Source organism: Ekhidna sp., from assembly GCF_039960695.1.
Lineage (GTDB): Bacteria > Bacteroidota > Bacteroidia > Cytophagales > Cyclobacteriaceae > Ekhidna.
In genome coordinates, this window is the sequence record NZ_JBDVKP010000020.1 from 57,672 (window position 1) to 115,342 (window position 57,671).

The following is a 57,671-nucleotide window of genomic DNA, read 5'->3' on the forward strand; positions in this document are numbered from 1 at the left end:
GTTTTTGAAAAAATGGATCAGTTTAAAAGTGAGGGAAGCTTTGAAGGCTGGGTACGACGAATCATTGTCAATGACTGCCTCATGTACATTCGAAAGAATAGAAACATGTCTCTGCAGACGGACATTGAAACAGCAGTAGATAGTCCCAACTTAAGTGTCATAGATGACGCACTAGAAAAAGAAGACTTACTCAAACTGATAGGAGAACTACCTGTAGGATACAGGACTGTTTTTAACCTCTATGCGATAGAGGGATATAGTCATGCAGAGATAGCGAAGCAGCTGGATATCAGCGAAAATACTTCGAAATCTCAGCTGAGCAGAGCTAGGAAATGGTTACAGACCAAACTGGCGGAATTGGAAAGTGAACTTGAAAATAATATCACAAATGGATCAACAAAACATTGATCGGCTATTTAGGGAAAAACTAGACCAGCTGGAAGTCACACCTTCCACAAAATCATGGTCTCAGGTCGAAAAACAGATTCGACCTAAGAAAACCCCTATCATATATTGGGTGGCTGCTTCGGTATCCATATTGTTTATTTCGTGGATAATGTGGCCAGAAGCTTCTCAGCAAAATTTTACCCCTATAGCATCGGAGGTGAATCATCCGGTAAATCAAGAATTACCTGATTTCGAACTTCCAGTAATTGAAACAAGGGAAGAAGAGAAAATGCCGGTGCGACCAGCTCAAAAGGTTCAAAAGAAATCTGATCCACAGCCTCAGTTTGCTGTGAATGAAGCAAATGATAAAAAGCCTGAAATCGTAAAAGATGTGGTTCCTCAAATTGAGGAAATTGATGTAAAAACTGCAGTTGCTGAAGTGGAAGAGCCAGCGATATTAAAAGAGGTGGAAGCTAAAATTGAAAAACCAGCTTTTAGAGCAGTGAAAATTACCTACATCGCCTCTGCAGGTAAAAGCACCAAAGAAGAAATTCAAAAAAATGATTCCACAGGAGTATTGAAGAAATTCATTGCTTTCACGGAAAAGATTGACCCGGGAAATATGTTGGCTGACATCAAAACAGCAAAAGACAATCTGCTAAATGGTGGATTGAAAAGTAAAAAGGACAGAAGCTCATTATAAAAGACTAAGAACATGAAAACAACATATAATAAATATAGAAGGATGAAATTATTATTAAGCCTTTTAACAGTTATATTAATACTTCCAGCTACTGCTGCAAATACAGATCCTGTAAAGGCAAGTCAGGATACCGTAATCATAGAATTGAATAACAATAGTAAAATTGTGATCATCACTAAGAGCAGAGCAGATTTAGCCGCTCTAGAAAACTATGATATAAACCAGATGGTCAAAGATTTAAACGCTCAACTCTCAGATAGTGTGGAGTATATGGAAATCCAAGATGGAAAAGCATATGTGAATGATGATAGCGAGGTTGAGATGAAAGATTGGAAGATCAATGACGATGAGGTGCGTATTAAACTTGGGGGCGTAGAAGTAGATGTAGATCCAGATGAAATGGACGATTGGGATGATAACGATTGGGAAGATCGCAAGAAGGTAACTTATGAAGCTGACAGAGTGGACAAAACCACACATCATTTTAATGTAGACATAGGACTAAATAATTGGCTAGAAAATGGAAGTTTCCCTGAAGGTAACTCTCCATATTCCATAAAATCATTCGGATCATGGTACGTTGGACTAAACAGTACCAACAGAACCTGGATAGGTGGCCCGCTCTTCCTGGAATGGGGATTAGGAATAAACTGGTATAACTGGAAATTAGAAGACCCTGACTACATCATTCAGGAAGGTGCAAATGAAATTGAATTCAATCTAGCACCTGCAACACAAAGTGGACAGAAAAGTAAGCTTACAGCTTCTTACATCAATGCCACTGTGGTACCTATGTTTGACTTTTCCAGAGGAAGACGAAAAATTACTAGCATAGAATCCGGTGGCCTAAAAATCAAGAAATACTCTCGAAAAGGATTCAGATTCGGCTTAGGCGGCTATGCGGGCTATAGAATTGGAAGCCATACCAAGTTTGTCTTCAAAGAAGACGGCAATAGAGATAAAGACAAGGAAAGTGATAATTTCTTCTTAGAAAACTTCCGATATGGCCTTAGAGCGCAAATCGGCTGGAAAGGTGTAGAACTATTTGCAAATTTTGACTTAAACGATGTGTTCTCTTCTAACAGAGGTCCAATAAATACAAATGGTCAAAATGCACATCTGACAGCAATGAGCTTTGGAATTACTCTTTAGAAAATAACCATTTAGAACCAGCAAGAGCGTCATCAAAAAAGGTGACGCTTTTTTTGTGTCTGATCATGCAAAGCGTCCCGCTCTTCTTTGGTCAACCTCATATCGCGAACAAACTTATCTTCTGATGGCCTCAAGAAGGAATATTGAACGAGCACCGCAAAATATCCTATCACAAATATAAAAGATGGTTGAATCCACATGGCGCCAGCCGCGATAAGCCCTCCAAGCGATAAGATCCCATATTTCCTCAAGTTCCTTTTTTTAAATTCCTGCATCTTCTCACTCAATAGCATTTCATCGCTAATCAGATATTGCACCTTCTCTCCTTTCCATGCATACCAGCACGCATAGCCAATCACCCAAATCAATTGAGCAAACAAAATAAATGAGAGGCCTTCAATTGAGGCATCAGCCTTACGCTCACCTGAATCCCACTCAAGAAAAAGTAATGCAAATGGGATGAGAGTAATGGCAATAATGCCATGATAAATCTGATAAATCTGATGATGATAATCCTTCCAGTCATTGGGTTTCACTTCCATTCTACAAATGAACCAAAAATCTTAATCACAACCATTTTCAGAATATTGACGTATATTACAATGATATCATTTTAATATCACTTACTATTTAAAATATGAAAGCGACTATTTCACTTCTCTTGATGATTTTCCAGTTGCAAATTCATGGACAGTCATTCACTGAAAATCCGGTTGAAATTGGAGCTCTCAAAGGGACATTAAGTGTTCCTGCTGGAGAAACAAACACAGCTATTCTATTAATTGCAGGATCGGGGCCAACTGATAGAAATGGGAACAGTGCCTTGGGCCTGAACAATAACTCATTGAAAATGGTGGCTCATCAGCTTACTGAAGCTGGATATGCTGTATTGCGCTACGACAAGCGTGGCATTGCTGCCAGTAAAGCCGCCGTAGTTGACCCAGTAGCCATCAGGTTCAATCATTTTGTAAACGATGCAAAAAGTTGGTTGACCCTCCTCTCCAACGAAGGCTATGGAAATTTGATCATTGTTGGTCACAGCCAGGGATCATTGGTAGGTATTCTTGCTGCACAAGACAATAAAAATGTAAAAGCATTCGTCTCATTAGCCGGACTAGGGGAAGATGCTGGTGAAGCAATTGTGAGACAATTAGGTATCCAATCTCCGGTATGGGCAGAAGATGCAAGAATCAATATAGATTCTATGAAAGCCGGATACACCATTACTAAATTTAATCCATATCTGATTTCAATTTTTGGCCCAGTTATTCAGCCATTTCTGAGGTCATACATAGCATACACACCAGCAGAAGAGCTTAAAAAACTAGACATCCCAGTATTAATTATAAATGGCACAACAGATCTACAAGTTGATCAAAACCAAGCCAATAGTTTAAAAGAAGCTTATTCATCTGGGAAATTACTAATTATTGATGGTATGAATCATGTGCTAAAAGACGCACCAGAAAATGATTTGGCTGCTAATGCAGCAACGTACAATAATCCTGAATTACCACTGAGTGACGGACTAATTACTGGGATACTTCAATTCATTGACAAACTTTAAAATCAACTACTATGCAATCACATGAAAAAAATCATTCACCAGCTTCAGGCTATCTTGCTTTACTCATAAATCTCGCGCTGCTTGGGACATTTATCACAATGGTGGCCCTAACTCAACAGCCACTCTGGTTATTATTGCTTCTACCATGGTTGATTATGATGCCTGGCTTCTTCTATGTAAATCCCAATGGATCACGTGTTTTAGTACTCTTTGGTAAGTACATAGGTACCGTGCGTTCAAACGGTTTCTATTGGGTAAATCCTTTTTATGTGAAGAAAAGAATAAGCCTACGTGCGCGCAACTTCGACAGTGAGCGTATTAAAGTTAACGACAGCATCGGTAACCCGATCATGATTTCGGTTATTCTGGTATGGCGAGTAAAGGACACCTTTTCGGCGGCATTCGAGGTAGATGACTATGAAAACTTTGTACGCGTACAAACTGATGCTGCTGTCAGGAAACTTGCGGGGAGTTATCCATATGACAACTTTGACGATGAACAAGCAGATGTAACGCTTCGATCAGGAATCAAAGAAGTAAATGAAGACTTGGAAAAAGAACTTGATGAAAGATTGGCCATAGCAGGAATTGAGATTCTAGAAGCGCGAATAGGATACTTGGCTTATGCTCAGGAAATTGCCAGCGCGATGCTCCGACGGCAGCAAGCAACCGCTATCGTAGCGGCCAGACACAAAATTGTGGAAGGTGCAGTAAGCATGGTTGAAATGGCTTTGGAGCAACTCAAAGAAAAAGAAGTTATCGAGCTGGATGAAGAACGAAAAGCCGCCATGGTGAGTAATCTTATGGTTGTTCTTTGTGCAGATAAAGATGTTGCACCTGTTGTTAATTCGGGAACTCTTAATCACTAGAAGTTATGAACAACTACAAATTCATAAAGCAAAAGACTTTTGAAAAGATTGATAAGTTTGAAAAAAGAGTGAATGATAGCACCAGTCAAGGATGGAAAGTAAATAGCTTTTCAAGTGATCATGGCTCAATCACAGTCATGCTGGAAAGAGAAAGATAAACCTGAAACAATCATGAAAGGGAAACTGCTATTTAAGGAAGAACAGAGCTTTGTTGGGACCTGGATGTGGTATTTAGTAATAGGTATTTTGCTTGTTTCTATTGGAGGTACTGCAATAGGCTTGATGTTTAACAATGACTCAGAAGGTATTGCAGGGTTAATTATCGCAGCGGTAGTGACTGGGGGAATCCTGGTATTATTTTATACTTCTAAACTTTATGTAACCATTGATCAGAATCATCTTTACTACCGATACCCACCTTTTGTCAATAGCGAAAAGAAGGTCTCCAAAGATGATGTGAAAGAAATATACGTTAGGAAGTACAAGCCTATTGCAGAGTATGGTGGATGGGGCTATCGCTTCCGTTTTAAATCTGGCAGGGCATTGAATGTGGCAGGAGACAATGGATTGCAACTGCGCATGCAAAACAATAAAAGATTGCTCATTGGAACGCAAAAACCAAATGAAATGAGACTTGCCGTGAGGAGATTGAAGGAAAACTGGGGACTAGATGGCTAAGAAAAAACCTTTTGCACTTCGTCTAAACGAAGACACAATGAAGGCTCTGGAAAAATGGGCTGGAGACGAATTTCGCTCAACCAACGGACAGATTGAGTGGATCATCCACAAAGCGTTGAAAGAAAATGGAAGGTTAAAAGAAAAGTAAAGCCGATCAATGATCGGCTTATTTGTTTTTACTGCCCCACAAAGAACATCGCATTCACCATTAGCAGCTTTCCGTTTTGCCAAAATGATCTAAAGAGTGGATTATCTACAATGTGTACAATCTGACCTCTTCCCTTATTTTCCACACCAAATACAAGTGATTCTGCCATATCTTCCTTTGCATATTGCCCGGCAAATCCACTAAGAAGATCTTCTTTGGCCACCACAATACCAACGTTATTTCCATCTAGATATGCCACACGTCGCGATCCTGTTTTCAACGTATAGTACAAATCGCCATACCCGAAAGCTAACGGATGGGTCTTATCCATTTTCACTTTGTAAATAGCTCCCGGTGAAAATCCTTTGATGAATTCTCTTTCCTGATTTTCAAAAGCTACTAATCGCGCTTTCTCATCCCGCTCTGTATCTTCTTTTTCCGCAGCTTTCTTTGCTGCATCATTCACATGTGCTGAAAGGGAAGAATAATCAGTGTCCTTCAGCTTGTTGAGGGCACCATCCACCGCTATTAGCTTGCCGCCAGCTGAAACCCAATCCATCAACTTTTTCATCTCTCGCTCACCGAAGCTGCCATACCAGCCACTTTGCATAATCACCACACCATAATCGGAAAGATTCACACGGCTGAAATAGTCTGTTCCTAAAATGGTCACAGGATACTCCAATTCTTGCTCCATAAAATGCCAGGTAGCACCAAAAGCTAGAGACGAAGTACCATTTCCTCCCAACAAGGCAATTTTTGGTCGCTTTAGGTATCGAACTTCCGAAGAACCAATGTCTGGCCCGGCATCCATAAACCCTGTCTGAATGACAGAAAGTGATCGCTTGTGCTTATTGCTAAGTTCAATAATAGTAGATTCAAAATCAGACACAGCCTTATTGTCACGCTTAGCTATGATCAAACTTCCACGGTCAAAAAACTGACCTTTATTCGTCATGGGTTTCTGACTAAAGCGAACCTTAATATCTGCCTTGAGAAGAGTAGCAAGAAATCGAGCATCATCCATGCTGCTCCATTTACTAACAAAGGCGTAGGCTTTATTAGGTCGCACTGCAGGATTAAAAGCTTTGGGATTTGATTCCTTCACAGTAATCATTTGCTGTGATGCGTACGCCTGAATTCCATATGCATATGGAACTCCCCAGGCTGTGATATCATAAGTTACTGAATCTACCAATTTAGTCTGTGGCTCCATTAAAATTTGAGCAAGCGTCGCTTTTGGCTGATTCATATTAATGACCAAATCATTGGAGCTTATAGAAAAGCTTGTTTCTCTACCAGTTTTATAATCATATCCTTTTACACCTCGGCCAGTAGCACTTCCATATTCAATTCCCTGATCGTCCAACCAAGACTTTAGCGCACGAAATTTATCCATATTGCCATCATACTTCAATACAAATGTCTTGTACTTCAATGAGGTATTATCCCCAAAGAATCTACCAAACTGATTCAATAAACGATCTGAATTGTCTACTGCTATTTCTATGGTTGACAAGCCTGTCGTGTAATGATGAGCAATTCGATCCTTGAGTGTCAAACTGTCTCCTTCCTGTTTGATGATCCCTAAGCCAGCCCTGCCATGTCCTGCTTGCTCATAAGTCATCCCGATAGCTCCATTATAGCTCGGATAGGTATCTCCATAACTAGGATATAGCAAATCAAAAAACTGCTTTGTGAAATAGAACCAATTGTTTTCATCAAAATACTTAGCGTGGTTCCGACCAATCTCCTCCTGAAAATCTCGTTGAAATTGTGTGAGCAATTCATGATATGGTTGAGCTGCCGGAGCAAAGTAGTAAGGTGAGTTTATCCCTTGTTCATGAAAATCCACATGAATCTGAGGAAGCCACTGATTGTACACTTTGATTCTGCTTTGTGATTCTATTTGTGTTTGCCATGCCCAATCTCTATTTAAATCAAATAAATAATGATTTGCCCTACCTCCCGGCCATGGTTCATTATGTTCTAGTGCATTTGGATCCGGATTATACGGCTGACTCCCGTTTTGCCAGAAGAAATTCACATATCTATCTCTTCCATCAGGGTTTATACATGGATCGATTACAATAACAGCTTTCTCCAACCAATCATTTTTATCCGATCCATCCCTAATTAGTTCATAAATAGTAGCCATAGATGCCTCTGTCGAAGAGGATTCATTGCCATGCACATTGTAACTAAGCCATATAATCGGAATATTGGTTGAAGGAGTGCCCTCAACAATACCTGCTCGTTTTAGATTGTCCAACCTGATGTTTTCAAGATTTTCTAAATTTTTCTGCGAAGACACGTATGCCAATAAAAGGGGCCTGTTTTCATAGGTCATTCCATATTGCTGAAGGGTTACTTTTTCTGAGTTCGTAGATACATGCTTGTAGTAATCCACAACTTGATGATGACGTGAAAATTTCTCTCCTAAGCCATAGCCTAAAAAGTCTTTCGGACTCTGTATTTGAGCAAATAGCACTACCGGTAAAAATGAGAGGATGCTTAGAAGTGTCTTCATATAGTCTTATATTTATAAAGTCACCAAATTAAATCGATAAAGTATGCCAACAAACCGAAAAGTGTTGGGCGGTCTCTTCTTTTGAGGTAATCAAAAGATTATATTTGAAATACCGGCTAATTATATCATGATCAAAATCAACCATCTGTTCTTTTTGCTTTTGCTGGCTTTTTGTCCAGTCTTTGGACAAAACGTTGCTGCGGATAGTTTAAAGAATGCACTACAAGAGGCAACAGTTGATACAACAAAGATTAATATTCTCATCCAACTAGCTTACAACACTGTCGATGATTCAGAACAGCAACTAGAATATGCCAGGCAAGCTTTTGAAATTGGGAAGAAGGTAACATCAATAAAGCATAAAAGTAGATCTGAATTACTAACGGGCATATATTACTCGAGTACAGATTTAGATTCTGCAATTGTGCTTATGAATCGTGGTGCAGTACGATATTTGGATAATGAAATGATGAGTCACGCTGCAAACGCACATTATTTTATTGGCATTGCTTATGAAATCGAGAATGTAATAGACTCCGCTATTTCAGCATACAAAAGATCTTATGAAATAGCTTCAGAAAATAAAGTGCATAAGGAAGGAGGTAATTCCGCTTATGCTTTAGCAAACATTTATAACATAAGAGGAAAAAACGTAGATGCCTTGAAATGGGCACAAATGGCCAAAAAATCGTTTGAAGAAGGTGGGTTAACAAAAGAGATCGGTCAGGTCTTGAATCAAATAGGTATTATTTACGATCAAAAAGGGCTGTATTCTGAAGCACTGGACAGCTATCTTGAAGCTAGAGACTTATCAATCAAGTCAGGTGACATTGATGGAGAAATACTCATAAATAACAATTTGGGAGTCATTTATGATAACATGAATAACTCCGAAATGGCCATGCAGTATTACAGTGATGCGCTTGAGAAAGCACGTATTCATAATATGATAGGCAATGAAGCTACACTGCTCAATAACCTTTCATATATTCATTTGACTAACGGTGATACCATTAAGTCAATTAGTCTCTTAAAGCAATCTCTCGCTATTGATTTGTCTGAAACCTACCCATGCTTTGAGAGTTACCCATTGGAAGGAATGGGAGCTATATACATAGCTCTGACGAAATTAGATTCTGCTGAGTACTATTTAAATCGGGCATTAAAAACTGCAACCATCTGTGAAGATGTGGCGGTACTCGCATCAGTAAAAAAAGATTTAGGAATCCTCTATTCTAAGCAAGGAAAACATGCAGAAGCACAAGTTGAGCTTCAAGAAGCATTGAAAATAAGTAAGGACGCCAGCTTAAGAACAGAAATCAAAGATGGGCTTTATGCATTTTATGAATTTCACAAAAATTATGGAAATCAAGGTGAAGCCATCAAATACCTGGAAGAATATCAATCCCTAACTGACTCAATTTATAAGGAAAGTAATGTTGAAAAAGCTACTCAATTAGCTGCGGAATACGAGTTTCGAAAACAAGTAGCGGCTATGGAACAGGAACGTTTAGAGTCGGAAAAGAAGTTTACAGAAGAAATTGAAGCAAAATCGCGAGAAAACAGGCTGGTTTTACTTGCATTGGCACTATTCATTTTGTTAGCCACTACATTGGCCAGGTCCTATTTTTTCATTCAAAAACAAAATAAAAAATTAAAATGGCTCAATGATGAGAAAAATAAGCTGATGGGAATAGTGGCACATGACCTACGAAATCCACTAAACATGATCATCGGATTGATGACTTTATTTCAAGATGTTGCCAAAAATCACCCAGACAAAAACTTGAAAAAATACGTTGAGCTGCTAGGCGCATCTTCTGAGCGTATGCGGAATATGATAGATCGGGTATTGGATATTAGTGCGATAGAGAATATGAAGGTTAACCTGAAGCTCGAAAAAACCAATCTGACCTCACTCACCTATGAATCTATTCACAATTTTGACATCATAGCCTCCCAAAAGGAGATTAAAATCATTGACAATATTGATAAATTGAAAGAGTGTTTTGCAGAGGTAGATCCTAATTATCTAGTTCAGGTTATTGATAATTTACTTTCCAATGCCATTAAATTTTCTGATAGAGGAAAGCGCATTGAAGTTTCCCTCATTTCTGAAAACAATCATCATGAAATCGTGGTAAAAGACCAAGGTCCTGGAATAAGTGAAGAAGAGCAAAAAAGTCTATTTCAAGCGTACACCACGCTCAGCAATAAACCGACGGATCAGGAGAAATCTACTGGTCTTGGATTGTCTATTGCCTACAAGTTTATAGAAGCAATGGGTGGAAAAATTGAGTGCCATAGCAAACCAGGCAATGGCACCTCCTTTAATTTGATTTTTGAAAGAGCAGACTAACCCATTTCCACCTTAATTCGATCTGTGAGCGGCTTCCCAACACAAGTAAGCACATAACCTTCATCCAGTTCTTCCTGGGAAAGACCTTCGGCTTCATCGATGCTAATTTTACCTTCAACACATTTACCTCTACAGGCAGTACAAAGTCCGCTTTGGCATGAGTATGGCATGTCCAAGTCATTATCTAAAGCTGTATCTAAAACTGAGGCATTCTTCTTTACAGTAATGGAATATTCTTCACCATCTAACAATATGGTTACTTCACTTTCTGATCCAACGCCTTTATCAATGATTTCAGAAGGAGAAGTTTTACCAGCTTCAAAGCTCTCCATTCGAATGGACTCTTTCGCAATACCAAATTTCTCCAGTCCTGAAGAAATGATATCCATCATCGGCTGAGGACCACAAATGTAAAATTCTGATTTGGAATCGGCTGAAACTTGTTTGCATATTTCGCCAACCATTTCAGTAGTAGGTCTTCCATTATAATCTGCTTCACCCTCCTCAAGTATGTGAATCGCTTTGAATCGCTCAGGATACTCCTCCTCCAACTTAGAAATTAGTTCTTTAAAGATTACAAATTTCTTAGTTCGATTACCATAAACCAAAGTAGTTGTACTCTCAGGCTCTTTTAGCAATACAGTTCTAATGATTGACATTAAGGGTGTAATACCACTTCCTCCACCAAAAAAGATCGCGTTTCTTTTATTTGATGGATTATATTCTGTTGTGAACATGCCCATTGGCTCCATAATCTCTAACTGATCGCCAGCCTTTGCATTATCATTCAGATCATTGGACATAGCGCCACCCTCAACTCTCTTTACAGTTACCGCCGGATTTTCATCTTCGAATGGGGTCGTACACAAAGAATAAGCTCTACGGATTTTCTTTCCGTTTACTTCTTTGATGATAGTAATAAATTGACCAGGTTCGTAAGCGAATGCTTCAGGTTTTTCAAAAACGAGGTTAACAGCATCTTGTGCAACATTGACCACCTCCTTGATCGTAAGAGTTTGATATCTGTCGTCTTTCTTTTTCTTGTTTTTCTTGAATAATGAAAATGCCATATTGTCAATTTTAAGGGCGCAAAGATAATTCTCCTTATCAGGTCAGGCAAGTAAACATGATGAGGTACTTTTGTGTTCCTTTTATCGAACATAAATTCATGAATTTCAATCCACTAGAAGGCATTTCGCCAATTGACGGAAGATACAGATCTAAAGTATCTCAACTAGCAGACTTCTTCTCTGAAAAAGCCCTCATACAATATCGTGTAAAGGTAGAAGTGCTTTATTTCATCGCTTTGTATGAAAGTGGTATTCCGCAATTGAAAAATTATAACCCTACCAACAATCAAGATCTTGAGAACATCTATGAGTCTTTTTCACTTGAAGACGCTGAGTCAATAAAGGAAATTGAAAAGACGACCAACCATGATGTAAAAGCGGTTGAATACTTTATTAAAGAAAAATTTGACCAATTGGGGTTAAAAGACTTCAAAGAATTCATTCATTTTGGTCTCACTTCGCAGGACATAAATAACACATCTATTCCTCTTTCTTTAAAAGAGGCACTAGAACACTCTTTTTTACCAAAATTAGAAGCGTTGATTTTAGACCTTGAAGGCAAAGCATCTAACTGGGATGCTATACCAATGCTTGCCAAAACACACGGCCAACCTGCATCTCCAACCAAACTTGGAAAAGAAATCATGGTGTTTGTTGAAAGGTTAAAAGAGCAACTTCAGCTACTTAAACATATCCCGTATGCAGCAAAATTCGGAGGAGCTACAGGTAACTTTAATGCACACAATGTGGCTTATCCAAATCAGGATTGGCATGCTTTCGGGAATAAATTTGTGTCTGAGAAACTAGGCCTTAAAAGAAGTCATCCTACCACTCAAATAGAGCATTACGATCATTTAGCTGCACTTTTTGATGGTTTAAAACGTATCAACGCAATCCTCATCGATTTTAGTAGAGATGTTTGGCAATACATCTCGATGAATTATTTCACACAAACCATTGCTAAAAATGAGGTTGGATCTTCAGCAATGCCCCACAAAGTGAATCCAATTGACTTTGAAAATGCTGAAGGTAATCTAGGAATTGCTAATGCGCTTTTTGAGCATCTAAGTGCAAAGCTTCCAATTTCTCGTTTGCAACGAGACTTAACAGATTCGACAGTTTTGCGAAACATTGGCGTTCCCATTGCTCATACATTTATCGCACTTCTTTCTTTGGAAAAAGGTCTTTCCAAAATAAATGCTAACGAGGGGGTCATTCGTGCCGATTTGAATGATAACTGGGCAGTGGTTGCTGAGGCCATTCAAACCATTCTGAGGCGAGAGGGTTACCCCAAGCCATATGAAGCGTTAAAAGCCCTTACAAGAACCAATGAAGCTATTACTGAAGTATCCATTCAAGTATTTATAGATGGACTTAATGTTTCTGATGAAATCAAATCTGAATTGAAGACAATCACTCCATATAACTATACAGGCAGATAGTTTAAGCTACTCCAGCTAGTAGGTATAATACCGCCATCCTGACTGCTACACCATTCTCAACTTGTCGAAGAATGATCGAGTGATCAGAATCTGCTACATCACTAGTGATTTCAACTCCCCGATTAATTGGACCTGGGTGCATTATTGTGATTTCTTTGTTTAGCGAATCCAGTAGTTGCTTATTTACACCAAAATACTGTGAATACTCTCTAAGTGATGGGAAGTACCTCATTTGCTGTCTTTCCAACTGAATCCGAAGAATATTTGCCACATCACACCATTGTAACGCTTTGCGTATGTCTGTCTCTACTTTCACACCAAGCGCTCCTATGTGTTTAGGTAGTAAAGTTGCTGGTCCACATACCATTACTTCGGCACCCAATGTTTGTAAGGCGAATATGTTAGAAAGTGCTACTCGTGAATGGAGAATATCTCCTACAATGACGACCTTTTTACCTTCTACGTGTCCGTAGGTTTCCTGGATTGAAAAGGTATCTAACAATGCTTGCGTAGGATGTTCATGAGTACCATCCCCGGCGTTAATAATGTTGGCGTCGATATGCTTGGCTAGAAAGTGTGGCGCTCCTGGGCTTGAGTGTCGCATGACAACAATATCCACTTTCATAGCTAAAATATTATTGACAGTATCAAGTAATGTTTCCCCCTTCTTGACTGAGCTTCCTGAAGCAGAGAAGTTGATTACATCAGCTGATAGTCTTTTTTCCGCAAGCTCGAATGAAAGCTTCGTCCGTGTGGAGTTTTCAAAGAAGACATTCGCAACAGTTACATCTCTAAGTGATGGAACCTTCTTGATTGGTCTATTTATTACTTCTTTGAAATTGGTTGCTGTTTGAAAAATGAGTTCTATGTCCTCTCTGTCGAGGTTCTTGATACCTAAGAGGTGTTTGGTTTTGAGTTGGCTCATTCTTCTTTCGTGATTAACCAAATATGGTCTTCTTTTTGTTTTTCATCCAATTCCACCAGCACCTTTTGAGATTGTATGGTATTTACCTTTCTCCCTACATAGTTTGCTTCTACAGGAATATGCCTACTGTACAGCCTATCTATTAAGACGAGTAATTCAACTTTAGCTGGCCTACCGAAGGTATTCATGGCATCTAAAGCTGCTCTCACAGAGCGTCCTGTAAATAGCACATCATCTACCAATACGACATTTTTATTTTCAATAAGGAATGGGATTTTTGTTTGACTGGGCGTAATTGGTTCGTCTCTTCTTCGAAAATCGTCGCGATGGAACGTCGTGTCCAAATATCCCATGTGAATATCATTGTGAATAAGGCTCTTCAGTTCTTCCCTTATACGCTCAGCGAGATAAATCCCTCTAGGCTGCATGCCAATAATAACAGATTGAGAAAAATCTCCATGAACTTCAATGAGTTGCTGGCACAATCTGCTGATTGTGACCTTGAGTAGTGGACTATCGAAAAGCAGGCGCTTTTGCATGGGTAATTATTCCTGCAAAAGTAATATGTAACTATTAATTCGGCTGCCTATCTAGATCGTATTGAATCTTATTAATGTAAAAAACTTTCCGAGTAGTCTTTCCGGGGATTGCAGTGAGGTTCTTTATGGATTGTTCTCCATAAGCAAATAAAGTTTCATCGTACCATCTTTTAAGCCCTTCAACACTAGGGTCTTTAGACTTTAATTCATCGGTTTCGAAAGAAAGCTTTACAGGGTTAAACGTCCTTCCTTCAACTATTTCATTCCTTTGAACCACTTTAGAACGAATCTCATTTTCCTCAAGATACATTAAGATCACTCGGTCACCAGATGCGCTAACGATTACATTTTCTTCCACTGAATAGGTTTGAATATCCTCTATTTTGAAAGTCTGATCCCAGAGGACGTTACAATTTTGATCAAATCCGACAACTACTGCATGTGTATACTTATATCCTAAAAAATAGGGATTTCTTCCACCTACAGGTGGCGTATATCCATAGCCTCCATAGGACCCAGCCGTTGAAGTAGATGCATAACTGTACCTTGGATAGTATGCTTCAGCTATCATTATATACTCTCCATCTCGCTCAAGAATTTTATGAACTAAGAGTCGATAATTGAATTTCTTGATTTTTCCTCTTTCCTTTTTACGTTCTATTCTATTCATTATACGCTCTTCTCGCTTTGGTTTAAGGTGGCCAAAGAAGTTATTGAGGTCTGCAAATGGAAAGTACTTGTTAAACTGCTGCTGGCCGTTGATGAACTTACTCAAATAAAAGCCCTGACTGTATTGACTTGATTTTCGTGACTGAGTGCCGGCTAAATATTGAAGTCCACCAGCAAAGGTGGTGCTTGCAGCATCTAGTAAACTTCTTTTTTCACCTGGATTTAAGAGGTTGTCTTGAATTATATCTCCCTTATCAGTGAAAGTCCTTACTCGGACCGTATATTTTTTATTTCTCATTTTCTCTGCCAGAATAACAGTGAAAAGCTTAGATCTTTCATCAACAACCAAGTCAAGTATGTTATTCTTATTGTCGTAAAATCCAGGAACGACCCGAGGAATCCGATCGTTGATGTTGTAAGTAATAACAACAGGGCGATAATTGGCATATCCAGCTATAAGCAGCGTTTCACCCACAGATTCGAAATGAGTAATTTCAATGGGGAAAACAGTGGTTATTTCATAGGCTACATATTCCTGGGTTTTGGCAATAAATTGATAAACAATTAAATCTTCGCTTCTAAATTTATTCTTACTAAAAAGTAAGTAGAATCTTCCATCGAAGTATTCATGTCCAAGTATTCCACCTCCAACTGGAATAATTAAATTTTGCGACCATTTTATTTGAAGTGCGGTATCTATAAGATTTATCTTCCAAATATCTCCACCTCCTTTGGCTACTTCCACTGTTTCTTCTGCAACCAAAATTCCATCCGTATTCCCCGGAACCACGTAAAATTCTGAGTGTTCACTTACCTTTTCAAACTCTATCCGATTGGGTTGTAAAATCACCGCACTTGTGTCTCTGTCTTTTTTTCGTTGAGAAAAAGTAAATAATGGAAGTAGGAGGAGTACAAGTAAAATTTTCTTCATATGATATAAACACTTACGTCTTTATTTTCCCTATCGTTCGCTCATTTCCAAAATAATATCAAACTCTTCTTTTTTCACGCCCTGCACGGAGAGTCGAGAATACCTGACCAGTTGCATCTCACTCAAACGGTCATCTGCCTTCACTTCCGCCAATGTGACGGGCCTCTTAAGCTTCCTCAGAGGAACAATATCCATAACATACCAGCGATGATCATCTGTAGTTGGATCTTTGTAATACTCCTTCACAACCTCCGCAATACCAACTACTGATTTTTCTTTCACACTGTGATAAAAGAGGCATAAATCTCCAACCTTCATTTGTTTGATGTTGTTTCGAGCTTTAAAATTTCTTACCCCATCCCAATGGTCTCGTCCCAATTGTACAAAATCATCCCAGGAATATGTATTGGGCTCGCTTTTTATTAACCAGTAGTTCATCGTTTTGATTTGTTTGAAGAATTATTCTTGTATGTCTCAAAGGCTAAATTGTATTCGCTTTCAAACAATTTGCGTTTATAACATTTTTACCTTTATGAAGATACTAATTATTGGTGCAGTTTCCAGCGAAAAAGTGCTATTAGCCACACCTGTAATCCGTCTACTTAAGACAGAATTAGATGCGGAAGTTCACGTGGTTATTAAGAAAGTATTCGACGATCTATTACAGCATAATCCATACATCAATAGAAAATATGATTATGATTTACCAATAGTTGAGCTTCGAGCAAATTTTGCTAAACAAGGATTTGATTGGGTTATTGATTTAAGAAATAATGCGAGATCCAAATTTTTAAGGCTTGGTCTATTCAAAAACTTGATCGCTTTTGATAAAAAGCCTTTTTTTGATTGGCTATATGTAAAAACCAAGATTAATCGATTACCAAGAGCCCATTTAGCAGATCAACTTATTGGCTTGCTAAAGCCACTGGGGATTACAGGAGATAATTTAGGTCTTGACTTTTTTATTCCTGAAAAGGATAAAGTTGAAAATGAATGGCTACCTAAATCTCATCAAAATGGATATGTAGCTATTGCTCTAAGTGCTTCACATCATACAAAAAAACTACCGATCAATAGGCTTATTGAGCTTTGTGATCGAATCAATAAGCCCATAGTACTTATTGGAGACCGAGCAGATTTGAAGATTGCCTGTGAAGTCGAAAAATTCTTTAGGCAAGGAACGCTCGCAGAAGAAGAAGCGATTGAGGAGCTCAATAAAAAAACAATCATTTTTAATGCCTGCGGGAAATTTAATTTTAATCAAAGTGCCTCGCTCATTAAAAATGCGAATTGGGTTTTTACATACGACAATGTGATGATGCACATAGCGGCTGTATTTAAAAAAAATATCTATTCGATTTGGGGGAATACAACTCCTTATTTCGGAACATATCCGTATCGCACACAGTTTACTGTTTTTGAGAATAATAAATTGAGCTGCAGACCATGTTCTAAAACCGGTTTCAATAATTGTCCGAAAGGACATTTTAAATGTATGAATGACTTAAGTTTTGACTTCTATTTACCTGAGTAATGAAGACACTTTATTTAATACGGCATGCAAAATCTTCCTGGGCATTTGATCTGAATGACCATGACAGACCATTGGGTAAGCGTGGTAGAAAAGATGTAATAAAAATGGGCCAACATTTGAAAGAACATCAACCCCGACCTGAGGTTTTGATCTCAAGCACCGCAAGTCGCGCATTTTATACAGCTCTTCACATTTGTGACAAGATGGATATTGATGAGGGTCAGATTAGGCTAAATAAAAAGCTATATCATGCGGGTGCTTCAGAAATATTAAGTGTAATCAAACAGGCTCCCAACTGCGAAAAACTTTCTTTATTTGGTCACAATCCAGGATTTACTAGTGCCGTCAATGCACTAGCTAATCTCAACTTTGATAACATCCCAACCTGTGGAATAGTTGGGATCAACTTCAATGTCAAATACTGGAAAGACGTAGAGTTTGGTGGAGGTATGCTTGCCTTCTTTTACTTCCCTAAAGAGATCTAAAGTATATACCTGCTTAGATCTTTATCCTTAACAAGACCAGCTAGTTTCTCTTCTACTGTCTGCTTGTCAATTACAATCTGGGCATTGGGACCTATCGTATCCGGAATGTCAAATAGGATTTCATTCAAAAGTTTACTCATAACTGTGTGGAGTCTTCTGGCTCCAATGTTTTCTACTTCTTCGTTGATTTGAAATGCCATTTCTGCTATCTCTTCTAGCGCTTCCGCCTGAAATGTTAATTTCACTTCTTCAGCGGCCACCAATGCTTCATACTGTTTTGTAAGTGCATTTTTTGGTTCAGTAAGAATTCTTAGAAAATCTTCTTTTGTCAGATTGTCCAATTCTACGCGAATGGGGAATCGACCTTGAAGTTCTGGAATTAAATCGGAAGGTTTACTGAAATGAAAGGCTCCTGCTGCTACAAATAATACATGGTCAGTGTTGATAATACCATATTTGGTATTTACGGCGCTACCTTCAACAATAGGCAATAAATCTCTCTGAACTCCTTCTCTACTTACATCTGGCCCTTTACCTCCATCTCCTCCTTTGGCAATCTTGTCTACCTCATCTATGAAGATGATCCCAGTATTTTCAGCCTTGAATATTGCTTCATCTTTTACCTCGTCCATATCTATCATCTTAGCAGCTTCATCTTCTAGCAAGATTTTACGTGCCTCGGCAATAGTCACCTTGCGTTTCTTCTTTTTCTTTGGCATCATATTGCCGATCATCTCTTGGATGTTGATCATTGAGGCTTCATCCATACCTCCACCTACCATCCCAACATTGCCAGACGGATTTGCGGTTACGTCAATTTCAATTTTTCTGTCATCCAACTCACCGTTTCTTATCTTTTCTCGGAAACGAGCTCTTGTCTGCTCATTGAGTTCTATTTCGTTTTCGGGCTCATCACTCCCAATTTTAGTAGCGTAGGCATTTGGTGTGCCCTTTAGAGGCGGAATAAGTGCGTCTAGGATAATGCCTTCAACAACTTCGGCAGCCTTCTCTTTTACTTCTTCCTTCTTAGCCACCTTAACCATATTTACAGCTTGCTCCACTAAATCTCTTACCATGCTTTCAACATCTCGTCCCACATAACCTACCTCAGTAAATTTTGAAGCCTCCACTTTAGTGAATGGTGCATCAGCGATTTTTGCGAGTCTTCTAGCTATCTCTGTTTTTCCAACACCAGTAGATCCTATTAACAGAATGTTGTTGGGGACTATCTCTCCTTGTATTTCCTCCTTTACATTCATCCTTCTCCATCGGTTTCTTAGTGCAATTGCTACATTTCGCTTGGCATCTTTCTGTCCAATGATGTACTTATCAAGTTCTTCAACTATCTGTCTTGGTGTCAAATCGTTCTTTATTCCGCTCATAAAATCTTCTTAAAATCGTTCAAATCTGTTCTCAGGCTAATGAAACTACTCCCGCCTGCTGCATGGTACGTCGCTCTTGAAAATCGCAGCTCAATTCTTTTTATTCTTACCATTAACCCATAAGAAAAGCCAGCACCAGCTCCTGAATCATCCAATCGCAATTCTTGTTTTCGCTTATGGCTATAGCCTACTAATAATTGAAAGTTTTCACTCAACAAAACTTCTGCACCGAGGTTTACTCTCTTCCATATTTTATCTAACGTTTTACTAGACCTACCGGCATCATTTTGAGCAAGCGAAATATTATTATTAGCAAGATTTGTTGTTGTTAGAGTAAAGCGTAATGGCATGTATTGTGGCTTAAAAGTACTTCCAAGTTTTACATCAAATGGAACCTGAGGCGAAGAGAAGGACGAATACTCTGTAATTTTTGCACCGATATTCTTAAAAACCATAGCCACGGTCCAGTTTTTATTTACTCGGAAGATACCTCCTACATCCATTAAAATAGCAGTAGAGCCGTAGCTTTCTATTGATGAATGTGAGAGTTTTACACTAGCTCCTAAGGTAAATAGACCAAGCTGGTGAGCTTTACCTATTTGAACAGTATAATCCTGAGCTTGGAATGTACCTAATTGATTGCCAGACTCATCGGTCATATTGAATGACCCAAAGTTCACATATGTCAATCCTGCCGAAAAAGTCCCCATAGAAGCTACGTTGAAAGTATACGCTCCTGAATAGACGAATACATCTGCAAAATATGGATTGATCTGGAAGAAAATATTCTTGGCTCTAACCGAATCAAGCGTGGCAGGATTCTCAAAAAACTGTGAAATATCTCCATCGCCAAATGAAATAGCAGTTCCTCCAAGAGCAGCTGCTCTAGGGTTTGTTGTCAAATTCAACGACTGATAGCCTAGCTGACCACCAATCTGTGACCAACCCAGTAATGGGATGAAACATGCTATTAGGATAAAAACTCTCAATCTTTCTTTTCTTCGGGAAGGATAAATTCAACCGCGTTGCTTGCTTTTTGTTTTGTTAACGCTATTTCCAACACTTCGGGTACATGTGCAACAAAATGAATTTTTAAACCTTTTAGATATTTCGGATTGATTTCTTCTAGGTCTTTCTCATTCCTATTGCACATGATTATTTCCTTAATCCCTGCTCTCCGAGCAGCTAGGATTTTTTCTTTGATGCCCCCAACTGGCAAAACTTTGCCTCGAAGTGTGATTTCACCTGTCATTGCTAGCTGCTTTTTCACCTTCCGTTGAGTAAAAACAGAAGCCAACGAAGTAAGCATTGTGATACCGGCTGATGGACCATCTTTGGGAATAGCACCTGCAGGCACATGTACATGCAAATCGTAATTATCAAATACGCGATGATCAATACCCAAAATCTCAGAGTGAGACCTTAGATAGCTTAAGGCAGCTACTGCTGATTCTTTCATGACATCTCCTAGCTGTCCAGATAATGTCAATTTACCTTTCCCACGACTTAAAGAAGACTCAATAAATAGAATATCACCTCCTGATGGAGTCCAAGCAAGTCCGGTGACAACGCCAGGAACAGAATTATCTTCATAATTGTCCTTATCAAAAATTTCGGGTCCCAAAATTTCTCGAACTCTTTGATCGGTGATTTTAGCATCATACCCTTCTTCCATAGCCACTGATTTGGCAATCGAGCGGATTACTGCTGCTACTTTCCTTTCCAGGCTACGAACACCAGATTCTCTGGTATAGTCATTTACAAGTTTTGTAATCGCGGACTTATCAAAAGAAATATCTAAAGCTTTAAGACCATGTTCTTTCCTTTGTTTTGGAATAAGGTGCTTTTTAGCGATCTCTACCTTCTCCTCCAATGTATACCCACTGACATCTATCATTTCCATTCGATCCCTCAGGGCAGGTTGAATCGTATCCAAAGAATTTGCTGTGGCTATGAACAATACCTTTGATAGATCATAATCTACTTCAAGATAATTATCCTTAAAAGTAGAGTTCTGTTCAGGGTCTAACACTTCAAGCAGTGCCGAAGATGGATCTCCTCTATAATCAGAACTGACTTTATCAATTTCGTCAAGTATAAACACAGGATTGGAGGATTTTGCCCGATTCAGGTTTTGTATGATCTTTCCTGGCATCGCACCAATGTATGTCTTGCGATGACCCCTTACCTCTGCTTCATCGTGCACGCCACCTAAAGACATTCGTACATATTTTCGATTTAGAGCGTCAGCGATGGACTTTCCTAAAGAGGTCTTTCCTACTCCTGGGGGTCCGTATAAACATAAAATGGGTCCCTTTAAATCTTTTTTTAGCTTTCTTACAGCTAGGTATTCAATGATTCTATCTTTAACCTTTTCTAATCCAAAGTGATCTCGATCCAATACTTTGCGAGCATTTTTCAGATCAAAGTTGTCTTCCGTTACTTCATTCCATGGCAAATCAATCAAAAGCTCAGCATAACTCATGGCCACTGGAAATTCTGCCGCAGCAGGGTTCATTCGTAAGATTTTATCCAGCTCCTTGTTGAAGTGTTCTTTTACTTCTTCCGGCCAATCCTTCTTATCTCCACTCTTGCGCAGTGCTTCTACTTCCTGATCAGGCCCATCCTGACCTAATTCGTCTTGAAGTATTCTGATCTGCTGACGCAGAAAGTAATCTCGTTGTTGCTGGTCAATGTCTGTATGAACCTTGTCTTGAATTTCTTGTTTCAATTCAAGCATTTGCAAATCCTTCAGCATGAACTGAAGTAATTTTTCGGATCTTGCTTTCGGATCATCTATTTCTAGTAGCGACTGCTTATCCCCAACCTCTGCATTTACATTCGATGAAAGGAAATGAGTGAGGAAGTTGAAGCTATCAATATTGTCAACAGCAATTCTGGCTTCCTTTGGAATTTCCGGACTTAGACCCATTATTTTGGTTGCTGTATCCTTTAGCGATTGAATGATCGCTTTTTGCTCTTTTTTAGAAAGCGCATTTGACTTATCAGGCACAGTTTCATATTTCACAATATGATGAGGATCTTCCTGCACTTGCGCTGTAATGCGAAAGCGTTTTTGTCCTTGAATGATGATTGTGGTATTGCCATCTGGCAAAACGATCATTTTCAAGATTTTAGCAATTGTACCTATCTCATAAAGATCCTTGAATGTTGGCTCTTCAGTCTTTACATTCTTCTGTGCGAGCACTCCAATAATGCGATCGCCTCGATACGCTTTCTTAACCAACCGAATAGACTTAGTTCTGCCTACAGTGATAGGCAACACCACTCCAGGAAAAAGGACTGTATTTCTTATTGGAAGAATCGGTAGATCTTCAGGTAGATCAGATTCCTCCATTTGACTATCCTCAGGAGATATAATTTGAATCAGTTCTTCTGAATCTTCGTCTACAAACTCTGGTATAAAATATGATTTCAAATTAGCTTCACTCATAAATGCCAATGTGTCAGATAAAACGTACACGTCCCCACGATTGTGGGAAAGGTACATAATTGTCAATCGCTATGCCAAAGTAGAAGCACATGGCAAATAGTGCTAACTTTAAATTAATTTTAATTTTTACTGACGAATCGACAGCATGCGCCGTAATTTCCATCGCCATATTGGACTTTTTTTAGTTCTGATAACACTTTGTGCCTCTGCACAAAGAGGCAGGAAAGAAGTGCAAATCGTTACAGACTCTATTCCAAAAGATGTTGTATTTAATGCGTATGAATTCAATGGAATTAATAAGTATCCGGAATACTTCAATAAGCAAAAACTTGAGCGTATCATCGAGTTGGATAAAGCTGAAAAGTGGGAAGAGCTTTATGTAGCCCTCAAAGACTATGTTAGTCGATTTGGAATACGTAACTTCTATAAGGACACTCGACTCATCTGGAAATTAGCAAAGATGACCGAATTATTCGGTGATCCAGATGAAGCTAAGACACTCTACAGAATGGTCTTGCGGCATCATTATCAAGGCATCAATATCAAAGAAATTGAGCTCTATTACGACTCGTTAAACAGACAAGCAGCGGAACAATTTGTCCCAATAGATTACTACTATGAATTGGTCGAACATAGAAAATTGATTGACACTTTGCAGCCTCCACGAGGTGTGCTTTTGAATATGGGCATGCTCGTCAATAGTTCGAGCGCTGATTATGGCCCTTCCTTAAATATTCACAACAATATTTTAGTCTTCACCTCTAAAAGAAAAAAAGTGGATGAAACCATCCGCTTCAGAGAAGATGAAGATCTGTTTTTTAGTCACAAGGATCCATATGGTACATGGTCTAAGGCTAAACCTATTGATAAGCTCAATTCTCATTATAATGAAGGCTCTCCATGTCTTAGTGGAGATGGAAAGACGCTTGTATTTTCAAGATGCGATTCACCGGATTCTTACGGAGATTGTGATCTATTTATAGCAACTCTACAAAATGATAGTACCTGGACCCGGCCGGAAAATCTGGGTGTAAGTATAAATAGCTTGGCATGGGATTCACATCCGGCACTTTCACACTCGGGTGATACCCTCTATTTCGCTTCAGATCGCTTAGGAGGCTTCGGACTATCAGATATCTATTACACCACCAGGGATGAGAGGGGAAGATGGTCTGCGGCACTCAACCTGGGTCCTGTGATCAACACTCGTCAAAATGATGTAAGTCCATTTTACCATCCTGTCTATGACGTTCTCTACTTTAGCTCTCAGGGACAACTATACAACTTTGGTGAGTTTGACATCTATAAGGCCTATCATAAAGATGGATATTGGACAGAACCACAAAATATCGGACCACTTGTTAATGGAAGAGGTAGTGAATTTTACTTCACAATAGATTCAGAATCTGAGCTATTATTTTATGCAAGATCCTCCACCAGAGATCTGAACAAACAAGATATATACTCTTTCCCACTTCCAATGGAGGCACAGCCAGAGGCAACAACATCAGTATCCGGCACGCTCTCTGATTCATTGACAGGAGCTCCTTTTCAGGGTATTGTATCCATCATTGATTTAGATAAAGGAAATGAGGTTGCTCCTAAGTTTCTCAATGCTGACGGTTCCTTCCAATTTGACCTGATAAACCAGCGAAACTATCTACTCATTTTGCAAGGCGATGATTTCTTCCGTATAGAAGAAGTGTTTTATTTGGATGGGCCTATGGAAATGAATACCGTCACTCAACCTCTTGCATCAAAAATGAAGTTTGAGTCCATCGAGTTTGATGTCGGTAAGGCCGAGCTTAAAACTGAAATGTATGCAGACCTCAATAAGGTGGTTAATTTTCTTTATGACAATGCAGACTTTAAGCTTCGAATTTCTGGTCATACCGACTCAGTGGGTGATTCTGAGAAGAACCTGCAGCTATCAAAAGAGCGTGCTCAAAACATTAGAGATTACATTGTCATCTTTGCCGGCATAATCAAGGAACGAGTACAGGCTGAAGGGTATGGCGACACCAAGCCCATCATTGAAAATGAAGTAACCGAAGCGGACAGAAAGCTAAATCGGCGTGTAGAGTTTGAAATTTATAGAGAAGCTCCTCCGATAGAAGAATCGGAAGGAGCTGATAATGACTTCTAAAATAAGCTAATGGTATCGTTGATAATTACGAATGCCATAAGCGACAAAAGGATTACCATACCTACTTTCTGAGAATTTTCCAGGAATCTATCCGATGGCCTTCTGCCAGTTACAATTTCCCATGTGAGGAACATAACATGACCCCCGTCCAATGCTGGAATTGGCAAAAAATTCATGAATGCAAGAACCATTGATAGGAGTCCGACAATTCTCCAGAAATTATTCCAATCCCAGGTTCCACCAAAAAATGTAGCAATTCGAATTGGTCCAGAGAGTGATTTTCTTACGTCTACGTCACCAGCAAACATTTTCTTAAATCCTTTGATATTAAGCCAAACCACAGCAAAAGCATTATAGGTTCCTTCGCCGATTGCCTCTCCAAATGTAAATTCTCTGCTTACATAGTTAAGTTCGTATTGAGCAATAAATCCAAGTGTTCCATCATTATCAACTTTTGTTTTCATATCAATGGTTTCCCCCTCTCGCTTTGTCTGCAGAGTTATTTCTTGACCTTTCAGTTCGTCCAACATTGAACTCAATTGATCAAAATAATTAATCTCACTTCCGTTTATAGAAACAAATATGTCTCCAGCCTTAATCCCTGCCTTAGCAGCCAGCGAGCCCGGCACTACGGACTGAACAGAAAAAGGGATTCTGGGATCAATTACTCTCACCCTGTTTTTCTTATCAGCAAATTTATCAATGAAGTCATTTGGCATGTCTACACGAACCTCTCTTCCATCTCTGAGCACCGTGTAATAATTATCTGAACCCAATAATAAGTCTGGACTCAATAAGTCAGAAAATCTCTCATAGTTCTGACCATTAATGGCCAATATCTTATCGCCAGTTTTAAAACCTAATTGTTCTCCAAGGTCGTATGCAACAATTCCATTTTCATTCAAAGCTTCTTTGGGAAGATATGCTTCTCCATTAGCCATGGCTAGTCCGATAAAGATTATGATACCGGTGACCACATTTACAATGATTCCACCCATCATTACAATCAATCTTTGCCATGCTGGCTTGGCTCTGAATTCCCAAGGTTCCGGTTCTTCATTCAGAGATTTTGTATCCAAAGATTCATCAATCATACCTGAAATCTTCACAAAACCACCTAAAGGAATTGCTCCAATAGAATATTCTGTTTCACCAAATTTCTTACCCCAAATTTTCGGAGGAAAACCAATCGAATATTTTTCAACCCGCATTCCAAATGCCTTTGCAGCAATAAGATGCCCCCATTCGTGAACGCCTACCAAAATCGACAGCCCTAAAAGAAGCTGTCCTACCATTATTAAAGTCTCCATTTATTTTATCAATTCGAGCGCTTTGGCCCTTGTTTCTTTGTCCGTTTGAATAAAATCTTCTATTTCAGGATTGCGAATATAGCTCACCTTTTTTAGGCAATTTTCAATCACATCCGAAATCTCGAGGAATCCAACTTTATCTTCTAGAAAAGCTTGAACAGCAATTTCATTTGCTGCGTTCAAAATACACGGTTGATTTCCCCCCTCCTTTGCAACTTCAAAAGCTAACCCAAGGTTACGAAAAGTTTCCACATCTGGCTTTTCAAAGGTTAGCTCAGGATAATCTAAAAAGTCAAATCTTGGATAATCTGCTTTTAAACGTTGGGGATAGGTCATCGCAAACTGAATGGGTACTCGCATGTCTGGTAGTCCCATCTGTGCCTTCATGGATCCATCTTCAAATTGAACTATGGAATGAACAATAGATTGAGGATGAACGATCACTTCTACTTGATCTAATTGGACACCAAATAGCCACTTAGCCTCTATAACCTCAAGTCCTTTATTCATCATAGTAGCAGAATCAATGGTGATTTTAGCTCCCATATCCCAGTTCGGATGTTTTAGTGCTTGCTCTTTAGTCGCAGATGCCAGCAACTTTCTGTCTTTGCCTCTAAATGGACCTCCCGAAGCTGTTAGAATTAGTTTTTCAATCGGATTGTGGAATTCTCCGACAATACATTGAAAAATCGCTGAATGTTCCGAATCGACTGGAAGAATATTGACTCCCTTCTCCTGTGCAAGTTTTGTAATAAGCTCTCCGGCAACAACTAAGGTTTCCTTATTTGCTAAGGCAATAGCTTTTCCCGCATTTATCGCTCTTATTGTAGGTAGCAGTCCAGAATATCCAACCAAGGCAGTTAATACCATGTCAATAGATTCCATTTCAACCACTGCTGCAAGTGCATTTTCACCAGCGTATACCTTGATATCATGTGGATTCAAAGCATCAAAAACTTGTTGATAATACTCTTCATTAACAATGACTACACTATTTGGTTTAAATTCAAGGGCTTGGGTGATGAGTAAATCAGCGCTGTTTTGAGCGGTCAATACCTCTACTTCAAAACTGTCAGGATGTCGCTTAATTACATCAAGTGCTTGTGTTCCAATAGAACCTGTGGAGCCAAGAATGGCTATATTTCTTTTCTTCATTTAGGTCGATTCTGCCTTCTTTTTAAAAAGAACAGTCGGCAAAGGTAAGAGTTTGCATTTTTTAACAATCAGATTGAATAATTTTTGATTGATTTAAGTTTAAATTCTATTGATAAAATAGCACGTTATGGACCAAGTCAAAACCATTTTGTTAGCGTTGATTTCAGGAGCGCTCGGAGCACTATTTGTTAATCAAATTTCCAATAAGGAAGTGGATAATTCAGCAAAATATGTTGTTCCTGAATTGCCACCCTCGCAAGTCAGCAACGTGGCATACTCTGCTAGCATCCCAAATGAAAATTTTGTTGATGCTTCTAAAAAAAGTACGGGTAGTGTGGTCTTTATTCAAACCTTAAGTGAAGTTGACTACCGAACAGGAGGCTGGATGGATTGGTTTTTTGAACCTCGCTCTTCACAGCAAATTGGGAGTGGATCGGGGGTGGTTTTCGCAGAAGATGGCTACATAGTGACGAACAACCATGTAATCATGGATGCAGACGAGATCACCGTAATAGCAGGGAAAAGAAGTTATCGAGCAGAATTAGTTGGCAGAGATCCAAGTTCTGATTTAGCCGTAATCAAAATTAATTCAAATGAACTTCCAGCAATAGCTAAAGGAAATTCTGAGCAAGTCCAGGTTGGAGAATGGGTTCTTGCCGTAGGTAACCCTTTCAATCTAACATCTACTGTAACTGCTGGTATCGTCAGTGCAAAGGGCAGAAACATAAACATCCTAAGAGACAAATTTCCAATAGAAAGCTTTATACAGACAGATGCTGCAATCAATCCTGGTAACAGTGGTGGTGCATTAGTAAATGCCAATGGTGAGTTGATCGGTATCAATACGGCAATTCTTTCACGGACAGGATCTTATGCTGGATATGGATTCGCAATCCCCGTAAATATTGTCAAAAAGGTTTTTAACGACTTGATAAAATATGGGGAAGTCCAGAAAGCCTTTACTGGTGCTGAATTCATCGAAATTGATAGTGAGCTTGCAGACAGAATGGGCGTTGAAGACTTGGATGGAGTGATCGTCGCAGAGGTAAAAGAAGATGGAGCAGCTGACAGAGCAGGTTTGAAGAAAAGGGATGTTATTAGAAAAATTAACAATTCTCAAATTAGAAGTAAGGCAATCCTTGAAGAACTGATTGCGAAAAGTTATCCAGGAGATAAATTAACCATCTTAGTGGAAAGAGATAAAGAAATGATCAATAGAGAGCTTGTACTCACTAATCGTGAAGGAACAACAAGTATCCTGAAACGGAATATATACTATGCCGAAGATCTAGAAGCTAGTTTCGAAAGCGTTTCTAAAGTGGAGCGTGACCTTTTGGGTATTGCTAGTGGCGTTAAAGTTGTAGACTACAAAAGCAATGGATTTTTTGCTAACCTCGGAATACCAAAAGGGTTCATCATTACTCAGATCAACAGTAGAGCAATAAATAAACCAGAAGAGTTAGCCAAAGCGCTCGAAAATGTTCGTGGTAGATTCGATGTAATCGGTATCGATAAAAGAGGAAGAAAAGTGTACTACCCGTTCAGACGTTAGGCGGTACGCATTTTTAATTTCTTCTTCAATTCGTCAACAGAGTATCTGAACTTTGCGTCAGTATCAATCATGTCGTTTACAGACTGTAATGCATGAATGACTGTACTGTGATCCCGTCCTCCAAAATGATAACCTATAGATTTCAATGAATGGTTGGTATAATCTTTTGAGAAATACATAGCTACCTGGCGTGCTATTACAATTTCCTTCTTGCGGGTCTTTGCTTTTAAATCATCTTGCCCCACATGGAAATAGTCAGAAACTGTTTTCTGGATGTAGTCTATACCAACCTCCGAGTCAATTTCTTTAACAATGTTTTTTAGAACCTTCTTCGCAAGTTCTAAATTAACCTCAGCACGCATCAGAGATGCATGAGCAATTAATGAAACTACGACACCTTCCAGTTCTCGAATGTTTGTATCGACTGTATAAGCGATATATTCGACCACTTCTTCTGGGATATGGATACCGTCTTCCTGAATTTTGCGTTGGATGATCGCCATTCTTGTTTCAAATGCAGGCTGTTGCAAATCAGCAGTCAACCCCCACTTAAAACGTGAAACCAACCGTTCCTGAAGACCCTTTAAATCCTTTGGTGCACAATCACTGGTCATTACAATCTGCTTACCAGACTGATGTAAATGATTGAAGATGTGGAAAAAAATCTCTTGAGTTTTTTCCTTATCCCTTAGAAACTGAACATCATCAAGAACCAGAATATCCACTTCTCTATAATAAGAGATGAAGCTCTGAACATTATTATTCTTTAAAGAATCAATAAACTGATTGGTAAATTTCTCCGATGCTACATAAATGATTTTCTTCGACGGATCTTCTTTCTTTATGTAGTTACCTATTCCCTGCACCAAATGTGTTTTTCCAAGACCAACTCCTCCATAAATCATTAATGGATTGAATGAAGTAATACCTGGTTTCTTAGCGACCGCATATCCTGCAGAACGGCCGAGTCTATTACAATCGCCTTCAATGAAATTATCAAAGGTGTATGTGGGATTTAAGTTATTTTCACTCTTAAGATCATCGATAAATGCAGTATTTATACCCTTACTAACACTTCCATTCCTATCAGCTAGGTTGTTGATTTTCAGCGGAGTGGCTCCAGATTTCTTCGTTTCTTGATTTTCTACTACAACAGAATATTCCAATCTAGCATCATCACCCATTTCCTTTGCAATAGCTTCTTTGAGAATATGGACGTAGTGCTCTTCTAGCCACTCATAGAAAAACTGACTGGGAACTTGAATTGTAAGAACGTTACTCTCTGTCTTTAAGGGGTTTATGGGATCAAACCACGTACTAAAACTTTGGTTAGGAATGCGCTCTTTTATGTATTCAAGGCAGTTTTTCCAAATTAATTCATGCATCTCTGATTAGAGTTAGAAGTGGTTTATTTTGGCTTAGGTGACCTATCGATTTCTCGAAAGGGCATCAAATATGTTTCATTTTTTTTTCTTAAAAAAATGGACTTTGTTCTTGATTTTTTCAAAAAGATTCATATGTTAAACTAAGGCACATTTCACTAAAAAAAACTTTGAAAAATACAATTTTTCTTAACATAGTTTTTCTAGCCTAATTTCGTAAAAAGATCATCGCAACAAAATATAATTTTGAAAAACCTAGACCTCAATACTTTTCCCACAATAGATAAGAAACAATGGCTTCAACTAGCTCAAAAGCAACTTAAAGGTGCAAATCCTATCAACCAATTAGCTTGGGAAAATGATGCAAATCTTGCACTCGAAGGGTATTACGATCAGTCAGACATTGCTAATCTAAAATACTTGGAAGATTTTTTCACTACACTTAGTCCTCATCAGTGGAAACTTTACGAGAGCATTGAAGCAAGCGAATCTGAGATTGCCAATAAAAAAGCATTGATGGCGCTAATGGGAGGTTGTGATGGTGTCATTTTAGAGAATCCAAATCCAAATGAACTCAATATAATTCTCCGTGACGTAAATCAAGAAATTTGTGACATTAACATTCTGGCTGACACAGATTTAGGAATTGGACCAAAGTTCACCGGTTTTCATAAATACCCCAATGGGGATTGCTCAAGCTCATATGAAAAGAAAAACTCAATCAGTCAGCTGACTGAACTACTCAATAATATAAATGGCAAATCCTGCATTCACCGAATTGCTCTCTCAGATTTTTTTCTTGAAATCGCCACGGTCAGAGCTCTCAGGTATTTGCTTGATCAAATGAGTTTAAAAAAAATACACATCCACTCTGAAATACCTTTACATGGTTCCGAAGAGCACCAATTGTTTCTAAATACAACCGCAGGGTTAGCAAGCATTCTAGGTGGCAGTCATTCCATTAATTTGTCGACAGCTACGCATGACTCTCGAATAAGCAGAAATATTGGGAATTTGATCCGTGAGGAGAGTGGAATTGAAACTTACAGCGACCAATGTGGAGGTTCCTATTACATTGAAGTGCTTACTGACAAAATCATAAAGCAGGTAACAGAAAAGCTGAAATAATGAGTAACGGTAATTTTTTACACGAAGGATTTTCAGCAGGCGCTCCTCCATTCTTGCGAGGGCCCTATGCCACCATGTATACTTCACGACCATGGACTATCCGTCAATACGCTGGGTTTAGTACCGCAGAGGAATCAAACGCCTTTTATAGAAGAAATTTAGCGGCAGGTCAAAAAGGGTTATCCATAGCTTTTGACCTTGCGACTCATCGCGGGTACGACAGTGACAACCCTAGAGTAAAGGGAGATGTGGGAAAGGCAGGGGTAGCAATCGATTCAGTTGAAGATATGAAAATTCTCTTCGATCAAATTCCATTGGATCAGATGTCGGTGTCCATGACAATGAATGGTGCGGTGATTCCAATAATGGCCTTTTATATTGTAGCAGCAGAAGAGCAGGGAGTCACAGCTGAGCACCTGACAGGGACTATACAAAACGACATTCTGAAGGAGTTTATGGTGAGGAATACCTATATCTATCCTCCAGCTCAATCTATGAGAATCATCGCTGACATCTTCAAATTCACTTCTAAAAAGATGCCAAAATTCAACTCAATAAGCATTAGTGGCTATCATATGCATGAAGCAGGGGCTACTGCTGAATTAGAAATGGCATTTACGCTAGCGGATGGCCTTGAATATGTCCGTACCGGAATTAATGCTGGAATTGACATTGATTTATTTGCACCAAGACTTTCCTTTTTCTGGGGCATTGGAATGAATTTCTTCACTGAGATTGCTAAGATGAGAGCTGCTCGTGTTGTTTGGGCAAGAATCATTAAAAAATTCGATCCAAAGAACGAAAAGTCCATGGCCTTACGGACACATAGCCAAACTTCAGGTTACAGTCTTACAGCTCAAGATCCATTCAATAATGTAGCAAGAACCACCATTGAAGCCTTAGCAGCAGTCCTTGGACACACCCAATCTCTTCACACCAATGCGCTAGATGAGGCTATTGCACTACCAACAGATTTTTCCGCAAAAATTGCCCGAAATACTCAAATATACCTTCAGGAAGAGCCTAATGTAACTAAGGTTGTTGACCCAATGGGTGGATCTCGTCATATTGAAAAACTAACGCATGACCTGATTAAGAGAAGTTGGGAAATTATCCAGGAAGTAGAAGATATGGGTGGGATGTCCAAGGCAATAGAAGAGGGATATCCAAAAATGAAAATAGAAGAGGCTGCCGCGCAAAAGCAGGCTCGAATCGATTCTGGTGAAGAATCCATTATCGGGGTAAATAAGTTTTTAACAGACGAAAAAACGGATATTGACCTACTTGAAGTAGATAATAATCAAGTTCGAATAAAGCAGATTGATCGGATAAATCAAATCAAATCAAATCGCGATGAAAGGAAAGTTCACCACACTCTTGAAAATATTGTGGCTGGAGCAAAAACAGGTGGGAACTTGCTAGAATTGGCAATAGATGCTGCAAGAGAAAGAGCAACATTAGGGGAAATCTCACTTGCGATGGAGAAAGTTTTTGGTAGATTTCAGGCAACAAACAGAACAATATCAGGTGTGTATTCTTCAGCTATTAAAAACAATGAAGACTTTAAGAAAGCGCTAGTTCTTTCAGATAAATTCGAAGAATTAGATGGTCGAAGGCCTAGAATTATGATCGCTAAAATGGGACAAGATGGTCACGATCGTGGTGCGAAGGTTATTGCCACCTCTTTTGCTGATTTAGGATTTGATGTAGATATTGGGCCTCTATTCCAAACACCAGAAGAAGTTGCAAAGCAAGCCATTGAAAACGATGTACACATTGTTGGTGCTTCATCTCTTGCCGGAGGTCATAAAACACTAATTCCTGAGCTAATTGAAGAATTAAGGAAATTTGGTCGCGGAGATATCTTGGTTGTCGCTGGAGGAATTATACCTGAAAATGATCACAAAGAACTGCTTTCTAAAGGCGTAACGGACATTTTTGGTCCAGGTACCATTATCTCAAAGGCAGCAATTAAAATTCTTAACAAGCTGATGGCCTGATAGTACCGGCAATTACATAACTTTATTCACCCGAAAAATCCAATTCAATATGAAATACTTCCAATCCGCCATGGTTGTAATTCTGATGCTATGTGTCAGTGTTGCCAATGCTCAATATGAAAAAATGATTGAAAAGGCAGATGAAAAATATAAGTCTGGTGACTATTCATCTGCAAGAAATCAAATTGCAGCGTTAAAGAAAAAGGCTACAAAAAGTCTGAGTTACAATAACCCGTACAATGCCATTGCGCTGGTAAAAGAAGCGAAAATCAATGTTGGCCTAGGAGAGTTGGTTGATGTGATGAAACCTCTTGATGAAGCAATCGCAATGAGTGAGCAGGTGAATGATGCCCAAAGTGCGGAGCATGCTTTTATCTTAATGGAAGCTTCTGAGGTACTTATTTCATTCGGGAATTTTCTTTTAGCAAGTGAATACATTGAAAAAGCGACCCAAGCGTTTGAGGCGTCTAACTCACTTATTGAAGATATTAAATCAGCACTTGATGTGCAAAGAGCTCAAGTGCTGTCTGGAAAAGGATTTTATAGTAGAGCTATCAAACTAGTCGATGATCAAACAGATTACTATTTAGGACGTGCTCTGTCTTCAGAAGGTGATAAAGACGATCAAGAAGATCGTAAGGAGGAATTCGCTAAGATGATGATTGTAAAAGCCAATTCGCTACGCAAAATGGGCGACTATCAATCTGCTGATTCAGCATTCATCACGAACTTAAATTGGGTTGAAGACAACATGAAAAAAACCCACCTTATGTGGGCAGCAAATGCTTTTTTAAATGCAAAGCTTCTTGAGGAAAACGGGTTGGCAGTAGAAGCTCAAGCTAAATTATATGAAGATGCCTACATCCAAGCCATTAGAAAATACGATTTATCGCACAATACAGTAATGACCATGCAAGCAAGTCTAATGCGCGCATTATATAGAACTGGCCAGAGTGCTCGTTTCAAAATCGTTAGTGAGGACTTCAAAAAATCATTGAGAGAGTTTAAAAAGACTAGTATTTTCAATCTTGCTGAAGATAAGATGGATCTAACTTTTGACCTTGACGATCAAAACATCAAGAAGATCGAAGATAAGATTAACGAAATGCTTACAAACCCCGCTATTCCTAAATACCACAGTGAGCGTATCGATTTACTAGAGCTTGCAAAAATGGTAGCACTCTACGCGGGCAGACATAAAAACACAGAAGCCTATGATACCGAAATTTTGAAGATAAAGGAATTTTTGCTTGGGCCGGAAGCTCCTGAATATCATTTGACTAAAGTAAAACTTGCCAACTACTATGTTGATTTTACGGATAAGTTCGCAGAGGCAAAGCAAATCTATGATGAAAGCTTCCACGCCATTGTAGAACCTCAAATCACGAAAGGTCATGTAGACTACCTGGACATCATGAATCATCTGGCCAAGTTTTATGAGGAAACAGACAACTATGCGAAAGCATCGGATATATTGGATGATGCACTACTTGCAGCCAGAGTAAAGTATGACAATGAAGACATTGAATACGGTAAGGAACTTGAAAAAATAGCGGGGCTTCAAATCAATATTGGTGAGTATGAAAAAGCTACCAAAAATCTGGAAGAAGCCATCCGAATCATGAAAGCTGTTAAAACAGATGAATCAAAAAGTTATCTCGCTTCAGCTTTTATTACGAAAGCCAAACTATTATCAATAAAAGGGGAATATGATGATGCCGAAGATCATATCTATGACTCTGAAGATCTAAAAGAACATGGTGCACTAATCATTGATGTGACCGGCTTAAGCTATCAAGATGACCTTGGTGGATTATTTACTAACATCGGAAGGTATTCGGATGCGACAGATCTTTTGACCGAATCACTTAAAGAGAAGACTAATCAATTTGGAAATAGTAGCAGGCATTTGAATCGGACACTCGTGCTAAATGCACGTCTTAATTTGATTAAAGGAGACTATACACAAGCAGAACAACAAGCACGAAGAGCCAATACTATCGCGATCAGCATTTTTGGAGAAAATTCATCTAAGGTGGTTCCATCCATACTTCAACTAGCTGATGTTTATACTACTATTGGAGATTATGACAAGGCTGAGACACTATTAAAAAGTGCCATTCGCGTTCAAAAAGAGAAGTTTGGACCAGATCACGTTGATGTAGGAAAATCAACTTCCACGCTTGCACTTGTGTACTTTTATCAAGACAAACCTTTAACACAAATACAATCACTCTTCCAAGAGGCTGAAAAAATCATAGGAAAGAAGCTCGGTTCGAACAACCCGACTTATGCGGAAATTCTAAAAAATATGGCGATAGCAAATATTGCATCGGGTAATTATTCACTTGCGTTTACATATTTGAATCAAGCAGAAAGTATCTGGAAAAATAAAATTGGTAAGCGTAATAACATCAACGCAGCAACAGCTCTTGTACTTAAGGGAGACATATTTTATAAACAAAAGAATTATCCGGAAGCTGAGAAATACTACGAAGATGCTCAGAGACAATATCAACGGGTGTTTAGCAACACTCACCCTGAATTTGTTAAAGTACAGTCAAAACTCAGTAAGACATACTTCATGCAAGCCAGATATAAAGATTCACAGGATGAAATGGAAGGCGTGCTAGCCAACTACAAAAACTTTATTAAAGAGTATTTCCCTGCCCTAAGTGAGAGAGAAAAGGCAAAGTTCTGGAACACTATCAAGGGTGACTATGAATTTTATAATACACTGATTGTCAGCCGGAATAGAAGCGTGAAATATATTGGAGAGTTGTATAACAATGCACTTTTGACTAAAGCTTTACTTCTCAACTCATCTATAAAGGTGCGTCAGCGGATAATGAGTAGTAATGATCAGGAACTGATAGACATGTATACTAAGTGGGTAGAAGATAAAGAGCTACTCACCGCAGCCCTGTCCATGAGTTTGCAAGATCTTCAGGAAGGAGGCATTGATCCGGTTCAACTTTCCAACAATGTCGAGTTGTTGGAGAAAAGTATCAGTTTGAAATCAGAGCTATTCTCACAAAGTGCTGATAGTCGGCAGGTAGTTTGGGAAGATATCAAAAATTCGCTCGGAGAAAATGAGGTCGCAATTGAAATGGTCCGCTTTCGGGTCTTCGATCACATATTTACTGATTCTGTAATGTATGCATTACTCTATGTAAAAGGTGATAAACGATCAGAGCCTAAAATGATCCTGCTTGACAATGGTGAAGAACTTGAAAGCAGGTACCTCAAAACCTACCGAAACAGTATTAAATACAAAATAGACGATAAGTATTCATATGAGCAGTTTTGGCAGCCTATTGAAGACGAGATGGGGGCTGTAGCCACACTTTATCTATCACCAGATGGTGTATACAATCAGATCAACCTGGAGGCTATTCCAACTCCCGATGGCAAGTATGTACTTGATAACTCTAATATTCTGTTAGTAAGCAACACCAAGGATCTATTCATGAATAAGATTAAGACCAAAGTAGTTGCGGAAAAAGAGTATGCAATGTTGTTTGGTAACCCAGAATTCTACCTTGAAACACAACCAGGTAAACCGCTGGCAACATCAGGCCTCACCCGGTCCACAGCAGAAGTAGTAAATCCACTTCCAGGAACCAAGGAAGAGATTGACGAGCTGAATGATCTTTTGGATCGTAAAGGATGGTCTACAGATAAATTCACTGAAAAGGAAGCTAGCGAGTCCACTATCAAGAAAGTAACTAACCCTCGAGTTTTTCATGTGGCCACTCACGGATTCTTCAAGGAGGCTCCGAAAACTAGTAAAATTGATCAGGAATATAACGAGACAGCCGCGTATGATAATCCGCTCCTTAAGACCGGGCTATTGCTTGCCGGCGCTGGTGATATCTTAAACCAGACTCAGTTCAACTACAACGTGGACAATGGCATTCTTACTGCTTATGAAGCCATGAACCTAAACTTAGACCAGACAGATCTAGTAGTACTTTCCGCATGTGAGACAGGGCTGGGTGAAGTACAAGCCGGTGAAGGTGTGTATGGTTTACAACGAGCCTTTTTAGTGGCAGGAGCAAGAACTATTATCATGTCACTTTTTAAGGTAAGTGATGATGCAACACAACAACTTATGGTAAAATTCTACCGTAAATGGATAGAAACTGGAAACAAGCGTCAAGCGTTTATCGATGCTAAGAAAGAAATTCGTAACGAATATAGTGACCCAATCTACTGGGGGCCATTCGTGATGATTGGTTTAGATTAAGCCAAGGAAATCTAAAGAAGAGGGCACTGGAAGGTGTCCTTTTTTTCTTTCAGACAGCCAAAGATTAATTCCTACAAGTTTCATTGCTTTGATCCGAAGTTATTCTTTTAAGAAGCTTAATTAATTTTGCATCTTCATCATGTACCGCCCTTAAATCTGGATGCAAAGCCTGCACCCTTTTAGGGTATCAGCTTATCCCATTGAATAAAAAAATGTAATACATCCAAACATCGACATCATCGTAACTTGGCATGCTTCTACCAGATTTATCCTAGTTGTTAATCTTTTAATATCTTCTCCTCTTTGCTTCAAAAGCCAATCAGTGACTATGAGACAAACAAAAACCCTGATCTATCCAGATCAGGGTTAGAAAATTGTTTCTATTTATAAGAGCTTATTCCGTCTCTTCGTAGACTTTAATTCCGTTTCTTTCGATGATGTCCTTTTTCAAGATTTTGAAATCTTCCACATCTGGATTCATCTGAATTGCTTCTTCAATAGCAGTAAGTGCATCGACAATCAGACCGTTTTCTTCGTAGAATGAAGCATAGATCACTTTGTTAAGTGGGCTATCCTCATCTACTTCTGCTTTCAGGCTACTCAGGCCTTCAGCGTACTGTGAAGGATTTTCAGGTCGCTTGATTGCTATATCTCCTGAAGATACATCTTGGTTTTCTTTAGCTCTAACGTTAATGATCCACAGACCCTCTTCGTTTTGCATTTGCTCAGAAGTAAAATCAAGCACTACAGAGTTACCAGTTACTTCTTCTTTCATGATCTCCTCATCGAAGATATTTTTCACTGTAACAATGAACACGTTTTCTTCCATATCATCAAGGACATCCCATGTTACAATGGCTTTGTCTCCCAATACACTTGCATCCTCAGCAGGAATCAACGCTTTAATTTGCTCGTCTCCAGCAAGTGCTCTTTTAGCTGCTCCAGTAGCATTCAATCTTTGTCTGTAGTTCGGCTGCTCTTTTTCATTCATTTTGCTAGCTAAGAACTTAGCATACCTACTAGATACACTTGCAGACTTAGTATTGACCATTTTGGCTAAATCAGATACTTTCTTAGTTCCTGGCGTACGTACTTCCAAGGTTTTCCCTGACTTGTGCATCAGACCAATGTATGCACCTTGCGATGCGATCAGTTGATCACCGTCGCTCAGTGTGGCTCCGGTTTTTAGTGCAACTGGTGTTGCTGCACCCTCTTTTTTTACTTTATTTTGACCTTTATTGGCCAATACTCTAAACGTATATCCTTGTCCGTTGGCAACTCCAACTGCGAAAACAAGCATTGTCGTGATGGCAATAGAAACAAACTTTCTCATAATAGTTCCAGTAATATTTGGCGTTTTCAAATAATTTATAATCGTGATACTTTAAATAATTCCTTTCTTCCTTCTTTGGATAGTGAGTTTTTCACTACTCCATAGAATACCTCCAGACCATCGCCTGAAAGTGCTATTGCAATAAGCAGAATATTCAATTCTAACTTAATACTATAGAGATCCATTGCATAAATCATTATGTAAGGAATCCCAACTAACAAAATAACCTGAATCACCTTTGTGATTCCGTCATACCATTTTGGTAATTTTTTGTAGATCCAAGAGAAGACCATAATGGTGAAGAATAACATGACTACAGTCAGTGTCCAGCTTTGGAAATCTGATAAGTAATAAATGTAATCCTCATTTAAAACCATCGAAACAATGTTTGCATGAATAACTCCTCCATACATATCAGGAAATGCTCTTCCTACATATATTTCATTCAAAGGAGTGAAGAATTTATCTTCAAAATTTTCCCGATCTCCCAACTCTTCACCTAAAAAACAAAATATAACAACCTTATCTTTTATGATTTCTGATACAAAATTTCCAGAGTAAACGTCCCAAACATCTAGGGCAAAATACTTATTTCCAAACTTGGTAGCCCCGTAATCCAGCACATTGCCTCTATAATTAATTACCTCAACCTCATTTCCTCTTGCTAGGAACTTTTCTGCTTTTTCTGAGTCAAAGAAACTAGCCATTTTCACAGAAAAAGCTACTTGGTTTTCACCATTATCAAGCTCTAATTGTGGCACAAACCTGCGACACATTTTTAAGTCTTCTTGAACGTTTGCGCCTGTAAGTAGGTTGGCAAAGGCAGGTGTAGCATTCCAGGTAAACATGGGATCAGACCATTCCAACGAATCGTATGAATCAGGATCTAAATTTCCCATTGTCTGAGAAAGCTTGTTTACAAGCACCAAATTCTCAACACGACCAAGTGCCTCCATTAGCATCAAATCTCCCAGTGTATCTTCTTTTGGATAATCAAAAAATAAATCCACTCCGATCACAGCAGGATCATACTTACTAATAGAGTCTAATAAAACGGCTATCCCAGCACGAGGCTCAAGACCAACGTTCACTAGCACCACATTCTGATCAGCTACAGGGTCGTCCAGTAATTGAGAGAAATAAACATCCGTAAACTCCATGTCAGCGAATGCTTCTCCTATTGGATCCATTATGTCAAAGACCTTAAACGCGGTTAGACTTCCGAAAAGTCCCATCAGCGCGAAAATAAAAATTGTTCCCAGGATTACATCCCGCCAGAATCTTCTAAACATTATCTAATTGTGTTGGTAGGTTAGTTAGTTAAGATTATATATGCAATTAAAACATTTATCACTAACGATCACAATTAGTGTATTAGAAGAGTTCAATTTTTTCTTCAAATTACGCAATAAAAACTTTAATACTCGTCTTATGGATTCAACTTTTCGGCGAACACCTGATATTCATCTACAAGACTTAATAAACGGCCTATTGCAAGGAAACAGGGTTTTTCTAAGTAGGGCAATCACATTGATAGAAAGTAAAAGAGTCGAAGACCGGAAGATGAGCGCCGAATTGATTGAGCGGATCGTTCAGCCTGGCCGTAAATCTCTCAGAATCGGGATTACTGGGGTTCCAGGTGTTGGTAAAAGTACCTTTATAGAAGCATTTGGAAAGATGCTAACAGATATAGATAAGAAGGTAGCTGTTCTATCAATAGACCCTAGCAGCAACCGTACCAAAGGCAGCATTCTAGGGGATAAAACACGGATGGATGAATTGTCTAGAGATCCCAATGCATTTATACGACCATCGGCTTCTGGTTCCAATCTTGGAGGAGTAGCTTCAAGCACAAGGGAGGCGATTCTTTTATGTGAAGCTGCGGGCTTTGACATCATTATTATTGAAACAGTTGGTGTTGGGCAAAGTGAAACTGTCGTGAAAGACATGGTAGATTATTTTCTACTATTGATGCTTGCTGGTGGAGGAGATGAGCTTCAGGGTATCAAACGAGGAATCATGGAGATGGCAGATCACATCCTAATAAACAAGGCAGACAGACAGAATCTTAAGGCCGCAAAAAAAGCGAAAGAAGATTATAAAAATGCTGTACACCTTTTCCCACCTAATGAGGCTGAATGGGTTGTGCCTGTGGGATTATGCTCAGCTTTAGAAAAATTGGGCATTGAAGCTACCTGGAAAGAAATTGAGAAGTATGAAAAGCAGGTTATAACTTCAGGCTGGTTTACAGAGAATAGAAAAAGGCAGGCCATTAAGTGGTTCCACGAGCGTATTCATGACCGCCTTGAGGAAAGTTTCTTTTCGAAACCTGCTGTAAAGAACGAAATTAAAAAAAAGGAGGAGCTTATCTCCTCCCAGAAAATTTCAGTACGTAAGGCAGTAGAAGAATTATTTAGTTAAAAACAAAACCGTTCGGTCCTCTTCCAACTGCAAAGGACGAAACTAAGGCTCCACTTGTGTTATATTTATAGACAATACCGTCTTCGATAAAGTTTTTAGAATCTGCCAGATAGATCTCCCCTGTTACAGGATCGACTCCAATTCCGTAGAGTGAGGTGAATTCTTCTCCGTCAATAAATGGCTCAATTGAAACTGAAGAACTATTTACATTTCTTGTAAAAACGGTATTGTCCACATAGAAATAAATTTCATCCTTAGTGGCATTAAAAGCTAGTTTACCAGGAATATTTACCTCAAAAGCAATAATTCCTTCAAGCGTATTAGCTGAAAGATCATAGGTGAAAATGGCGCCATCATTCGTTGGGTTGAAATTTGCATCAAAACCACCTTTACATGCTACCCAAAGATCTCCGTTAGCATCAACCTCCATTTGAGTTGGACCTGGCGATCCCAACCCAATAGTTTCTGTCACTTCATTACGTGTCAAATCTATCACTGAAATAGTGCTTTCAAAACTATTCGAAACGTATGCTTTGTTGCCAACAACCTCAACATCTTCTGCACCAAAACCAACGGAAACAGAACCATCCAGATCCCCGGTAGCTAAATCTACTATCGAAAGTCTTCCGGCATCAGAAAAACTGACCCACTCTGTCAGATATCCTTTCCCGTTGGCAACTGTTATATGCCGCGGTAAAGCAGCTTCGATTGTGTAGAGGCTTTCCATGGAATATCTGTGCAATACCTCTACCCTATTGCTGTTGTTTACAACAACAAAAAGTAGTGTATCATACACATATCCAGATTGTGCTACATCACCAAGTGAAATTCCATTTATTCCTTCAAAAACATTAAGTTCTGCATCAGTTGCAGAACGTCCATAAAAGGAAATAGAAGCATCTCCCTCCAAAAAATTACCCTCATTGATAATGACAACTCCATTGTCATATTCACCTAATGGGAGTGGAGCGTCATCGTCGCTACAAGCGCATAATATTCCAATTATAAGAGCTAATACTACCGTTTTAAGTAAAAATCTATTCATTGTTTAAAATTTAATTGTTAATTCCATTGAGAATGCCCGCCCGGGCATTGCTGTATTTTTTAAGTTTTCGTAATTAGTATCTGCTATATTTTGGATATTGAATGTGGTTTGAATCGATGTAGATCCAAAAAGAAATCTGTGCTTTAATTGTACGTCTATGAGGGAGAAAGCATCAATCCGGTTGGCTCTGGAATTAGAAAGTGTAGTGAATCTTCTTCCAGTATAATTTCCAATTAGCTGAATGCTTGAATGATTAGAAATAAGGCCCGCTGAGGCCATAGCTGAATGTTTAGGAACGTACGGAAGCTGATTTTCCTCAACTAAACCCTTATCAGTAGAGAGTGTATAGCTGTATTCTGCTTCAAGAAAAATTTTTGTTTGACCAATGCTGAAATTGGCGTTGGAATAGGTTTCAATTCCTTTTGTTTTTACCTCCCTAATGTTTTGTGGAGACCAAATTCCATCAGTTGGTGTCCACTGAATCCAATTAGAAATATGAGAGGCAAATCCTGTAAGACCAACATTTAAGTTTGAAAACTTGAGGTCTGCTCCTAATTCATAATTCAGGCTTTTTTCTGATTTTAGATTTGCATTCCCACCAGGTCGCCAGTACAAATCATTGAATGTCGGAGCTCTGTAATCTCTGCTGAGCTGTGATCTAAATCTGATTTGGATCTTATCATCACCGATAATTGATGATTCTATTCCAATGGATGGAATAAATTCTTCTGCATTTCTGTAAAAGGCCTGACGCAGATTTATGGTAACGTTTCCCAGCTTATTTAGAAATGTGCCTGACACGAAAAGGTGCCCTTGCGTTTGCTTTTCTACCTCATTAAAATTTCCAGACTCAGCCCACTCATGTATTCCAGTTCCTCCAAACCGGAGAAAGATTAAAGCTTTGATCGACCTTTCAATCGCATGAGTTGCAGCTACGCGATAAGAAGTAGTGATGGAGGTATCATTGAATATAGTTTGATCCGAAATGAATCCAATTGTTGAATGATGAGTAGCTATGCCCACCGACTCATTATTGAGAACTACACGAATATTCTCGCTCTCCAAAGTGTTTTGTGACGAGCTTGTTTTTGTTGGCTGAATTTCTCTTTCATTTTTAGCGTATGCTACTTCAGAAAACAAAGTCCCTCTTTTATGCCTATAACTCAGCTTATTTGAAACACCCAGGCGATTGACGGAAGCATGCTTCTGTCTATCGCCACTCACAAGTTTGAAGTCATTGTCCAATAAGCTTCCAAAAATTGTAGTTTCGTTAATAATCTGTTTTTGATGAAACTGCAATCGCAAACCAACGTCGCGCTGCCCAAAAGAACCATATCCCAGATAAATGCTCATCAATGAGTCTTTTTGAAAATTTGAGTTGTCTAGTATCACAGCGCCACCTATAGCTCCGCTTCCAAATAAAGAGCTCGCTCCTCCTTTTTGAACAAATACTTGATCTGAAAGGAACATGGGCCATACAGAAAAATCTGTTTGACCCAGTGTTGGTGAATTGACTGGAATACCGTTCCAAATCACACTGGTATGAGAAGAGGATGTGCCTCTTAAGCTGATGGTTGAGAGCTGCTGAGATCCATAATTCTTAAAATATATAGTGGATTGATCTCCTATTGCTGCGAGTGATACACTGCTGTTCTTTTTAACTGCTCTTATGCTTGTGCCCGAAGAAAATAGGGACAAGTCTATACCTACAATCTCTACTTCGTCTAACACACGAGTTGAGTCTTGAGCAAAGCAGATGAAAGATACGCAGCAAGCAATCGCCTGAAGGCACATCCAAATAAACCGATACATCTTAGTATTCCTAAGTGTTTAACATCTCGACATTCTCCTCCGGAATGCAGAATAAAATGACTGGGCAGGTCTCCTGGCTTGTCTGGTTTTAGCTTCCTTCCCGTCCTATTCGGATAGTGGATTATGATGTGGCCAAAACATTCTTCAGACTTACAGTTGCGGGGACAGCTCTCGAATTCCAACCAAGGCTAGTTACGAGATTCCCGTTTTAATTCTCTTCCACTGAAGTGAAATCGAAACCAAGTCGAGGACAAAACTAAACAACTTACCATGTTGATACGCTACTTTTGAACTATGAATAGACTTATTTTCGGAATAATCATTCTAATCGGTGCCTGTTCGGGCCCTCAGAGAGAAAAATCTACTGTTTCTACTATTGAGGAGGTACAGTATGCTAAGGGCTTCCATTTTGAATCAGAAGGAGATCAAAGATATCTAGTTGTTGACGAACCTTGGCCAAAAGCAACAAAATCAAAAAAATATCTTTTGAACGGAGTCCCTAAGAGGATAGTATGTACCTCTACTTCTCACCTTCCCTTTTTTGAAATGCTTGATGCTGAAGAATCTGTCATTGGATTTCCAAACCTTAATTACATCAGTTCGGCAGTTTTTATTGAAAGAGCAAATGCTGGATTACTTACCGACCTTGGGCCCGACGGAAGTATGAATATGGAGCTATTACTGGGGATTAACCCAGATGCTGTCGTCGCATTTGACATGGGAGGAGAATCTAAAACATTGGCTAAAATCGAAGAAGCAGGGATTCCTGTATATTATAATTCTGACTTTCTGGAACAATCACCACTCGGTAGAGCAGAATGGATCAAGTTTTTTGGAGCGCTATTAAACAAAGAAAAAAAAGCAGATTCCATCTTTAGCGAAATCGCAAAAGAATACAATCGCCTAAAAGAATTGGCTGGTGCTGTCAAAAACAAGCCCACCATATTAAGCGGTGTTGTTTATGGTGACACTTGGTTTTTACCAGGAGGTAACAACTGGGCAGCTACATTCTTTAAAAACGCTGGAGGAGCGTACCTATGGGATGCTGATACTACCTCTGGCTGGCTGGAACTTAGCTTTGAAGCTGTGTACGAAAAAGGAAATGATGCGGAATTCTGGATTGGGACATCTACTTTAAATACGATGGTTGAGATGGAAGGGCAAGATGAGCGCTACGCAACCTTTCGAGCATTCAAAAATGGAGAGGTTTATAATTACAACAAAAAAATTGGACCTAATGGTGGCTATGACTTCTTTGAATCTGGCTATTCGCGACCTGATTTGGTACTTTCAGATTTGATTAAAACCTTGCACCCTGAACTTTTGCCGGAATATGAAACGGTCTATTTTCAAAACATAAAATGATAGAATCTCAACTAGACGAGTCTAAAAAGAAGTGGAAAAAGGTGTTTCTTCTTCTTATTCTTGTATTGCTGACGAGCTTTATTCTAAGTATCTCTTTAGGTTCCGTTCAGATTCCATTCAGTTTTATCGTAAATCACTTCATAGGCTCATCCGATAATGAAGTTTGGTCGAACATTATCCAAAATTTTCGTATTCCTAAAACTTTGACTTCAATACTAGCGGGCAGTGCTCTGGCAATAAGTGGGCTCCAAATGCAGACACTATTCCGTAATCCGCTCGCCGGACCTTTCATTTTAGGTATCAGCTCCGGTGCTGGACTAGGAGTTGCTCTTGTGATTTTTTTAGGGTTCTGGCTAGGTGGATTCATCGAAATGACTGGAATAGGAAGAAACTGGCTTCTGGTTGGTGCGGCTGGACTTGGTTCATTTATTGTTTTGTCAGTCGTGTTGATTGCTTCATTCCGAATCAGGTCTGGAGTATCACTACTAATTATAGGTCTGATGTTTGGATCTGCAGTAAGCGCTTTAGTAAGCATTCTTCAATATTTCAGTCAGGCAGAAAACATTCAGGCGTATGTTATTTGGACTTTCGGAAGCCTGGGTAGTCTTTCATGGGGAGAACTCAATGTAATGATGCCCGTCATTATGGTTTCACTGATATTTTCGTTTCTCTTATCCAAATCATTAAACGCTTTGCTGTTAGGTGAAAATTATGCAGAATCTCTTGGTCTCAACTTGAAGAGGGCTCGGATGCTTATCATCATTAATACAAGTTTGCTTGCTGGCACAGTTACAGCCTTTTGTGGTCCAATTGCATTTATAGGGCTTGCTGTCCCACATATTGCACGGATGCTTTTCAATACTGGAAATCATCTTCTACTCACTCCACTAGTGATTTTGCTTGGAAGTATCCTCCTCATAGTCTTTGACATTTTTGCCCAACTACCGGGCATGCAAGAAACGCTTCCAATTAATGCTGTTACTTCACTTTTTGGAGCTCCATTTGTGATCTGGTTGATTTTAAGAAAGTCTAATCTTAATTATTCATTCTGATGATGCTGTTGGAAATAGATGATCTTGCTATAGGGTATGGAGGCGACAAGATTCTCTCTAAAAATATCAATCTTTCCATCGAGTCAGGTCAATTGGTAGGTTTAGTCGGCCAGAATGGTGTTGGTAAATCCACATTTATCCGTACAATTTGTGGTCTTCAGGCTAGGATAAGCGGTGAAATTTTGCTCTTAGGAAAAGAAATAGACTCACAAAATCCTAAGTCAATTGCGACTCAAATAAGCGTGGTTCTAACGGGGCGGCCAGATTCATTAAATCTTTCAGTTATTGAACTTATTGCACTTGGTCGGCATCCGTATTCGGGTTGGTTTGGCAAATTAAAAAAAGAGGATAAAGAGAAAATTGACCAGGCTATCACCCAAATGGAGATTAATTACCTGGCTAAAAAAAGGCTTTTTGAGCTTAGCGATGGTCAACTGCAAAAGGTTATGATCGCCCGTGCACTGGCGCAAGATACAGACCTCATCATTCTGGATGAGCCCACTTCTCACCTGGACTTAAAAAACAAAATTGAAGTATTGGACCTTCTGAGGAAGATTGCCACCAGGGGCAAGGGAGTCTTAATTTCCACACATGAAATCCAGCTGTCCTCCAAAGCCTGTGATTTATTTTGGTGCATGGACTTTGGAAAAGAAATGCTTATTGGACATCCTAAGACTCTGATTGATGAAGGAGCTCTACAGCACTACCTTCATATCCCAAAAGGGATTCTTAAGTAAAAAAAGAAGGGACCCGTGGAGGGTCCCTCTAGTATGAGTGGGATAATCGTAACCTAACCTAACCGAATAGAAACGTGCCTTTGCACGCTAACCCACCCATTTCACCTAATCACCAATATGTGGTACGTAAATAACCGAAATAAGATCAGGAAGGTTTAAAGATTTTTTTGTCAACTAAATGACAAACATCATTTAATCTAAAAAAGCCCTGCTGTATCCGGCAGGGCCATTAATAGAGGATGTGTCAACTATCGCTCTATAGCTATTCTCGTAAAGAGTTGTGTTCTTAGATGCTGCGAAAGAGCTATTACTTGTGGTTGAAAAAGTATAAATACTATTTCTTCAAAGTATGTCAATGACTTGACAATCGAGGTTGGTTCTTAGTAACTTCAAAGCTACCATTCGTACATCAACGTATTATTGACTTTCAATCTATCAAATGCAAAAAATTGTCATAATAGGAAATGGCGTTGCGGGTATTACGGCAGCACGTCATATTCGAAAGCTTTCTGATGATGAGATCACAGTCATCTCAGCTGAAACGGATCATTTCTTCTCGCGAACCGCGCTCATGTATATCTACATGGGTCATATGAAGTACGAAAACACAAAGCCTTATGAAGATTGGTTTTGGGATAAAAACAGAATAGATCTTAAGAGGGCATGGGTTAAGTCGATTGATTTTGATAAAAAAGAAATTCAGTTTGAAGAATCCGAATCTATGGCCTATGACAAGCTTATTCTGGCTACTGGAAGCCAATCTAATTTTTTTGGATGGCCTGGTCAGGATTTGAAAGGAGTACAAGGGCTTTACTCTTACCAAGACCTGGAACTCATGGAGCAGAATACAAAAGATGTGAAACATGCATTAATTCTAGGAGGAGGTCTCATTGGTGTGGAAATGGCTGAAATGCTTCATTCACGACATATCCCGGTTACCTATCTCATCAGAGAAGAACACTTCTGGGGAAACATGCTCCCAGAGGAAGAATCCACTCTCATAGATAATCATCTGACCAAACAAGGAATTGACTTGAGGCAGGAAACTGAACTTGACGAAATTCTTGATGATGGAAATGGACGAGTGAGCGGCGTGAAAACTAAATCTGGAGAGATAATAGACTGTCAATTTGTTGGACTTACTGTCGGTGTGCATCCCAATATTGACTTAGTAAAAGATTCAAAAGTGGCTACTGACAGAGGAATATTGGTTGATGAAAATCTTCAAACTAACATAACTAACGTGTATGCTATTGGCGATTGTGCTCAGCTCAAAAATCCACCATCCCATAGAAGACCCATAGAAGCAGTATGGTATGTAGGCAGAATGATGGGCGAAACAGTGGCTAGGACCATTACTGGAAAAGAAACCCAGTATCGACCTGGCGTTTGGTTCAACTCAGCTAAATTCTTTGATATCGAATATCAAAATTATGGCATTGTTCTGCCTGAATGTCCAAAAGACTCAGGCTCATTTTATTGGGAATGTGATGATAAGGAAAAATGCATCAAAATTATTTATAAGAAAGATACGCTAGAAGTTCAGGGTGTCAATCTTTTTGGTATTCGTAACAGACATGAAGTTTGGAATAAGTGGCTTTCAGAAAAAAGAACATTGGATTTTATCATTTCTAACCTACCTGAAGCCAATTTCGATCCAGAGTTTTACACCCATTGGGAAGGAGAAATTCAGAAAAAATTCAATGGTGAATTTCCAGAGCTGCAAGTCCATGTTAGAAAAAAAGGATTCATAGAAAAACTATTCGCATAAAATGAAAGCAATTAGATATACGGGGCTTATACTGTTCTTATTCTCTCTTGGACTTTTCCTGGGTAGTTTTTTTATGTCCAGTTTCACTCTCAAAGAAGACACATTTAGTTCGATTGTGAAAACAGAACATCAGGAAAGTTTAAAACCAGCATTTCAAGAAGTTTTTGGCATAGAATACGCATCAAGCGTTCCCTTTGTAAATACAATAAACGGCATTGTAGAAGATGCTAACGTGCGGGCACGGATCGAGCAAAAGTGGGATCAGGTGATTTATGACGATTATGCTGGATCGTTGGCTCGTGCATCAGCCACCGGATTTGTTCCAGATAATAAACTTTTAGTATTCATATTAATCTATGTGGTTGGAGCGATTGGTGCTTTAATGTTCCTGCTACCGCAAATAAAACTACATGGTCCTCCTGGCATAAAAAACAATCACATATTCCATAATGCTCTCAATAATCGTGGGTGGATGGGTATACTCACTGGTGTGCTGCTCATCGGGTTTTATATATTGCTCTATTTCTATCCTGCCTATATCACGAACTGGATCATTATTGTAGATCCTCTTCAAAAACTCATCAATCCATCAGCTTCTTCCAGCCAGTGGTTTTTATATGGATTCCTTTACACATTCGCTGTTTTGGTAATGGGTGTGCGCATGATTTTAAAATACCGTCACAGCAGATACCAGATCTTTAGAACCTGTTCAGTTATGTTCTTTCAGTTGGCATTCGCCTTCCTTATCCCGGAAATCCTGGTGCGATTGAATCAACCCTATTTTGATTTCAAAAACATGTGGCCGTTGGATTACGACTTCTTTGATGCCTGGCATATAAATACATTGACCCAGTCGGGCGGTTTAGGCATATTTATGTTTGTTTGGGGGGTCACACTTTTTGCAATAGGTGTGCCTTTATTCGTTTACATCTTTGGAAAACGCTGGTATTGCTCTTGGGTTTGTGGATGCGGTGGCTTAGCTGAAACTGCTGGAGATCCATTCAGACAATTATCTGATAAATCAACTGAGGCATGGCAAATCGAACGCCTGATTATTCATGGCGTTTTAATCTTTGCGCTCATCATGACAGGGCTGGTTCTCTACAATTTCTTTGGCGGAGACTTTTACATCTCATTTAGCAAATGGATTGTAATGAGTGTAGTTGCTCTATTAGGTGCAGGTCTCTATTTTTATCATAGAAAAAAATATCCTTCCATGTCTGGAAAGAAGGTACGAAACACAGTTATCGCCATTTCTGGATTCTTTGCATTGGGCATTATATTCAGTGAGATTTCAGTTTTTGCAAAGTATATGCCAGTGGATGGAAATAATTTCAGCTTTTCCAGCGTAAACATCCGAACAGTATATGGTTTTATGATTGGCTCCATCTTCTCAGGTGTTGTGGGTACAGGATTTTATCCGCTCATGGGCAATAGAGTATGGTGCCGATTTGGTTGTCCGCTTGCTGCCTATCTTGGCTTAGTACAGCGATTCAAATCCAGGTTTAGAATTACAACAAATGGCGGTCAATGCATTTCATGCGGAAACTGTTCTACCTATTGTGAAATGGGCATTGATGTAAGAGCCTATGCACAAAAAGGTCAAAATATTGTCCGATCTTCGTGTGTGGGTTGTGGAGTTTGCTCCGCAGTTTGCCCAAGAGGCGTTCTAAATCTGGAAAACCGAGATGAAGACGGCCGATTCAACCAGCCGATATTAATTGGAAACGATAGCATCTAAATATAAACTATGAAACGATTTTATCTATTACTTGCAATCTTTGCTTTTGCTTCGACATATGCCCTAGCCGGTGGTGGCTGGACAAAACAGAAAGGAACTGGCTACTATAAAGTTTCTCACTGGTGGGTAAGTGCTGCCAAGTATTACACCTTCGATGGCAATACAGCAGCATCAGTAAAAGAAGGAATTTTTAATACGTCAATTTTTGCAGAATATGGTGTCACAGATCGCTTCACTGCTATCGTAAATCTTCCATATAGTAAGTCTGCCAATGCGAATGAATCAGTTACAGGAATTGGTGATACTGATGTTGCTTTTAAATATCGCCTCACCAAGCCAAGTAGCAAATTCGTTCTTGCAGGAACACTACTATTGGGACTCCCTCTAGGTGAAGAAGCTGGCGGAAGTGATGGAAGTCTTCAAACAGGAGATGGTGAGTTTAACCAAATGATGCGGTTGGACTTGAGTAGATCTTTCCAAATAGGATCGGTCAACGCATATGCTAATGTTTATACAGCATACAATAACAGAACTGAAAACTTCTCCGATGAAATGAGAATTGGGGCTGAAGTGGGAGGTGGATTCCTGAATAACAAAATATGGGCAATACTGCGGCTTGACGTGGTGGAATCATTTGGAAATGGAACAGAATCAACTGCACTTAGTGATGGTGCTACCATTTTCGCAAACAACACCGAATACGCTGCATACACGACTGAAATCGCCGGTTACATCACCGAAAAGATAGGTGTATCTGCATCTACAGCAAGTGTATTTAGTGCTTCAAATATTTTTGCGGCTCCATCCTATTCACTGGGAGTTTTTGTTGACTTGAAGTAGTCCATTTCTATTTACCTTGATCGTCAAATTGAAAACACTATGGGACAGAAAGGTGATAAACATTCCAATGAAGCTCAACTTACCGCTGAGCTATTTCTTGAAAAACTAAGTTTAATTCAGGGCGTTACTTCCAAAAAGATGTTTGGAGGTCATGGTTTTTTCCATGAAGGTCAAATGTTTGGCATGGTCGATTCAAAGGGAAAAATTGCGCTTAAGGCAACTGGCGATCTTGAACAGGAGTATTTGAAAATAGGTAGCTCCAAACATGGTAAAATGCCCTATTATTCTGTACCAGAAAACATTTTTCAATCTGACGAATTGATAGACTGGGTGAAAAAATCGATTGCTCTAAATAGCTAAAGTATAATCCGTCGAAGTATTCTCTTTCTCGAATGATGGTCAAAATCGTCTGATAGACTATAGGCAAGCCAAACATTGATGGTGTTCCCCTCGGCAAGGTCGCAATGGAGGTTGTCCACTTTGGTTTTGTAGATGCTGAATTTCAAAGTGGTTGTTCCATTTCTCTCCTCCCCACACAAGTCAAAAATGCGAGCTGCTACTGCCAACGCTTCTACTGGTGGATGCTCTCCCAAGTCGGTAACAAATTGATCTTGAATGAAAACTTCTCCATCTGAAACATGCCCCTGAATGAGGTTCGTATTAACAATGCTCGACCCAGTGGTAAAGCCCACGGCAACCCATCCAGTAGATGGGGCCGAGATACTTATTTGAATATGCTCAGTAGCGTGAGTCCATTCCAACACAAAACCTTCAGTCTCCAATTTTTTTGTTGAAGGAACCATAAACATTAATGAAAATAGAATTAAATATTTCATATCAATTATTGATATATCATTTACTGGGTAAAAAATTATGAACTGAAATTGTCCCTTATTTTATCCAATACGTTGCGAAAAATTTTCAACTCATCCGCTGATACTCCTTCAGTTCCTTTTTCACGGTATTTAACTGCTTCTGGCAGTACCTTTTTCACCAGGTCTTCTCCAGCTGTGGTTAAATTGATTGTGAATGATCGTCTATCGGCTTTTACTCGCTCTATAAGCTTTTCTTTCTCCAGAAGATCAAGAATTCTTGTAACTGATGCCGGATCTTTGGATATAGATTTTGCAAGTTCGCGCTGAGTCAATCCTGAGTCTTCGCTGAGTCTTTTCAATATGATCCATTGATCGGATGTGATATTGATACCAAGATCTCTGAACAACTTATTGGAGGCTTTTTTCCATGCTTTCATGGTTCGATCCATCCAAAAGAAATAGACTTCATTTATCGGCTTATCAATTTCACTCATTGCCATTAATTTTTTACAAGTTAGGCATCAACCTTTAAACGTTGCATTCACAAGTTCTTCTATTATTTTCCATTCTCCTTCTACTTTGATTAATGAAAAAATGGATCTCATCTGAGATTTCTTGCCATCAAACACCACCTTTACTGTCGCGTTGACACCATCAAAATTTTCGACTGCTTCAATCGTAATTTTCCGTTCATCCCCACCCCACTCTTTCGTTTCTATTTTTGAGATATAGGCTGTTTTATCCAAAATAAATGGTGCTTTTGTCCCATCATGCCACACCAATCTATGCTGATCATGAAGCAAAGATTTCAAAACAGCCACATCTTGCTTATCTCCGGCTCTTGCATAGCTAGATACGACTTTCTTAAGTTCATTTTCTGTCTGTGCTGCAGCTACTGCAAACAGACTCATTCCTAAAAAGAAAAAGATAGATTTAATCATTTGAATTGATTTATTAATTATTGATATATCAACATTACGTATAAACACAATGAAATGTTTACTTCTGTCAAGGATTTTTAATTGATCTATCACCTACACACCACAAAAATTCCTAGTTTACAGCATGCATTATGAAAGTTTTGCGCCAACTGATTCGCTCAAAAAACTGGTAAAAGAGTATTGGATATTCGAAAATGAAGATCCTACTATTCAGGCTCAGAAAATCATTCCTGATGGTTTCAGCGAGATCATAATACACTACGGTGAATCTTACCGCATTAACCTTTCAGGCCGGTGGGAGCCACAAGCTTCTATGCTCTTTTCAAGTCAGATCAGCAAGTTCTTCTTTTTGGAGAATACCGGACGGTCTGGAATAATTGGCATTAAACTCCATCCAACCGCATTTTATGAATTATTTCAAAAGGATGTAGCGGATTATACAGATCGGGTAGTAGCGCTGGATGAAACCCTGCATGGTAAGGTTTATGATCTTCGTACACTTAAACAGCATGATATTTCAATCAATCAGCGAGTTCAACTAGCGGAAAATTGGCTTGAGGGTCAATTGCAAAACTTACAACCACAATCAAAAGTTAAACATTGCGTAGAAAGCATTTTTGCATCGCATGGCATGATTGATATCGATCAAATGGCAGAAGACGTGCAATTAAGCACACGTCAACTGGAGCGCCTCTTCAAAAAAGTGATTGGACTCTCACCTAAGTTTTACTGCCGCATCATCAGATTCAATTACATCTTCGAGGTAATGAAAGAGCAAAAGGATTCATGGATTAGAACAGCTTTGCAATCTGGCTTCTTTGACCAATCGCATTTCATCAAAAATTTTAAAGAATTTACCGGAGAAGAGCCATCCAATTACGGTTTTGACGATGTGAACCTGGCCAATTTTTTCTTAAAAAAGTAGGTGTCGGATTTTTACAATACCGACAGGATTCTGCTTCCTATCATTGTCATTAAAAACATGAAAAAGCCAATACTTATATTCGTTAGTCTGTTTGCATTTCAGTTGGCTATTGGCCAATCTATGAAAGATTTTAAGTGGTTAGAAGTTACTTGGGAGCGACAGAATGTAAATCCAGGCACTACTGCTTATGAAGTTTGGAAAAAGATAGATCAAGGGTTTGAAGGCTTGGGAGTATCGCTGAAAGGGAATGATACCACCTTTGTAGAGAAGCTTTGGATAGTTGAGAAAGATTCTGATTTTTACTATGTGGCTGATGTAAAAAGTAATCCTGAGCCCACTTATTTTAAAATCACTTCAATTTCTAAAAATGGCTTTGTCAGTGAAAATCCTCAGCATGATTTTCCGAAGAAAATTGAATATTCACTTGAAGGAAATAAGATGACTGTTGTGATCTCAGCAGGTGAGAAAGCCATGGGTTTTGTTTTTGTGAGAATGGAATAGCAGTATTTAGATTGAAGCCAGCATGAGAACAATGTAGAGGAAACACATTGAAGATAGTAGCCCACAACTCAGACGAAAGTCCGTGTATCGCTTATTTCCAATCACCACCAATGAAAAAATAAAAATGATGATAGAAAATGCATTTCTGAATGAATAGATGGTGCCATGAATAAAATATTCTGTTTCATCATTAATCGCTCTAACTTTTTGGGGAAGTTCTAAAATCGAGGTATACCTGATAACTACATTCGGAGCAGAGCTAGACATATAGTCTCTATAAAAAGATCGGTCGGTCGAAATTTTTGTTCCATTCTTGCCAAGAATATATGTCTCATACCTTCCGAGTATCACCTGATCTGTTGAGTATGTGTGCTCATTAAATGAATAATAGTAGTCAAATGTGAGCACCAGTGCCAAGCCAAAGAAAAACATGTTTGCAAACCTTAAATAGCGGTAAAATCGCTGCTTATAACGAAACTGCTGTTCCATTTTGGTCCGCTGCTTTCGTATCCTGTTCCTGATGTACTCGGCACGATATCTTTGCTCAGGTGTCGTTTCCTTTAGTACGGTCTTTACCGGAACTCCAGAAAGGAATAGATTATAAAGATTTCTTGTTGTAGAATCCGACAATACTTCATAAGCCTCATTAATTAATATCATCCTGGATGCAGCAGCGGGATCAGGATTGATATCTGGATGAAATCGCTTGACCTGCTTGCGATAGGCTGCTTTTATTTGACCCTGCGGAGCAGATGATTGAATTTCAAGAGCTACATAGTGATTCATTGCCCTAAAACTATACACAGAAGCAGTGGCTTGTGTCACAGCAAAGTCATTTTTAATGGCTGGATAAACCTACCTTTGCGCCTCATTAAAGAAGCGCCCTTTGAGCAAGCCCGATATTCGTGTCATTATTCCTGCGTTCAATGAGCAAAACGCAGTTGGTCTTGTCATCGATGAAATTCCCAAAGAGTGGGTATCTGAAGTCATTGTAGTAGATAATGGCTCAACAGATGACACATTTGCTCAAGCACAATCAAGAGGAGCCACCACTCTCAAAGAACCTACACGTGGCTATGGAAATGCTTGCCTCAAAGGCATGGAGCACATCGCTCAATCTAACTCTCTCCCAGATATCGTTGTTTTTCTAGATGGAGATCACTCTGATTATCCGGAACAATTAATTGATCTGGTAAAACCAATTATCGATAATGAAGTTGATTTAGTTATAGGCTCCCGGTCGCTGGGAAAGACTGAAAAAGGAAGTATGACACCCCAACAGATCTTTGGTAACTGGCTGGCGACAACCCTTATTAGGTTGTTTTATAGGAAGAAATACACCGACTTGGGTCCATTTAGAGCTGTCCGGTATGGAAGCCTCATGACAATTGGCATGAAAGATCGCACGTATGGATGGACTGTAGAGATGCAATTAAAGGCAGCTAAGCTAAATTTGCGTACAAGAGATATTCCGGTGAATTACAGACAAAGAATTGGTGTTTCAAAAGTGAGTGGCACAATTAAAGGAACACTGGGAGCGGGTTATAAAATCTTATACACAATCTTTAAATATCTATAAAGGTGGAATGGTTAGTCATCGTACTATATGGGGTCACATTGTTGATCATTTGCCTTTTTAGCTTAGGTCAGTTCAATCTTACCTGGCATTACCTGAAAGCCAAAAAACAGATAGAGGAAACTTCAGAAGAGCTTTTTGAATATCCGCTCGTTACGATTCAGCTTCCTGTTTACAACGAGCGATATGTGGTAGAGCGACTCATTGATGCCGTTATAAAAATTCAATACCCCAAGGATAAGTTGGAAATACAAATTCTCGACGATTCCAACGATGAAACAGTTCAGATCATTGAGAAGAAAGTAAATGAATATGCCGCCAATAGGTGGAATATTCAGCAGATGCGCAGACCGGATCGGGTAGGTTACAAAGCCGGAGCTCTTGCGTATGGAATGGAGCGAGCAAAAGGAGAGTTTATTGCCATTTTTGATGCCGATTTTGTTCCTAATCCAGAGTTTTTAATTCGTACGCTTCCAAAGTTCAGAAATGAAAAGGTAGGGATGGTACAAACCAAATGGAGCCATCTGAACACAGATTATGGTTCTCTTACCAAAATTCAGGCATTTTGGCTTGATGCACACTTCACCGTAGAGCAAAAAGGAAGAGAGCATGCAGGCAGTTTCATCAACTTTAATGGTACCGCTGGTGTATGGCGTAAAGTATGTATCAAAGATGCCGGAGGTTGGCAATACGATACGATCACCGAAGATCTAGATCTGAGCTATCGAGCACAGCTCAAAGGCTGGAAATTTGTCTACCGCGAAGAAATAGAATCACCTGCTGAGCTTCCCGTCTTGATTCCTGCAGTAAAATCACAGCAATATCGTTGGAATAAGGGTGCGGCTGAAACCGCAAGAAAAACTTTGGGGAAAGTGCTGACTTCCAATATCGGATGGAACCATAAAATCAGAGCCATTTTTCACTTGTTAAATAGCTCTGTCTTTCTACTACTATTGATCGCTGCAGTTCTAAGCATTCCAATGCTTTATATCAAGGAATATAATCCTGATTTGGCGCTTGTTTTCGACTTAGGTAGCATTTTCATTATAG

At 39.2% G+C, this 57,671-nt stretch carries 50 protein-coding genes and 1 riboswitch (2 of these 51 cut by a window edge); of the genes, 29 read left to right on the plus strand and 21 right to left on the minus strand.

The genetic code is table 11. The features are described from left to right. The 3 genes in view from ABJG98_RS16460 to ABJG98_RS16470 are tightly spaced (at most 42 nt apart) and all read left to right on the plus strand, a layout consistent with a single transcriptional unit that may run on beyond the window. Nucleotides 1–408: the 3' portion of a sigma-70 family RNA polymerase sigma factor gene (locus ABJG98_RS16460; protein ID WP_348280638.1), read on the plus strand. 180 nt of this gene lie to the left of the window's left edge; only the last 408 of its 588 coding nucleotides appear in the window; its start codon lies off the left edge, out of view; it ends in the stop codon at nt 406–408. Continuing rightward, nucleotides 389–1,090 carry a hypothetical protein gene (locus tag ABJG98_RS16465; RefSeq protein WP_348280639.1) on the plus strand — a complete coding sequence of 234 codons (702 nt, stop codon included), beginning with the start codon at nt 389–391 and terminating at the stop codon, nt 1,088–1,090. The genes ABJG98_RS16460 and ABJG98_RS16465 overlap by 20 nt, the downstream gene beginning before the upstream one ends. A 42-nt stretch (nt 1,091–1,132) precedes the next feature. After that, nucleotides 1,133–2,242, plus strand: coding sequence for a hypothetical protein (locus ABJG98_RS16470; RefSeq protein WP_348280640.1), 1,110 nt, complete (start codon nt 1,133–1,135; stop codon nt 2,240–2,242). 32 nt (nt 2,243–2,274) lie between these two features. On the opposite strand, the gene ABJG98_RS16475 is transcribed toward ABJG98_RS16470, so the two are convergent. Next, the gene (locus ABJG98_RS16475; protein WP_348280641.1) at nt 2,275–2,784 is read right to left on the minus strand and encodes a hypothetical protein; all 510 of its coding nucleotides are present in this window, start codon (nt 2,782–2,784) and stop codon (nt 2,275–2,277) included. 95 nt (nt 2,785–2,879) lie between these two features. Here ABJG98_RS16475 and ABJG98_RS16480 point away from each other — a divergent pair, with 95 nt between their 5' ends. From ABJG98_RS16480 to ABJG98_RS16500, 5 genes are read left to right on the plus strand one after another with little or no spacing between them, the layout of a single operon-like run. Beyond that, on the plus strand, nt 2,880–3,809 hold the full coding sequence (locus ABJG98_RS16480; protein ID WP_348280642.1) for an alpha/beta fold hydrolase: 930 nt from the start codon (nt 2,880–2,882) through the stop codon (nt 3,807–3,809). Nucleotides 3,810–3,820: 11 nt separating this feature from the next. Further along, nucleotides 3,821–4,678, plus strand: coding sequence for an SPFH domain-containing protein (locus ABJG98_RS16485; RefSeq protein ID WP_348280643.1), 858 nt, complete (start codon nt 3,821–3,823; stop codon nt 4,676–4,678). A gap of 5 nt (nt 4,679–4,683) precedes the next feature. Beyond that, nucleotides 4,684–4,836, plus strand: a complete 153-nt coding sequence (locus tag ABJG98_RS16490) for a hypothetical protein (protein ID WP_348280644.1) — start codon at nt 4,684–4,686, stop codon at nt 4,834–4,836. Nucleotides 4,837–4,849: 13 nt separating this feature from the next. Then, nucleotides 4,850–5,356, plus strand: a complete 507-nt coding sequence (locus tag ABJG98_RS16495) for a hypothetical protein (protein WP_348280645.1) — start codon at nt 4,850–4,852, stop codon at nt 5,354–5,356. Then, the gene (locus ABJG98_RS16500; protein ID WP_348280646.1) at nt 5,349–5,504 is read left to right on the plus strand and encodes an Arc family DNA binding domain-containing protein; all 156 of its coding nucleotides are present in this window, start codon (nt 5,349–5,351) and stop codon (nt 5,502–5,504) included. The genes ABJG98_RS16495 and ABJG98_RS16500 overlap by 8 nt, the downstream gene beginning before the upstream one ends. 28 nt (nt 5,505–5,532) lie before the next feature. Here ABJG98_RS16500 and ABJG98_RS16505 read toward each other — a convergent pair whose 3' ends face one another. Beyond that, nucleotides 5,533–8,034 (minus strand): M14 family metallopeptidase, encoded by a 2,502-nt coding sequence (locus tag ABJG98_RS16505; RefSeq protein ID WP_348280647.1) that lies wholly within the window; start codon nt 8,032–8,034, stop codon nt 5,533–5,535. Nucleotides 8,035–8,161: 127 nt separating this feature from the next. Between ABJG98_RS16505 and ABJG98_RS16510 the strand changes: the two genes are divergently transcribed. Continuing rightward, entirely contained in the window at nt 8,162–10,393 is a 2,232-nt protein-coding gene (locus tag ABJG98_RS16510) for an ATP-binding protein (RefSeq protein WP_348280648.1), read from the plus strand. On the opposite strand, the gene ABJG98_RS16515 is transcribed toward ABJG98_RS16510, so the two are convergent. Then, nucleotides 10,390–11,463 (minus strand): ferredoxin--NADP reductase, encoded by a 1,074-nt coding sequence (locus tag ABJG98_RS16515; RefSeq protein ID WP_348280649.1) that lies wholly within the window; start codon nt 11,461–11,463, stop codon nt 10,390–10,392. The two genes, ABJG98_RS16510 and ABJG98_RS16515, sit on opposite strands and share 4 nt — an antisense overlap. A 98-nt stretch (nt 11,464–11,561) precedes the next feature. Here ABJG98_RS16515 and purB point away from each other — a divergent pair, with 98 nt between their 5' ends. Continuing rightward, nucleotides 11,562–12,905 carry an adenylosuccinate lyase gene (purB, locus tag ABJG98_RS16520; RefSeq protein ID WP_348280650.1) on the plus strand — a complete coding sequence of 448 codons (1,344 nt, stop codon included), beginning with the start codon at nt 11,562–11,564 and terminating at the stop codon, nt 12,903–12,905. Between the two features lies 1 nt (nt 12,906). Here the strand turns inward: purB and ABJG98_RS16525 are convergent, their stop codons facing one another. The 4 genes from ABJG98_RS16525 to ABJG98_RS16540 are packed head-to-tail and all read right to left on the minus strand — an operon-like array spanning nt 12,907 to nt 16,407. Further along, complete coding sequence (locus ABJG98_RS16525) at nt 12,907–13,830, minus strand: aspartate carbamoyltransferase catalytic subunit (protein ID WP_348280651.1); 924 nt, start codon at nt 13,828–13,830, stop codon at nt 12,907–12,909. Continuing rightward, a complete protein-coding gene (pyrR, locus tag ABJG98_RS16530) occupies nt 13,827–14,369 on the minus strand; it encodes a bifunctional pyr operon transcriptional regulator/uracil phosphoribosyltransferase PyrR (RefSeq protein WP_348280652.1) in 543 nt (180 codons plus the stop codon). Before pyrR ends, ABJG98_RS16525 begins: the two co-directional genes overlap by 4 nt. 34 nt (nt 14,370–14,403) lie before the next feature. Then, entirely contained in the window at nt 14,404–15,969 is a 1,566-nt protein-coding gene (locus tag ABJG98_RS16535; RefSeq protein WP_348280653.1) for a hypothetical protein, read from the minus strand. A gap of 30 nt (nt 15,970–15,999) precedes the next feature. Next, complete coding sequence (locus ABJG98_RS16540) at nt 16,000–16,407, minus strand: EVE domain-containing protein (RefSeq protein WP_348280654.1); 408 nt, start codon at nt 16,405–16,407, stop codon at nt 16,000–16,002. A 94-nt stretch (nt 16,408–16,501) separates the two neighbouring features. Between ABJG98_RS16540 and ABJG98_RS16545 the strand changes: the two genes are divergently transcribed. Together ABJG98_RS16545 and ABJG98_RS16550 are read left to right on the plus strand one after the other, a co-directional pair. Beyond that, nucleotides 16,502–17,503 (plus strand): glycosyltransferase family 9 protein, encoded by a 1,002-nt coding sequence (locus ABJG98_RS16545; protein WP_348280655.1) that lies wholly within the window; start codon nt 16,502–16,504, stop codon nt 17,501–17,503. Then, nucleotides 17,503–17,988 (plus strand): histidine phosphatase family protein, encoded by a 486-nt coding sequence (locus tag ABJG98_RS16550; RefSeq protein WP_348280656.1) that lies wholly within the window; start codon nt 17,503–17,505, stop codon nt 17,986–17,988. Before ABJG98_RS16545 ends, ABJG98_RS16550 begins: the two co-directional genes overlap by 1 nt. Here ABJG98_RS16550 and hslU read toward each other — a convergent pair. The 3 genes from hslU to lon are packed head-to-tail and all read right to left on the minus strand — an operon-like array spanning nt 17,985 to nt 22,824. Continuing rightward, complete coding sequence (hslU, locus tag ABJG98_RS16555) at nt 17,985–19,370, minus strand: ATP-dependent protease ATPase subunit HslU (RefSeq protein ID WP_348280657.1); 1,386 nt, start codon at nt 19,368–19,370, stop codon at nt 17,985–17,987. The genes ABJG98_RS16550 and hslU overlap by 4 nt on opposite strands. Continuing rightward, the gene (porQ, locus tag ABJG98_RS16560) at nt 19,367–20,359 is read right to left on the minus strand and encodes a type IX secretion system protein PorQ (RefSeq protein WP_348280658.1); all 993 of its coding nucleotides are present in this window, start codon (nt 20,357–20,359) and stop codon (nt 19,367–19,369) included. The genes hslU and porQ overlap by 4 nt, the downstream gene beginning before the upstream one ends. Next, nucleotides 20,356–22,824 carry an endopeptidase La gene (gene lon, locus ABJG98_RS16565; protein WP_348280659.1) on the minus strand — a complete coding sequence of 823 codons (2,469 nt, stop codon included), beginning with the start codon at nt 22,822–22,824 and terminating at the stop codon, nt 20,356–20,358. Before lon ends, porQ begins: the two co-directional genes overlap by 4 nt. A 145-nt stretch (nt 22,825–22,969) precedes the next feature. Here lon and ABJG98_RS16570 point away from each other — a divergent pair, with 145 nt between their 5' ends. Beyond that, on the plus strand, nt 22,970–24,970 hold the full coding sequence (locus tag ABJG98_RS16570) for an OmpA family protein (protein WP_348280660.1): 2,001 nt from the start codon (nt 22,970–22,972) through the stop codon (nt 24,968–24,970). Here ABJG98_RS16570 and rseP read toward each other — a convergent pair. Beyond that, nucleotides 24,967–26,280, minus strand: a complete 1,314-nt coding sequence (gene rseP, locus ABJG98_RS16575; protein ID WP_348280661.1) for an RIP metalloprotease RseP — start codon at nt 26,278–26,280, stop codon at nt 24,967–24,969. The genes ABJG98_RS16570 and rseP overlap by 4 nt on opposite strands. Further along, on the minus strand, nt 26,281–27,435 hold the full coding sequence (locus ABJG98_RS16580; RefSeq protein ID WP_348280662.1) for a 1-deoxy-D-xylulose-5-phosphate reductoisomerase: 1,155 nt from the start codon (nt 27,433–27,435) through the stop codon (nt 26,281–26,283). It abuts the gene before it with no gap. 127 nt (nt 27,436–27,562) lie between these two features. Here ABJG98_RS16580 and ABJG98_RS16585 point away from each other — a divergent pair, with 127 nt between their 5' ends. Next, nucleotides 27,563–28,987 carry a trypsin-like peptidase domain-containing protein gene (locus ABJG98_RS16585; protein WP_348280663.1) on the plus strand — a complete coding sequence of 475 codons (1,425 nt, stop codon included), beginning with the start codon at nt 27,563–27,565 and terminating at the stop codon, nt 28,985–28,987. On the opposite strand, the gene dnaA is transcribed toward ABJG98_RS16585, so the two are convergent. Then, nucleotides 28,984–30,372: a chromosomal replication initiator protein DnaA gene (gene dnaA, locus ABJG98_RS16590; RefSeq protein ID WP_348280664.1), complete on the minus strand. Its 1,389-nt coding sequence runs from the start codon at nt 30,370–30,372 to the stop codon at nt 28,984–28,986. The genes ABJG98_RS16585 and dnaA overlap by 4 nt on opposite strands. 243 nt (nt 30,373–30,615) lie before the next feature. Here dnaA and ABJG98_RS16595 point away from each other — a divergent pair, with 243 nt between their 5' ends. From ABJG98_RS16595 to ABJG98_RS16605, 3 genes are read left to right on the plus strand one after another with little or no spacing between them, the layout of a single operon-like run. Continuing rightward, nucleotides 30,616–31,497: a methylmalonyl-CoA mutase family protein gene (locus tag ABJG98_RS16595; RefSeq protein WP_348280665.1), complete on the plus strand. Its 882-nt coding sequence runs from the start codon at nt 30,616–30,618 to the stop codon at nt 31,495–31,497. After that, on the plus strand, nt 31,497–33,497 hold the full coding sequence (gene scpA, locus ABJG98_RS16600; RefSeq protein ID WP_348280666.1) for a methylmalonyl-CoA mutase: 2,001 nt from the start codon (nt 31,497–31,499) through the stop codon (nt 33,495–33,497). Before ABJG98_RS16595 ends, scpA begins: the two co-directional genes overlap by 1 nt. A 49-nt stretch (nt 33,498–33,546) precedes the next feature. Continuing rightward, on the plus strand, nt 33,547–37,746 hold the full coding sequence (locus tag ABJG98_RS16605) for a CHAT domain-containing tetratricopeptide repeat protein (RefSeq protein WP_348280667.1): 4,200 nt from the start codon (nt 33,547–33,549) through the stop codon (nt 37,744–37,746). 394 nt (nt 37,747–38,140) lie between these two features. Here the strand turns inward: ABJG98_RS16605 and ABJG98_RS16610 are convergent, their stop codons facing one another. Beyond that, the gene (locus ABJG98_RS16610; protein ID WP_348280668.1) at nt 38,141–39,079 is read right to left on the minus strand and encodes a hypothetical protein; all 939 of its coding nucleotides are present in this window, start codon (nt 39,077–39,079) and stop codon (nt 38,141–38,143) included. A gap of 35 nt (nt 39,080–39,114) precedes the next feature. Then, nucleotides 39,115–40,371, minus strand: a complete 1,257-nt coding sequence (locus tag ABJG98_RS16615; RefSeq protein WP_348280669.1) for a CHASE2 domain-containing protein — start codon at nt 40,369–40,371, stop codon at nt 39,115–39,117. A gap of 139 nt (nt 40,372–40,510) precedes the next feature. Between ABJG98_RS16615 and meaB the strand changes: the two genes are divergently transcribed. Beyond that, on the plus strand, nt 40,511–41,500 hold the full coding sequence (gene meaB / locus ABJG98_RS16620) for a methylmalonyl Co-A mutase-associated GTPase MeaB (RefSeq protein WP_348280670.1): 990 nt from the start codon (nt 40,511–40,513) through the stop codon (nt 41,498–41,500). On the opposite strand, the gene ABJG98_RS16625 is transcribed toward meaB, so the two are convergent. Together ABJG98_RS16625 and ABJG98_RS16630 are read right to left on the minus strand one after the other, a co-directional pair. Continuing rightward, the gene (locus ABJG98_RS16625; RefSeq protein ID WP_348280671.1) at nt 41,493–42,545 is read right to left on the minus strand and encodes a DUF5074 domain-containing protein; all 1,053 of its coding nucleotides are present in this window, start codon (nt 42,543–42,545) and stop codon (nt 41,493–41,495) included. The two genes, meaB and ABJG98_RS16625, sit on opposite strands and share 8 nt — an antisense overlap. 3 nt (nt 42,546–42,548) lie before the next feature. Further along, nucleotides 42,549–44,357, minus strand: coding sequence for a TonB-dependent receptor (locus ABJG98_RS16630; protein WP_348280672.1), 1,809 nt, complete (start codon nt 44,355–44,357; stop codon nt 42,549–42,551). Nucleotides 44,358–44,402: 45 nt separating this feature from the next. Then, nucleotides 44,403–44,616, minus strand: a riboswitch (cobalamin riboswitch). A gap of 35 nt (nt 44,617–44,651) precedes the next feature. Here ABJG98_RS16630 and ABJG98_RS16635 point away from each other — a divergent pair. From ABJG98_RS16635 to ABJG98_RS16665, 7 genes are all read left to right on the plus strand, one after another. After that, complete coding sequence (locus tag ABJG98_RS16635; protein ID WP_348280673.1) at nt 44,652–45,722, plus strand: ABC transporter substrate-binding protein; 1,071 nt, start codon at nt 44,652–44,654, stop codon at nt 45,720–45,722. Next, a complete protein-coding gene (locus ABJG98_RS16640) occupies nt 45,719–46,774 on the plus strand; it encodes an iron ABC transporter permease (RefSeq protein ID WP_348280674.1) in 1,056 nt (351 codons plus the stop codon). Before ABJG98_RS16635 ends, ABJG98_RS16640 begins: the two co-directional genes overlap by 4 nt. Continuing rightward, nucleotides 46,774–47,511, plus strand: a complete 738-nt coding sequence (locus ABJG98_RS16645) for an ABC transporter ATP-binding protein (protein WP_348280675.1) — start codon at nt 46,774–46,776, stop codon at nt 47,509–47,511. The genes ABJG98_RS16640 and ABJG98_RS16645 overlap by 1 nt, the downstream gene beginning before the upstream one ends. 439 nt (nt 47,512–47,950) lie before the next feature. Beyond that, on the plus strand, nt 47,951–49,282 hold the full coding sequence (locus ABJG98_RS16650; protein WP_348280676.1) for an NAD(P)/FAD-dependent oxidoreductase: 1,332 nt from the start codon (nt 47,951–47,953) through the stop codon (nt 49,280–49,282). A gap of 1 nt (nt 49,283) precedes the next feature. Further along, nucleotides 49,284–51,023: a 4Fe-4S dicluster domain-containing protein gene (locus tag ABJG98_RS16655; protein ID WP_348280677.1), complete on the plus strand. Its 1,740-nt coding sequence runs from the start codon at nt 49,284–49,286 to the stop codon at nt 51,021–51,023. Nucleotides 51,024–51,032: 9 nt separating this feature from the next. Continuing rightward, complete coding sequence (locus tag ABJG98_RS16660) at nt 51,033–51,863, plus strand: hypothetical protein (RefSeq protein ID WP_348280678.1); 831 nt, start codon at nt 51,033–51,035, stop codon at nt 51,861–51,863. Nucleotides 51,864–51,902: 39 nt separating this feature from the next. Continuing rightward, a complete protein-coding gene (locus ABJG98_RS16665) occupies nt 51,903–52,223 on the plus strand; it encodes a TfoX/Sxy family protein (RefSeq protein ID WP_348280679.1) in 321 nt (106 codons plus the stop codon). On the opposite strand, the gene ABJG98_RS16670 is transcribed toward ABJG98_RS16665, so the two are convergent. The 3 genes from ABJG98_RS16670 to ABJG98_RS16680 are packed head-to-tail and all read right to left on the minus strand — an operon-like array spanning nt 52,220 to nt 53,619. After that, nucleotides 52,220–52,699, minus strand: coding sequence for a DOMON domain-containing protein (locus ABJG98_RS16670; protein ID WP_348280680.1), 480 nt, complete (start codon nt 52,697–52,699; stop codon nt 52,220–52,222). The genes ABJG98_RS16665 and ABJG98_RS16670 overlap by 4 nt on opposite strands. A gap of 35 nt (nt 52,700–52,734) precedes the next feature. Continuing rightward, the gene (locus ABJG98_RS16675; protein WP_348280681.1) at nt 52,735–53,172 is read right to left on the minus strand and encodes a MarR family transcriptional regulator; all 438 of its coding nucleotides are present in this window, start codon (nt 53,170–53,172) and stop codon (nt 52,735–52,737) included. Nucleotides 53,173–53,199: 27 nt separating this feature from the next. Beyond that, nucleotides 53,200–53,619, minus strand: coding sequence for a nuclear transport factor 2 family protein (locus ABJG98_RS16680; RefSeq protein ID WP_348280682.1), 420 nt, complete (start codon nt 53,617–53,619; stop codon nt 53,200–53,202). 124 nt (nt 53,620–53,743) lie between these two features. Between ABJG98_RS16680 and ABJG98_RS16685 the strand changes: the two genes are divergently transcribed. Continuing rightward, the gene (locus ABJG98_RS16685; RefSeq protein WP_348280683.1) at nt 53,744–54,544 is read left to right on the plus strand and encodes a helix-turn-helix transcriptional regulator; all 801 of its coding nucleotides are present in this window, start codon (nt 53,744–53,746) and stop codon (nt 54,542–54,544) included. Nucleotides 54,545–54,601: 57 nt separating this feature from the next. Then, entirely contained in the window at nt 54,602–55,045 is a 444-nt protein-coding gene (locus ABJG98_RS16690) for a hypothetical protein (protein ID WP_348280684.1), read from the plus strand. Between the two features lie 6 nt (nt 55,046–55,051). On the opposite strand, the gene ABJG98_RS16695 is transcribed toward ABJG98_RS16690, so the two are convergent. Next, nucleotides 55,052–55,831, minus strand: a complete 780-nt coding sequence (locus tag ABJG98_RS16695; RefSeq protein WP_348280685.1) for a DnaJ domain-containing protein — start codon at nt 55,829–55,831, stop codon at nt 55,052–55,054. 100 nt (nt 55,832–55,931) lie between these two features. Here ABJG98_RS16695 and ABJG98_RS16700 point away from each other — a divergent pair, with 100 nt between their 5' ends. Further along, nucleotides 55,932–56,624, plus strand: a complete 693-nt coding sequence (locus ABJG98_RS16700) for a glycosyltransferase family 2 protein (RefSeq protein WP_348280686.1) — start codon at nt 55,932–55,934, stop codon at nt 56,622–56,624. Between the two features lie 2 nt (nt 56,625–56,626). Then, a protein-coding gene (locus ABJG98_RS16705) for a cellulose synthase family protein (RefSeq protein WP_348280687.1) crosses the window boundary here: on the plus strand, nt 56,627–57,671 show its 5' portion. Its footprint extends 416 nt past the window's final position; 1,045 of the gene's 1,461 nt are visible here — the first part of the coding sequence; the start codon lies at nt 56,627–56,629; its stop codon lies off the right edge, out of view.

Bases quoted from the DNA above. Each gene is read 5' to 3' on its own strand.
- ABJG98_RS16465 (WP_348280639.1), top strand. From the start codon at position 389: ATGGATCAACAAAACATTGATCGGCTATTTAGGGAAAAACTAGACCAG.
- ABJG98_RS16470 (WP_348280640.1), top strand. From the start codon at position 1,133: ATGAAATTATTATTAAGCCTTTTAACAGTTATATTAATACTTCCAGCT.
- ABJG98_RS16475 (WP_348280641.1), bottom strand. From the start codon at position 2,784: ATGGAAGTGAAACCCAATGACTGGAAGGATTATCATCATCAGATTTAT.
- ABJG98_RS16480 (WP_348280642.1), top strand. From the start codon at position 2,880: ATGAAAGCGACTATTTCACTTCTCTTGATGATTTTCCAGTTGCAAATT.
- ABJG98_RS16485 (WP_348280643.1), top strand. From the start codon at position 3,821: ATGCAATCACATGAAAAAAATCATTCACCAGCTTCAGGCTATCTTGCT.
- ABJG98_RS16490 (WP_348280644.1), top strand. From the start codon at position 4,684: ATGAACAACTACAAATTCATAAAGCAAAAGACTTTTGAAAAGATTGAT.
- ABJG98_RS16495 (WP_348280645.1), top strand. From the start codon at position 4,850: ATGAAAGGGAAACTGCTATTTAAGGAAGAACAGAGCTTTGTTGGGACC.
- ABJG98_RS16500 (WP_348280646.1), top strand. From the start codon at position 5,349: ATGGCTAAGAAAAAACCTTTTGCACTTCGTCTAAACGAAGACACAATG.
- ABJG98_RS16505 (WP_348280647.1), bottom strand. From the start codon at position 8,034: ATGAAGACACTTCTAAGCATCCTCTCATTTTTACCGGTAGTGCTATTT.
- ABJG98_RS16510 (WP_348280648.1), top strand. From the start codon at position 8,162: ATGATCAAAATCAACCATCTGTTCTTTTTGCTTTTGCTGGCTTTTTGT.
- ABJG98_RS16515 (WP_348280649.1), bottom strand. From the start codon at position 11,463: ATGGCATTTTCATTATTCAAGAAAAACAAGAAAAAGAAAGACGACAGA.
- purB (WP_348280650.1), top strand. From the start codon at position 11,562: ATGAATTTCAATCCACTAGAAGGCATTTCGCCAATTGACGGAAGATAC.
- ABJG98_RS16525 (WP_348280651.1), bottom strand. From the start codon at position 13,830: ATGAGCCAACTCAAAACCAAACACCTCTTAGGTATCAAGAACCTCGAC.
- pyrR (WP_348280652.1), bottom strand. From the start codon at position 14,369: ATGCAAAAGCGCCTGCTTTTCGATAGTCCACTACTCAAGGTCACAATC.
- ABJG98_RS16535 (WP_348280653.1), bottom strand. From the start codon at position 15,969: ATGAAGAAAATTTTACTTGTACTCCTCCTACTTCCATTATTTACTTTT.
- ABJG98_RS16540 (WP_348280654.1), bottom strand. From the start codon at position 16,407: ATGAACTACTGGTTAATAAAAAGCGAGCCCAATACATATTCCTGGGAT.
- ABJG98_RS16545 (WP_348280655.1), top strand. From the start codon at position 16,502: ATGAAGATACTAATTATTGGTGCAGTTTCCAGCGAAAAAGTGCTATTA.
- ABJG98_RS16550 (WP_348280656.1), top strand. From the start codon at position 17,503: ATGAAGACACTTTATTTAATACGGCATGCAAAATCTTCCTGGGCATTT.
- hslU (WP_348280657.1), bottom strand. From the start codon at position 19,370: ATGAGCGGAATAAAGAACGATTTGACACCAAGACAGATAGTTGAAGAA.
- lon (WP_348280659.1), bottom strand. From the start codon at position 22,824: ATGAGTGAAGCTAATTTGAAATCATATTTTATACCAGAGTTTGTAGAC.
- ABJG98_RS16570 (WP_348280660.1), top strand. From the start codon at position 22,970: ATGCGCCGTAATTTCCATCGCCATATTGGACTTTTTTTAGTTCTGATA.
- rseP (WP_348280661.1), bottom strand. From the start codon at position 26,280: ATGGAGACTTTAATAATGGTAGGACAGCTTCTTTTAGGGCTGTCGATT.
- ABJG98_RS16580 (WP_348280662.1), bottom strand. From the start codon at position 27,435: ATGAAGAAAAGAAATATAGCCATTCTTGGCTCCACAGGTTCTATTGGA.
- ABJG98_RS16585 (WP_348280663.1), top strand. From the start codon at position 27,563: ATGGACCAAGTCAAAACCATTTTGTTAGCGTTGATTTCAGGAGCGCTC.
- dnaA (WP_348280664.1), bottom strand. From the start codon at position 30,372: ATGCATGAATTAATTTGGAAAAACTGCCTTGAATACATAAAAGAGCGC.
- scpA (WP_348280666.1), top strand. From the start codon at position 31,497: ATGAGTAACGGTAATTTTTTACACGAAGGATTTTCAGCAGGCGCTCCT.
- ABJG98_RS16605 (WP_348280667.1), top strand. From the start codon at position 33,547: ATGAAATACTTCCAATCCGCCATGGTTGTAATTCTGATGCTATGTGTC.
- ABJG98_RS16610 (WP_348280668.1), bottom strand. From the start codon at position 39,079: ATGAGAAAGTTTGTTTCTATTGCCATCACGACAATGCTTGTTTTCGCA.
- ABJG98_RS16615 (WP_348280669.1), bottom strand. From the start codon at position 40,371: ATGTTTAGAAGATTCTGGCGGGATGTAATCCTGGGAACAATTTTTATT.
- meaB (WP_348280670.1), top strand. From the start codon at position 40,511: ATGGATTCAACTTTTCGGCGAACACCTGATATTCATCTACAAGACTTA.
- ABJG98_RS16625 (WP_348280671.1), bottom strand. From the start codon at position 42,545: ATGAATAGATTTTTACTTAAAACGGTAGTATTAGCTCTTATAATTGGA.
- ABJG98_RS16630 (WP_348280672.1), bottom strand. From the start codon at position 44,357: ATGTATCGGTTTATTTGGATGTGCCTTCAGGCGATTGCTTGCTGCGTA.
- ABJG98_RS16635 (WP_348280673.1), top strand. From the start codon at position 44,652: ATGAATAGACTTATTTTCGGAATAATCATTCTAATCGGTGCCTGTTCG.
- ABJG98_RS16640 (WP_348280674.1), top strand. From the start codon at position 45,719: ATGATAGAATCTCAACTAGACGAGTCTAAAAAGAAGTGGAAAAAGGTG.
- ABJG98_RS16645 (WP_348280675.1), top strand. From the start codon at position 46,774: ATGATGCTGTTGGAAATAGATGATCTTGCTATAGGGTATGGAGGCGAC.
- ABJG98_RS16650 (WP_348280676.1), top strand. From the start codon at position 47,951: ATGCAAAAAATTGTCATAATAGGAAATGGCGTTGCGGGTATTACGGCA.
- ABJG98_RS16655 (WP_348280677.1), top strand. From the start codon at position 49,284: ATGAAAGCAATTAGATATACGGGGCTTATACTGTTCTTATTCTCTCTT.
- ABJG98_RS16660 (WP_348280678.1), top strand. From the start codon at position 51,033: ATGAAACGATTTTATCTATTACTTGCAATCTTTGCTTTTGCTTCGACA.
- ABJG98_RS16665 (WP_348280679.1), top strand. From the start codon at position 51,903: ATGGGACAGAAAGGTGATAAACATTCCAATGAAGCTCAACTTACCGCT.
- ABJG98_RS16670 (WP_348280680.1), bottom strand. From the start codon at position 52,699: ATGAAATATTTAATTCTATTTTCATTAATGTTTATGGTTCCTTCAACA.
- ABJG98_RS16675 (WP_348280681.1), bottom strand. From the start codon at position 53,172: ATGAGTGAAATTGATAAGCCGATAAATGAAGTCTATTTCTTTTGGATG.
- ABJG98_RS16680 (WP_348280682.1), bottom strand. From the start codon at position 53,619: ATGATTAAATCTATCTTTTTCTTTTTAGGAATGAGTCTGTTTGCAGTA.
- ABJG98_RS16685 (WP_348280683.1), top strand. From the start codon at position 53,744: ATGCATTATGAAAGTTTTGCGCCAACTGATTCGCTCAAAAAACTGGTA.
- ABJG98_RS16690 (WP_348280684.1), top strand. From the start codon at position 54,602: ATGAAAAAGCCAATACTTATATTCGTTAGTCTGTTTGCATTTCAGTTG.
- ABJG98_RS16695 (WP_348280685.1), bottom strand. From the start codon at position 55,831: ATGAATCACTATGTAGCTCTTGAAATTCAATCATCTGCTCCGCAGGGT.